This is a genomic window from Mycobacterium helveticum (assembly GCF_007714205.1).
Lineage (GTDB): Bacteria > Actinomycetota > Actinomycetes > Mycobacteriales > Mycobacteriaceae > Mycobacterium > Mycobacterium helveticum.
In genome coordinates, this window is the sequence record NZ_VMQU01000002.1 from 57672 (window position 1) to 104443 (window position 46772).

Consider the following 46772-nt stretch of genomic DNA (forward strand, 5'->3'; position numbering starts at 1 on the left):
GGAGGTCGACGTGCTCGTCGTCGGGTCCGGCGGCGGTGGCATGACGGCCGCGTTGACCGCGCACGCGTCCGGCCTGGACGCACTGGTGATCGAAAAGTCCTCCCGTTTCGGCGGTTCCACCGCGCTGTCCGGGGGCGGGATCTGGGTGCCCGGCGCGCCGGCGCAACGCCGGGAGGGATACGCACCCCCGCCCGAGGGCGTCGTCGAGTACCTGCAGAAGATCACCGATGACCTCGTCGCCGAGGCGCGGATACGCCAGTACGTCGACTCGGCGCCGCGGATGCTGGAATTCCTCGAAAATCTCTCCGGATGGCTCGAGTTCGTCTGGAAGCCGGGCTATGCCGACTACTACCCGGAACTGCCCGGCGGCTCCAAACTCGGCAGCACCATCAACGTCCCCCCCATCGACCTGAGAAAACTGGGGCCCGACGAGCAGACCCTGCTGCAGCCGCTGGCGCTCGCCCCCAAGGGGATTTGGCTGGGCCCCAGGGAGCTTCGCTCCTTTTACCGGGTAAGGCAGTCCTGGGCGGGAAAAGCCGTGCTGCTCAAACTGATCACGCGCATGGTCCGCGCGCGGGTCCTCGGCGAACGGATCGCGGCGATCGGTCAATCCCTGGCGGCCCGGCTGCGGCTGGCGCTGCGCGACAGCGGGATACCGCTGTGGCTGGACTCGCCGATGGTGGAGTTGCTCACCGACGCCGACGGGACGGTTACCGGCGCGCTGGTGGAGCGGGCCGGGACCCGGCAGCGGATCGGCGCGCGGCGGGGAGTCATTCTGGCGTCCGGGGGCTTCGACCACGACCTCGCCTGGCGCAAGGAACAACTCCCGGTGATCGACCAGGATTGGAGTTTCGGCAACCCCGCGGCCATGGGCGACGGCATCCGCGCGGGCCAAAAAGTGGGCGCGGCAACCGATTTGCTCGACGAGGCCTGGTGGTTCCCGGCGATCCAATGGCCGGACGGGCGCATGCAATTCATGCTCAACGAACGGATGATGCCTGCGCAGTTCATCGTCAACGGGGCGGGGAAGCGCTTCATCAACGAGGCGGCGCCCTACATGGACTTCGGTCATGCGATGATCGACGGCCAGAGGTCCGGGGTCACCCACATCCCCTGCTGGCTCATCACCGACCACAGGTCGTGGAACCGCTACGTCGTCGGCGGCCACCTGCCGATCCCCAGGATCCCCGGCGCACCGGTGCCCACCGGGCGCAGGATTCCGGCGGCCTGGCTGGAATCGGGCGTCGTCAAAGCCGCGACGGATTGGGCGGACCTGGCGGCCAAGATCGGCGTCCCGGCAACCGAACTCGCGGAAACGGCGCGCCGATTCAACGAACTCGCGCGCCGGAGCCACGACGACGATTTCCACCGCGGCGACAGCGTGTACGACAACTACTACGGTGACCCCACCCTGCCCAACCCCAACCTGTATCCGCTCGGGGATCCGCCGTACTACGCGTTTCGGATCGTGCTGGGCGACCTGGGGACCTCAGGTGGGCTGCGGGTCGACGAACACGCCCGGGTCCTGCGGCCGGACGGCACCGTCGTGCGCGGGCTGTACGCGGTGGGCAACACCTCCGCGCCAGTCATGGGCCGCAGCTACGCCGGCGCCGGCGCGACCATCGGCCCGGCCATGACATTCGGCTTCGTCGCCGCGAAACACTGCGCCGCGCAGGGTTCGAGCGAACCATCAAATCTCATAGGAGGTAATGGATGAAGATTTCACTGTTCTACGAGTTCGCCCTGCCGCGGCCCTGGGCGCCCGACGACGAGCGGGTCATGCTGCAGGACTGCCTGGACGAGGTCGAGGCCGCGGACAAGGCGGGATTCTCCACCGTCTGGCTCACCGAGCACCACTTCCTCGAGGAGTACTGCCACTCGACCGCGCCGGAGATCTTCCTGGCCGCCGCCAGCCAGCGGACCAAGAACATCCGCCTGGGATTCGGCATCATGCACCTGCTGCCCGCGGTCAATCACCCCGCCCGGGTGGCCGAACGCGTCGCCACCATCGACCTGCTCTCCAACGGGCGCGTCGAGTTCGGCACCGGGGAAGGGTCCTCCGTCGGTGAACTCGGCGGCTTCGACGTCGATCCCGCCGACAAACGCGCCCAGTGGGAGGAGTCCCTCGAGGTGGCGATCCGCTGCATGATCGAGGAGCCGTTCACGGGCTTCAAGGGTGAGCAGATCCAGATGCCGCCCCGCAACGTCATCCCCAAGCCGATGCAGAAGCCGCATCCCCCGGTATGGGTTGCCTGCACCCGGCCGGCCAGCGTGCAGATGGCGGCCCAAAAGTGCATCGGCGCACTCAGTTTCGCCTACACCGGTCCCGGGCCGCTCACCGAGCGGGTCCACGGCTACTACACGGAGTTCGAGGAGAACGGCGTGCCCATCACGCCGCAGATCAACCCGAACATCCTGGCCATCGGCGGCGACCTGTCGATGATGGTCGCCAAGACCGAGGAACAGGCGCTCGAGCGTCTCGGACAGGGCGGCGGCTTCTTCTCGTTCGGAATCATGCACTACTACCTGACCGGGATGCATACTCCCGGGCGGACCGGGGTGTGGAAACGCTACCTCGAAGAGGTCGAGAAGGACCCGACGCTGGCCTACGGCCCCGGACGCGGCGCGATCGGAACCCCCGCCATGGTACGGGAATTCCTGCGTGGCTACGAGCAGAGCGGCGTCGACGAGATCATCCTGCTGCTCAACCCGCGCAGCCACGAGGGCACCATGGAGTCCATCGAGCTGATGGGCAAAGAAGTGCTGCCCGAGTTCATCGAGCGCGACGCCAGGGCGGTCGCCGACAAAGCCAAGCGTCTCGAGCCCGTCATCGCGAAGGTTCAGGCGCGCCGGCCGGGGTCCAACGCACCGCAGTTCGACGAGACCTACGCCTTCGGTGGCCTGCCCACCGGTCGCGACAAGTTCACGGCCAGTGAGATCCCCGAGGCCATGGCGGAGATCAACGAGGGCCGCGTCCAGGCGGCGCAGCGCGCCAAGGAGCAGCGCAAGTGATCACGGAAGCCGACTGAGGTTGGCAGAGATCGACGGGCTGTGGCGCTACGACGGCCGCCGGGCGGTCGTGACCGGTTGCGCGTCGGGCATCGGCGAACACGTGGTGCGCCAGCTAGCCGAACTCGGGGCCGAGGTCATCGGGCTCGACAAACGGCGACCGGCCCTCGAAATCAACGAATTCCACGAGGTCGACCTCGCCGAGCCGGACTCGATCGACCGGGCGGTGGCAAGTGTCGGCGGGCGGGTCGACGCGCTGTTCAACGTCGCCGGGGTGTCCTCGGGCATCGGTGACCCACCGCTGGTCGTCGCCATCAACTTCCTGGGCCTGCGGCATGTCACCGAGGCGCTGATCCCGCTGATGGGCGCGGGTTCGTCCATCGTGAGCGTGTCCTCGCTGGCCGCCGCGGGCTACCGGGAGCATCTGCGGTCGGTGGCACCGCTGCTGAACACCGCGACGATGCGGGAGGGCATCGACTGGTGTCGCGACCACCCCGACGAACTGGCCGGCGGGGGCTACCGGTTGTCCAAGGAAGCGGTCATCCTGTACTCCATGCAAAGCGCCACCCGGCTCGGGGCCCTTGGCATCCGCATCAACTGCACCGGCCCGGGGGTCACCGAGACACCGATCCTCGATCAGCTGCGTGCGGCGTACGGGCAGGATTTCCTCGACGACATCCCCAAGCCGCTGGGGCGTGTCTCCGGGGCCGCCGAACAGGCCTCGGTGCTGCTGTTCCTGAACTGCCCTGCGGCGAGCTATATCTCGGGTCAGGTGGTGTGGGTCGACGGGGGGAACGTCGGTGCGGCGATCGCCCGCGAACTCGAGGAAGGCCGTGCCCCGTGGCCGGCCTGAGCGACTTCCGGCGGGTCGCCCGCGAGGTCTCCAACTGGGGCCGCTGGGGCGCCGACGACGAACTCGGCACGTTGAACTTCATCACCGCCGACAAGGTCGCACACGCCGCAAGCCTGGTCCGGCATGGGAAGGTGTTCCCGCTCGGCGTGGACTTCGGCTCGTCAGGACCGCAGGGCGCCTTCCATTTTCGGCACAACCCCGTCCTGGTGATGACCGTCGACGGTGGAGACGCGAACACGCTGGCGCAGTACGGGCCCGGGTGGGGGCGAAACCCGACCGCCGAGCAGTTGGGCGGCTACTTTGCCGACAACCTGTTCCGCTTCAACGAAGACATGGTCATCATGCCGTTGCAGGCGGCCACCCAGTGGGATGCGCTGTCGCACGTCTACTACGAAGACAAGCTCTACAACGGTTTCGCGGCGGGCTCGGTGACCAGTATGGGTGCCTACCATTGCAGCATCGACAAGGTCGACGTCAAGGGCATCACCTCGCGGGGCGTGCTGTTGGACCTGGTGCGGCACCGGGGCGCGGAGGTCTTCCTCGAGCAGGGGGAGCCGATCACTGCCCAAGAACTCGACGACGTCGTCCGGGCGCAGGGCGTCACCATCGAACGCGGTGACATCGTCTTGATTCGAACCGGTTGGTGGACAAGGTTTCTGCAGACCGGCAACAAGACGGAGCCGTTCTCGGGGCTGCACTGGCGCTGCGCCTCGTGGCTGCACGACCACGAGGTCGCGGCGGTCGCCTCCGACAACCTGCAGGTCGAGGACCCCGTTCCCGATGTCGAGGGCGCATTCCTGCCCTTGCACCTGCTGTGCCTGCGCGACATGGGGTGCATGTTCGGTGAGTACTGGGACCTGACGGCGCTGGCGGAAGACTGCGCCGCCGACGGCGTCTACGATTTCCAGCTTGTCGCGCCGCCGCTGAGATTCGTTGGCGCGGTGGGATCCCCGGTGAACCCGATCGCGATCAAGTAGACAAGGCGGCCATGGAGTTTCACCGCAGGACCATGCTGGTCGACGGCCTGGTCACCAGCTACCTGGAGGCCGGCGAAGGCGATCCGGTGGTGCTGCTGCACGGCGGCGAATTCGGGGCCGGTGCCGAACTCGGCTGGGAACGCAACATCGCCGCGCTTGCCACGCGGTACCGGGTGTTGGCCCCGGACCAGCTGGGGTTCGGCCAGTCGGCGAAGGTCATCGACTTCGTGGACGGCCGCGGCATGCGCATCCGGCACGTGGCGCGTTTCTGCGAGCTGCTCGGTGCGGACGCCGCACACTTCGTCGGCAACTCGATGGGCGCCATCAACCTGCTCACCGACGCCACCTCGCAGACACCGCTGCTGCCGATCCGCAGCCTGGCGATCATCTGCGGGGGCGGGGAGATCCAGCAGAACCGGCACTTCGAGGCCCTCCAGCGGTACGACGCGACGCTGCCCGCGATGAGGCGCATCGTCGAGGCGCTGTTCTACGATCCCGGCTACCCGATCGACGAGGACTACGTGCGCCGCCGCTATGAGTCGAGTACGGCGCCCGGGGCGTGGGAGGCCTTGGCGGCGGCCCGATTTCGGCGGCCGGGCACCACACCGTCCGGGTCGCCGTCGAGTGCGCGGGCGTACGAGCGCATCGGTGTCCCGACCGTGGTCGTCGAGGGCGGCGGGGACAAGCTGCTGCCGCCGGGATGGGCCGCGCAGATCGCCGAGCAGATCGACGGTGCCCGTTCGGTGGTGGTCGACGAGGCCGGGCATTGCCCGCAGATCGAGCAGTCGTCGGTGGTCAATGACCTGCTGCTGGATTTTTTCGAGACCTAGCAAAGCGCAACGGGCTAAATCAATCGCTTGACTTAACGCATGGCGCGCCGATTAACTCTCCGTATGGGCAACGAACTCGACGGCAGGGTGGCCATCGTCACCGGCGGCGCTTCCGGCATCGGCCGCGGCACCGTCGAGAGGTTCGTGGCCGAGGGGGCGCGGGTCCTCGTCGGCGACGTCGACGAGGACGGGGGCGAGAGCCTGGCCGCGGCGCTGGGCCCGGACGTCGCGGCGTTCCGGCGCGCGGACGTCTCCGATCCCGGGCAGGTGGGCGCGCTGGTCGACGCGGCCGTGCGGCGGTTCGGGGGACTGCACGTCATGGTGAACAACGCCGGCGTGTCGGGCACCATGCACCCGGGACTGCTCGACGACGACCTGGCCGACTTCCATCACGTCATGGCCGTCAACGTCCTGGGCGTGATGGCGGGGACCCGCGACGCCGCCCGGCACATGGCCGCCCACGGCGGGGGATCGATCATCAACGTCACCTCGATCGGGGGCATCCAGGCCGGGGGCGGCGTGCTGACCTACCGCGCCTCCAAGGCCGCGGTCATCCAGTTCACCAAGTCCGCGGCGATCGAGTTGGCCCACCACGACATTCGGGTCAACGCCATCGCGCCGGGCAACATCCCGACGCCGTTGGTGGCCGCGTCGGCGACCACCATGGACCCGGCCAAGGCCGAGCGGTATGAGGCGAGGCTGCGCGAGACGATGCGCGCCGATCGGCCGCTCAAGCGCGAGGGCACCCCCGACGACATCGCCGAGGCCGCGTTGTATTTCGCGGGGGACCGGTCGCGCTACGTCACCGGAACCGTGCTGCCGGTGGACGGCGGAACGGTGGCCGGCAAGGCGATCCGCCGCCGCAGCGAGTGAGGCCCGAACGGTCAGGCGTCCTTGGCGGGATGCCCGGCGCGCGCCTCCAGCCGCAGCCGGGCCAGTTGCTCTGCCCGCCTGTAATCCGGGGCGCCGAGGGTCTCCACCACGACGGCGTGCGAATGGGTCAGCACGCCCAGCACCGCCTCGGCGGGCAGCCCGGGAAACTGGCGGCCCAGCGCGTCGGCCGCCTTCCGCAACTCGGCCGGCTCCGGAAGGGGCGCCCGGCCGGCCGGCGGCGGCACCACGCGGGTGATGTCTTGGACGTGATGCACCGCGGCGACCGTCTTCCTGCCGTCGCTGATCGGGAAATTCACCGGCATCCACACCTTGTAGAGGAACTCGCCCGGCCGCTGCCGGTCGGGAATGTCGTAGCGCTGCACGCCCATCCAGTTCCGGACTCCGCGGCGGAACGTCGATTCCAGCGAACCCGCGAGGTTCGCCACGCCGTTCGCGTCCGGGTCGGCCGGGTTGTCCGGGAAGACCTCGAACAACGGCCGGCCGACCATGGCGTCCCGCGGGTGTCCCGACGCCCGCTCGTATGCTTTGTTCACCGCGCGGATGCTCAAGTCGGCGTCGACGAGCGCGTACGGCGCCCACCTCGCCTGGAACCACGCGGCGTTCTCGATCTCCGCGACCTGCCGCTCTGACAGCACCGTTACCCCTCCCGGACAAGGCTTCCGCGTCCGGCTGCCCTTGGCCTCAGCGCGCGACACGCACACTTCATCGTGGCGCACTGTGCGCGCCACCCGCGAGGGTCTTTGGTAACTCGGCTGTGCTGGGTAGCCGCGCCACGGTGGTTAAATCAATCGCTTGACTTAATCGCCGTGGCGCGATTGACTGGCGGAATGACCGCAGCCGGCAGGGCCGTTCGCACCGAGCGGGCCATCTCCACCCAGGAGGCCATCCTGGTGGCCGCCGAACGGCTGTATGCCGAGCACGGCATGTTCGCGGTGTCCAACCGCCAGGTCAGCGAGGCCGCCGGCCAGGGCAACAACGCCGCGGTGGGCTACCACTTCGGCACCAAGGCCGACCTGGTGCGTGCCATCGAGCAGAAACACCGGGGGCCCGTCGAGCAGCTTCGCGAGCACATGGTGGCCGAGTTGCTGAGGTCGGAAGACCCGGCGCAGCTGCGGGACTGGGTGGCCTGCCTGGTGCGGCCGCTCACCGACCACCTGGCCGAACTCGGGAGCCCGACGTGGTATGCGCGGTTCGCGGCGCAGGCGATGACCGATCCCGCGTACTACCACATCATCGTCAAGGGGGCGCTCAGCTCGCCATCGCTGGTCCAGGTCGTCGAGGGCATCAACCGGTGCCTGCCCGACCTGCCCGCCGAGGTGCACTTCGACCGCAACATCATGGCCCGCAACCTGCTGATGCACACCTGCGCCGACCGCGAACGTGCGCTCGCCGCCGGTGCATCGCCGACCCGACGTTCCTGGCGCGCCGCGGCGTCCGGCCTCATCGACGCGGTGGTGGGGCTGTGGCTGGCGCCCGTGACACCGCACGAGTGAAAGGCTCGCCGATGAAAGTGATTGTCGACCAGGATGGTTGCGCATCGTCGGGCAATTGCGTGCTGAACTCGCCCGACATTTTCGACCAGCGCGACGACGACGGCGTTGTCGTCCTGCTCAATCCGAACCCCTCGCCCGAGCAGGCCGAGGGTGCGCGCCGGGCGGCCGCGGCCTGCCCCGCGCTGGCCATCCGCATCGAGGAGTGACATGTCGGACACGCTGACGACGGCCGGGGCCGAAGTCGATTCGGACATCCCGGACTATCCGATGGCGCGGGAGGCGCGGTGCCCCTTCGCCCCTCCTCCGGATGTCATGGCGCTCGCCGCGGCCGCGCCGCTGTCGCGGGTCCGGATCTGGGACGGCAGCACCCCGTGGCTCATCACCGGCTATGAGGAAGTGCGGGAACTGTTCTCCGACAGCCGGGTCAGCGTCGACGACCGGGTGCCCGGCTTTCCGCACTGGAACGCGGGCATGCTCTCGACGGTGCACAAGCGCCCGAGATCGGTGTTCACCGCCGACGGCGAGGAGCACACCCGATTCCGGCGCATGCTGTCGAAACCCTTCACATTCAAGCGGGTCGAGGGGTTGCGCCCGACCATCCAGCAGATCACCGACGAGCACATCGACGCCATGCTGGCCGGACCGCAGCCCGCCGACCTCGTCGCCGCGCTGGCCCTGCCGGTCCCGTCGCTGGTGATCAGCCAGCTGCTGGGGGTGCCGTACGAAGACGCCGAGATGTTCCAGGAACACGCCAACGTCGGGCTCGCCCGCTACGCCACCGGCGAGGACACCGCCAAGGGTGCCATGACCCTGAACCGATACCTCGCCCGGCTGGTCGAGGCCAAGATGGACAACCCGGCCCCTGATTCAACGCCGGACGCGGTGTCCGACCTGGCCGAGCGGGTCAAAGCGGGCGAGCTCAGCGTCAAAGAGGCCGCGCAGCTGGGGACCGGCCTGCTCATCGCCGGGCACGAGACCACCTCCAACATGATCGGGCTGGGTGTCCTTGCCCTGCTGGCGAACCCGGAGCAGGTGGCCGTCATCCGCGACGCCGAAGACCCCAAGATCGTCGCCAATGCGGTCGAGGAATTGTTGCGTTACCTCAGCATCATCCAGAACGGCCAGCGCCGCGTCGCCCTCGAAGACATCGCCATCGCCGGACAGGTGATCCGCGCCGGTGAAGGCATCATCATCGACCTGGCCCCGGCGAACTGGGATGCCGACGTCTTCACCGAGCCCGATCGGCTGTATCTGCACCGTTCGGGGGCGGATCGCAATGTCGCCTTCGGGTACGGCCGGCACCAGTGCGTGGGCCAGCAGCTCGCCCGCGCGGAGCTGCAGATCGTCTACCGGACACTCTTCCGCCGCATTCCCAGGCTCTCGCTCGCCATCCCGATCGAGGAGGTGCCGTTCAAACACGACCGGCTCGCCTACGGCGTCTACGAACTTCCGGTGACCTGGTAACCCGGCCCGGCTACTCCCCCCCCGATCCCAACGGAAGGTCAACGATGACAACAACCAGCCCCGTCTCGCTCTATCCTCCCGAAGGCTTCGGCGCACCGAAGAACCGCCGTGGACACGCCGGCGGCGTCGACGTGGGCCTGCCGGAGGGGACGGTGGTGTTCTCCGCGGACAACCACATCTCGCTGGCCTCCGACATCTTCTACGAACGGTTCCCCGAGGACCTCAAGGACAAGGCGCCGCGGATCTGGTACGAGGAGGGGGCCTACCAGGTCGGCCGCAAGGGGCAATCGTTTTTGCCCGGTGATTTCAGCGCGGTGCTGATGCAATACGACGACCTGCCGGGGGCGGCGAGCAACAACATCGAGGCGCGGATCAAGGAACTGCACGACGACGGCGTCGACAAGGAACTGGCCTTCCCCAACGCGGTGCTGGCGCTCTTCCACTACCCGGACAAGACGCTGCGCGAACTCACGTTCCGCATCTACAACGAGTACATCGCGGAGCTGCAGGAGCGCTCGGCCGGCCACTTCTACGGCGCCGGGTTGATCAACTGGTGGGATCCCAAGGGCACCAGGAAGACCCTCGAAGAGTTGAAGTCATTGGGGCTCAAAACATTCCTGATGCCACTGAACCCGGGCAAGGACGACGACGGCAACCCGATCGACTACTCGAGCACCTCGATGAACGCCGTGTGGGACGAGATCGAAGCCTCCGGGCTCCCACTCACCCACCACATCGGCGAAACCCCGCCGAAGAGCCCCTGCGAGTTCAACAGCGTCGTCGTCGGGATGATGATCAACATCGACGGTTTCCGGGAGACGTTCTCCAAGTACATCTTCGGCGGCATTCTCGACCAGCACCCGGGCCTGCGGATCGGCTGGTTCGAGGGCGGGATTGCCTGGGTACCGTGGGCGCTGCAGGACGCCGAACACCTGGTGGCGTCCTACCGGCACATGTTCAACCGGCCGCTGCAGCACGACGTGCGGTACTACTGGGACACCCACATGATGGCGTCGTTCATGGTCGACCCGCTGGGCCTGCAGCTGATCGACAAGATCGGCGTGGACAAGGTGATGTGGTCCAGCGACTACCCGCACAACGAGAGCACCTACGGGTATTCGGAGAAATCGCTGGCCGCGGTCGTCGACGCGGTAGGGTCGGCCGACGCGGCGAAGATCGTCAGCGGCAACGTCACGAAATTCCTGGGGCTCTGGTGACAACCGTCGCGCAAACGGCCAGTGCCCCTGAACACCTGGTGATCCCCGAAAAGCCGGACCTCACCCGCATGCGCCGTGAGACCGGGGCCCGGCTACGCTCGGCGATGGCCGAACGCGGTGTGGACGCACTGATCCTGCTGGGCAACAGCTCGGTGGTCTACGCCACCGGGGCCAGCTGGCCGCTGGGCGACGCGGGCCTGTCCTACGTCGAGCGGCCGGTGGCCGTGGTGACCGCCGACGACGAGTCGCCGCATCTGTTCCTGCCATTTCGCGAGGGCGCCGCGCACGAGTCGGAACTGCCCGCCGACCATCTGCACGGTCCGGTTTATCTCGAATTCGACGAGGGCGTGGGCGATTTCGCGAGGTGTTTGGCCGACCTGATCCCGTCCGGCGCTGTGATAGGGATCGACGAATCCACCGGCGCCATGTCGCGCGCGGCCACGTCGTTGTTCCCGGGCGGTCCTCCCGCCGACGCGGCAGCGATCGTCAGCGCCGCCAAGGTGGTCAAAACCCCGGATGAACTGGCGTGCATCAGAACCGCCGTGCGGATCACCGACGAGGCCATGGTCGAAGTGGACAAGCGTCTGGCCCCCGGTGTCCGACAGGTCGACCTTTCGGCGATCTTCTTGCGGCGGGCCTTCGAACTGGGCGCGTCGGCCAGCATGCTGGAGCCGATCTGGCAGGTGATGCCGCCCACCAAGGCCGAAGGGGTGTGGACGACGCACGGTGACCTGGCGCTGCCGCTACTGAGCACCGAGCGTGAGCTGGTGGAAGGCGACGTGTTGTGGACCGACGTCAGCATCACCTACCAGGGCTACTGCTCGGACTTCGGGCGCACCTGGCTGGTGGGCCGGGAACCGTCGCCGCGCCAGCGGGCACAGTTCGACAAGTGGCAGCAGATCATGGCCGCCGTGCTGGACGTCGCCCGCGCCGGCGCCGCCGCGGGCGATCTCGGCAGGGCCGCCACCGCGGCCAACGGCGGCACCAGGCCCTGGCTGCCGCACTTCTACCTCGGCCACGGGATCGGCGTGAACGCGGCCGAGATGCCCATGATCGGAACCGATCTCGGGCAGGAATTCGACGACAACTTCATTCTGCAGCCCGGCATGGTGCTGGTGCTCGAGCCGGTGGTGTGGGAAGACGGCACCGGAGGCTACCGCAGCGAAGAGGTCGTGGTGATCACCGAGGAAGGTTCGATTCGATTGACCGACTACCCCTACACCCCCTATGGCTCCCATGTCAGTTGAAGTCCTGCCCGACGATCGGGCACTGCGCTCGGGGCGCCGCCAGCGAGTGCTGGACCAGATGGCGGCACACGACCTCGATGTCCTTGTCCTCGGCCGTCAGGCCAACATCCGCTACGTCACCGGCGCCCCGCAGCTGTGGGTAGCCGGGACCCGGCCGTTCGGCCCGTCCTGCGTGTTGGTGCGTGAGACCGGCGCCATCCACCTGCTCAGTACCTGGGATGAAGGCGTTCCCGACGACATCCCCCGCGAGAACCTCTACGGCATCGCGTGGAATCCGGTCAACACCATGGCGGTGCTGAAACGCATCCAGGGTGCGTCCACCGCTCGCCGCGTCGGAACCGAGGCAATATCACCGGTTTTCGCGCAGCTGCTGCCGACCGCGTTCCCCAATGCCGAACTGGTCGACGGCGAGCTCGCGATGCGTGGTGCCCGGCGCATCAAGACGGCGGAGGAAATCTTCGCGCTACGGGCAGCGATCGCGGTGGCCGAGTCGGGCCTGGCCGCCGCTGTGGCCGGGTTGCACCCCGGGGTGCGGGAACAAACGCTGGCCGGGGTCATGATGGAGGCCATGGCGGCCGGCGGGGTGAGTACTCCCGCGAACCAGGAATTCGCCTGGGTGACTTCGCGTGACCATCCGTGGCGGCGGGTCAACGGCGACGGACGCGTGAACGACGGTGACCTGGCGGCTTTTTCGGCCGGTGTGCTGGCCGGCGGGTACATGGGTGAGGTGGGCCGTACGTGGCCCGCGGGCGCTGTCGGCAATGCCGCGCCGTTGTACGCGCGGTGGGACAGGCTGTGGTCCGCGCTGTTGAATGCGTGCCGGCCCGGTGCCGCCGCCGCCGAACTGCTCGGTGCCTATGAGGCCGCAGGTGAGCCGGCGCCACCGATGCCGGTCGCACGCGGACTGGGGATGGGCTTCGACCCGCCGGTCATCTCCCAGCACCTGCCTGAAACCGCGGCCGGCGAACGCCTGGATCCGGGAATGGTGCTGGCCGTGACGGGCTACGTCTGGGAGCAGGGGGTCGGCGCGGTCTTCGGGCGCGAAGCCGTGCTGATCACCGACGACGGCCACGAGGTGCTGACCTCGAGCCCGTCCTGGCGCAAATAGCGATGCCCGACAAGCCCGTCCCGCCGGTCGAGAAGATCATCCGCTACCGCAAGGACGCCACGACCCGCATCGCCACGATCACCTTCGACCGGCCGGACCATCTCAACGCGCCGACCATCGCGGCCCGGGTGCGCTATGCCGACCTGTTGCATCGCGCCTCCATCGACGACGACGTCAAAGTGTTGGTGGTCCGCGGCACGGGGGAGGACCTGGGCTCGGGCGCGGATCTCCCCGAGGCCATGTCGGTGCGCAGGTCGGCGGACCAAGGCCCCCGGCTCGGGGAATACCGGATCGGCGCCGACGAAGTCAAGTACCCGCCGGAGGGTTCCTTTCGGCGCGGCGCCACCCTCAGCCAGTGGTATGCGAATCCGAATTCCGGAATCCGCGGGCTGCAGGACTTCAAGAAGATCAGCATCCTGGAGGTCAAGGGCTACTGCTACGGCTGGCACTTCTACCAGGCTGCCGACGCGGACCTGGTGATCGCCAGCGACGATGCGCTGTTCGGGCATCCGTCGTTCCGCTACTACGGGTGGGGCCCGCGGATGTGGTGGTGGGCGCAGACCATGGGCATCCGCAAGTTCCAGGAAATGGTTTTCACCGGAAGGGCTTTCACCGCCGCCGAGATGTACGACTGCAACTTCCTCAACAGCGTGGTCCCCAGGGGCCAGCTCGAAGCGGAGGTGGAGAAATATGCGCTGGCGTGCTCGCGTAATCGTCCCACCGACACGGTGTTCATGCAGAAGGTCTTCTTCGAGATCATGAAACAGTTCCAGGGCGAGTACCTGGGCAGCATGCTCAGCGGCGTCTTCGAGTCGATGGGCGGCCTCGTCCGCCCGGATGACGACGACGATTTCCTGCTCGACGGCGCCATCCAACGGGGCCTGGGCGACGCGGTCAATGACAACGACGCAAAGTTCCCCCCGGAGTGGCGGCTGAGCAAGAACGGGCGCACGAAGGGGCGGTCCCCCAAGAAGGCCGAGCGGAAGCGTAAACAGTAGTGGCGGAGGCGAAGACCGAGCCGCCCCTGACGGGCTACACGGTGGTCGATCTGTCCACCGGCATAGCGGGCGCCTACTGCACCAGGCTGCTGGCCGACGGCGGCGCCGACGTCGTCAAAGTCGAACCGCCGGAGGGTGATCCGCTGCGGTCCTGGTCGGCCTCGGGCGCTGCCATACCGCCCGGCCGTGACGGGGCGTTGTTCAGCTTTCTGGCCGGATCGAAGCACGGCGTCGTCGCCGATCCCGCCAGCCGGGACGACGTCGAACTCGTCGACCGGCTCTTGGCGGCCGGTGACGCGGCAATCTGGTCGCCCGGCTCGAAAGTTGCTGAAAAACAAGGCTTTACCCCCACGGCGATCCACCGGCGCCATCCGCACCTCACCGTTATGTCGATCACGCCCTTCGGCCTCGAGGGACCCTGGTCCGATCGGGCCGCCACCGAATTCACGCTGCAGGCCTGGTCGGGCGGGATCGTCGGCCTCGGACGCGGCGAGCCGGACCGCGCGCCGGTGTTCGTCGGCGGACAGGCCGGGGACTATCTGGCCGGGGTGTACGCAAGTGCCGCGTTGCTGGCGGCGCGGCGCGGCCAAATCAGCGGCGGTGCGGGCCAACTGCTGGACCTGTCGATGCTCGAGACCCAGATCCTCGGCCTGACCTACTATCCCGTCACCTACTTCGAAATGCGCGGGCGGCCATGGCGGGACGCGCGGCGGGTCACCGTCCCGGGTGTGGCTCGCGCCAAGGACGGGTTGGTCGACGTCGGTTGTGGCACGGCGCAGCAGTGGTTCGACCTGTGCGCCATGGTGGGCCACCCCGAGTGGATCGACGAGGAATCCTCCCTGACGATCACCGAGCAGGCGACCCTGCACGCCGGCGAGATCTACGCGTGGTTCGAGACCAACACCGTCGACGACATCCTGGAACTGGCCACGGCCTTCCGGATTCCCAACGCGCCGGTCGCCAACGGCGCCAACATTGCGGCCCTGGAACACTTCCGGGAACGCTGCTCGTTCGTGCGCAATCCCCGCGACGGGTTCCTGCAACCGGGCCACCCCTACCGAATGCGGCCCGCCCGGCTCCAGCGACCGGCGCCGGCGCCGGCGCTCGGTGAGCACACGGCACGCTACCGGTCCGCGCACCTGGCCCCCCGCCCCGCGCCCACCGCGCCGGCACCTCGACTGCCCCTGAACGGGATTCGGGTCCTGGACATGACGACGTTCTGGGCGGGCCCCTGCTGCACCCACTTCCTGGCCATGCTCGGCGCCGAGGTGATCCACGTGGAATCCACCCGCCGACCCGACGGAACCCGACTGATCGCCGGCGTACCGGTGACCGAAAACCAATGGTGGGAGCGGTCCCCGATCTTCGCGGCGTTGAACACCAACAAGAAAGGGCTGACGCTGGACCTGCAGAGCCGGCGCGGCAGGGAGTTGCTGCGCCGGCTCATCGCAACCTGTGACGTGATCGCGGAGAACTTCACGCCGCGGGTGCTCGACCAGATCGGCCTGGATTTCGCCGCCGCCCAGTCGATCAAACCCGACGTGATCATGGTGCGCATGCCCGGGTTCGGCCTGGACGGGCCGTGGCGCGACAAGCCGGCATTCGCCTACGTCATCGAATCCGCGGCGGGCGTGAGCTGGATGACCGGCTACCCCGATCGCATTCCCTACGAACCCTATTCGATCGGTGACCCCAACGCGGGCATGCATTCGCTCAATGCGCTGCTGCTGGCGCTGGAGCACCGCCGCCGCACCGGGCAGGGCGTGCTGGTGGAGGCGGCGATGGTGGACGCCGCGCTCAGCATCTCCGCCGAGCAGATCATCGAGTACTCCGCTTATGGGGCGCTGCTGGAGCGCGCGGGAAACCGGGGACCGACGGCCGCACCGCAGAACCTCTACCGCAGCGCCGGCATCGACGAATTCGGGCGCCCCGACAGTTGGGTCGCGATAGCCGTGGTCACCGACGCGCAGTGGAAGAACTTGTGCGGCGCGATCGGATCGCCCTCGTGGGCAACGGATCCGAGCCTGGTGACGGCGGCGGGGCGGCGGGCGCACCAGGACCTCATCGACGAGCAATTGGCCGCATGGTGCGCCCAACACAGCCGCGACGACATCGTCGCGGCCTTGTGGGAGGCCGGTGTGCCGGTGGCCAAGGTCATGCAGCCGCATCGCCAGACGGAGCTGGACCAGCTGGAATTTCGCGGCTTCTTCGAAGAAGTCGACCACCCCGTCTGCGGCCCCGCCAGGCTCAGCAGCGTGCCGATGAGATTCTCCGGCGGCCCCGATACGTTCCACACCCGGCACGCGCCGCTGCTGGGGCAGCACAATCGGGAATTGCTGACCGAGCTGGGACTGAGCGAATCCGAAATCGCCGACCTGGAAGCCGACGGTGTGATCGGCCGGGAACCGGCGATGCGCGCCGCGACCTGACCGCCGTGGCCATCGAACCGTCGAATATCCTGCTCACCGGCCGCGTCGCGGTGGTGACCGGAGGAGGAGCCGGCATCGGGCGGGGAGTCGCTGCCGGGATGGTCGCGTTCGGCGCGTCCGTCGCCATCTGGGAACGAGACCCGCAGACCTGTGCCGGCGCAGCCGAATCGATCGGCGCACTGGGAATCGTGGCCGATGTCCGCGACGGCGACCAGGTGGATGCCGCGCTCGCTCGCGGACGGCCGAGCCCGGCATCCCGACGATTCTGGTCGACAACGCCGGCGGGGTGTTCTACTCGCCGCTGCTGGAAACCAGCGAGAACGGTTGGGACGCATTGTATAAGGCCAATCTGCGCCACGTGATGCTGTGCACCCAGCGGGTCGCTCGGCAACTGGCCTCGGCGGCCCTGCCCGGCAGCGTCATCTCGGTGACGTCGATCGGCGGCGAGCGGGCGATGACCGCAACCGGCAACATCGTGCCGATGGGGCGCCCCGGCCACGTCGACGAAATCACCCCGCGCCGCGGTGTTTCTGGCCTCGGACATGTCGGCCTACCTGACCGGCCAGATGCTGCACGTCGACGGCGGGACCCACGCCGCCGGCGGCTGGCATCACGACCCGCGGACCGGCGATTACCGCCTGGGACCGCCCGGCTAGTGCCGCCAGCCCTCCGCGGCCTGTTCGTCGAAGGTGCGGTCGATGCGCTCGAACCGCCGGCGGATGGACGCGCGGGCGGCCCCATGCGGCAGGATGTAGAGGCGGTTGGCCGCGATCCCGTCGGCCGTCAGCCGCGCGACGTCCTCGACGCCCAGGGTGTCGTCCTCCACCGGCAGCGTCGCCTCCGGGGACGACGACCTCCCGTAGTCGGCGCCGCGGATGCGTTCGGAGTTGGTGACCAGCTTGGTTTCGACCACCATCGGGCACAGCAGCGAGACGCCGATCCCGTTGGGCTTGACCTCGCGGGCCAGCGTTTCGGCCAGGCCGACGACGCCGTATTTGGCGACGCCGTACGCTCCCAGGCCCGCGTTGGGGACCAGGCCGGCGAAGGACGCGGTGAAGGCGATGTGGCCACCCGTGCCCTGCTCGATCAGCCTCGGCAGGAATGCCTCGACGGCGTGGATGGAGCCCCACAGGTCGATGTCGATCACCCAGCGCCAGTCGTCGTGGCTCATCTGCGCGAGCGGGCCCGCGACCACGATCCCGGCGTTGCTGAACACCACGTCGACGCCGCCGAGGAGGCGGAAGGACTCGCCGGCGAGGTGAACCATCTCGTCGAGGTGCCTGACATCGCACGTCACGCCGTGGGCCTCGAACCCCTCGGAGCGCAGCCGCGCCACCGCCTGCTCCAGCGCGGGTTCGTCGACGTCGGCGAGCACCACGTCGGCTCCGCGACGGGCGAACTCGCTCGCGGTCGCCAACCCGATCCCACTCGCGCCGCCCGTGACGACGGCCTTACGCCCTTCAAATCCGTTCATCAATGAGCATCCCAGGTCCGTGAGGGATCGGTAACAGGCCACATTGACCCCACCGACATCCGTCAAATCGACGTTTCGCAGGAGAAGTGCGAGAGATGCCCTGCAGAACGTCCATCTCGGCGAATCTAGCGGGCACCGGAGGGACGGTGAGCGCCGACCCTACTTCAGGCAGCCACCCGCATCGACGGGCAGGGTCACGCCGGTGACGTAGCGGGACTCGTCGGAGGCCAAGAACAGCACCGCATTGCTGATGTCCACCGGCTCCACCCACGGAATCGGCAGCGTGTGGAACATCTGGCAGATCGGCGCCATGTCGTCGGGACCGGGGTTCTCCAGGTCCGGGCGGAACATCTTGAAGGTCCCCTCGTTGTGCAGCATCGGAGTCTTGACGTGGGTCGGGTGCACCGAGTTCACCCGAATCATGTGCTGCCCCAACTCCACCGCGAACGCCCGCATGAGCCCGACGACACCGTGCTTGGCGGCGACGTAGTGACCGGTGTGGGGGTAGGCCTTGAGCCCGCCGACGGAGCTGGTCAGCACGATGGAGCCGCCGCGTCCGCCGGAAACCAGATGCGGCACACCGGCTTTCACCGTCTTCCACACCCCGGCCAGGTTGATGTCGATCATCTCCGTCCAGTCTTCCTCGCTGGTCTTGTCCAGCGTCTCACCGCCGTTACCGATGCCGGCATTGGCAACGATGATGTCGAGCCGGCCGAGTTGTTCGACGCCGCCGTCCACCGCGGCCTTCAGCGCGTCGTAGTCGCGCACGTCGACTTCGGCCGTGACGATCCTGCGGTTGTGGCCCTTGACCAGGTCGGCGGTCTCCGCGAGGTCCTCGGGCGTGGACGCCGGGATGGCCGTGTCGGTGACACCGTCGCGGACCGGTTTGCAGATGTCGACGGCGATGATGTCGGCGCCTTCCTGCGCCAAGCGCACTGCGTGGCTGCGGCCCTGGCCGCGCGCCGCTCCGGTGACGAAAGCGACTTTGCCCTCAACACGTCCAGCCATGTCTACCTCGATTCCTTACCCCGGGACGCGCGTCGTGCCGCACCCGAACTCGGTCATCGCCCACCAGGGGTGCAATGACGGATTCATTTCGGCTACATATGGTTCTAAACATTAGAGAATCATATTCTCACGACGCAAACCGGGTTCCCGTGCGCTCATATCGTCAGTGTGGCCCCGGGCCCGGCGTCAGCCGACGAACCCGCGCGAGCAGAAGTCCCACACCTCGTCGGCGGTGATGGGATGGGTCGTGGCGTCGTCGGAGCCGCCGCTGGATTGCGCGATGAACATGACGGTCTGCATGGTCATGGCGGCCATCCGCTTGGGATTGATGCCGCTGCGCAACTTGCCGGCGTCGCAGGCGGCTTCCATGAGCTCAGTCAGCAACGCCAGCAACGGCGCGTGGGCGACCTTGACCTCGGCGGGGTGCGTGACCAGCAGCCGCGGCGCAAAGTCGGTGAACAGCGGGCGCCTGGCCGTCGGGTCCGGCCGCGAGGCCTCGTACAGCAACTCGACCGCCACCTTGAGCCGCTCCAGCGGGTCGGTGTGGCTTTCCGTGGCGGCGCGGATCTGATCGGCCGACCGGCTCAGCGCGTCCTCGAACAGCGCCAGCAGCAGCTCGTGCTTGCCGTCGAACTGCAGGTAGAAGCTGCGCAGCGACTGACGGGACCGGTCCACGACCTCCTGAACGGTAAAGTCGGTGCTGCCCTTCTCGATGATGATCGCCTGCGCAGCATCCAGGAAGCGCTGAACGCGCTGCGCCGCCCGCAGTTTCGCGGTTTTGATGGACCGCTCGACGGCGCGCTGCTTCCAGGCGGGCTCTTCGCTGGGGCTGGTCACGGGCGGCTCGGACGATTGCCGCGCGGGGAGAACATGATTGGACTCTACCGGAGAACGCCGTGACATCGCTGCGCTCGACCCCCTCGCGGAAGACGTGTCTGAGATTGTAACTTTCTGTCGACGAGAATACTATTCTCTTCGTCGTATCTTTGGAAGCGGAATCACAAAGAGGCTACCGCCGGGTAGGTGGAAACCTTGATCTACGCGTCGTTCCGCGAGCACCGAAATCTTCCGGGGAGTGTTGTGCAGCTGACTTTCGACGCCGACGTGGAGGCGTTCCGCGCCGAATTCGTGGCCTTTTTGGGCGCGCATCTGCCCTCGGACGCCGAGACGTCCGAGCGGCCCCGGTCCAGTTCGCACATCCCCGAGTGGGCGCGCCGCTGGCAGCGGCAGCTGTTCGACAACGGGTGGTTGCTGCCCGGCAATCCGCCGAAGTTCGGGGGGCGCAACGCCACGCTTTTGCAGCAATACGTGTACCTGGAGGAACTCGGGCGGCGACGCATCTACCAGAGCTTCAACCCGCAGGGCGTGGGGATCATCGCGGCGTCGTTGCTGTCGTTCGGCACGCCGGAGCAGCAGCAGCGGTGGGCCGTGCCCATCCTGCGCGCCGAGATCACAGCGTCGCTGGGCATGAGCGAGCCGGGCGCGGGCTCGGACCTCGCATCGCTGAAGACGCGGGCCGTGCTTGACGGCGACCATTTCGTGGTGAACGGGCAGAAGGTGTGGACCTCGGGTGCCCACGACGCCGACGTGCTGCTGGCCTTCGTGCGGACCGACCCGAACGCGCCCAAGCACAAGGGGATCAGCGTGCTGCTGATCCCGACCGACACCCCCGGCGTCGTGCGCCGCCCGTTCGCGTCGATGTGCGACGGCGACGAGGTCGACTTCAACGAGGTGTTCTTCACCGACGCGCGCGTGCCCGCCGAGAATCTGGTGGGCGGGCTCAACGATGGCTGGCGCGTGGCAACCGGTTCCCTGGGCCACGAACGCGTCATGCTCTGGATGGGATACGTCGACCTGCTACGTGAGATGACAATCGACTTCTCCCCCTCGGGGGCGCTGCAGCGGGATGGTTACGCCACGCTGGTCATGGATGCCTACGCGCTGCGGCTGCTGGGCTCGGCGGCCCTGGCCCGGGCCGCGCGTGGGGACGAAGACGTCCCCGCCCAGTCCGTGCTCAAGCTCCTGGGCTCGGAGGCACTGCAACGCGCCGGCGAGGACGCGCTGCACGCCGCGGGGCCCGACGGGCTGGCCGCCCGCGCGGTCACCGCCCCGTTCGCGGCGCTGAACCTCGACAGCCACTGCCGCGGCTGGTTCGACCGGTACGCGCGCTCGTTCGCCGCGACCATTGCCGGCGGCACGTCCGAGATCCAGCGCAACATCATCGCCGAACGAGTACTCGGGCTGCCGCGCAACTAATGGTCCGTCGGATCATCCGGTTGCCGCGAAGCGGGCGAACCTGCTCCCGTAGGAGTCCGGTGATTACAGCTGTGCCAGCCGCGGTGCGAACCCGTTGGCCCGCAGGGCCGCTCCCGCCTCCCGGGTCAACTCTCGGGTGCTGCCGAGCAGGCCGTCCAGGATCAACGACCGCTTGACGTGACGATGCAGCTGGTGCTCGGCGGTGAAGCCGATGCCGCCCAGCACCTGCTGGCAGTGCCGCGCGGCGGTCAACGCCGCGCGGCCGGCCGCGGCCTTGGCGAGCAGGCAGGCCAACCCCCCGGGGTCGTCCGGGGCGGCCGGGGCCGCGTGCAGGGTCGCCTCCGCGCCCTCGAGCGCGACCAGCGTCTCGGCCAGCCGATGCCGGACCGCCTGGAACGAGCCGATGCGGCGGCCGAACTGGACGCGGTCCAGGGCGTGCCGGCGCGCCAACGCGAGCATGGCCCGGCCCGAGCCGACCAGCCACCAGCCCACCGCCAGCCGTCCCGCGCCCAGGGCGGCCGCGGGCAGCGGATTGGCCTGGGGCACGCGGCGTATCGGCAGTTCTGGGTCGAGGGCCGAGCTCGGGTCGTCGTCACGCTCCCAGGCCACCCAGGAGCCGCCCGCGAATGGCAGCGGCAGCATGCCCCCGGGCGCGGCCCCGGACGCCCGCAGCAGCACGTCGTTGAGTACGGGAGCGTGCGCGCCCGTCTCACCGAGCAGCCGGAAGACCAATGGGACCGCCAGATCGGGGATTTCGTCGAGCATGTCGAGCCAGCCGAGGTCGGCCAGGGCCGCATCGAGCGCGGCGCCCGAGGCCGCGGCCATCGTGGTGCGCAGCGAGTCGGCCAGGAGCTCGAGTGACTCGGGATCGGTGGCGTCGCCCACGGCTCACTCCTTCCCGAGGTCGAGCAGCCGGCGGGCGATGATGTTGCGCTGGATCTCGGCCGTGCCGCCGTAGATGGTCGCCGCGCGCGAGTACAGGTATTCGGGACGCCAGGGCGTGTCGTCGAGCTCGAGCGTCCCGGGCAGCAGGTCGCGCACGGTGTCGTAGAGCTGCTGTTCGGCGGTGGCCAGCAGTACCTTGTCGATCGAGGTGTCCGGTCCCAGCCGCTCCCCGTCGCGCAGCCGGTGCTGGGTGTCGCGGGACCGGCAGCGCAGCATGTGCAGCGCCAGATAGGCTGCGCCGAGGGCAGATTCGTCGGGTTCGCGTGCTTGCGCGATGAGTTCGTCGAACCGTGCGTAGAGGTAGGCGATGCGCTGCCAGAAGCAGGTGGAACGTTCATAGGGCAGCAGGTCCATCGCCAGCCGCCAGCCGTCGCCGGGGCGGCCGAGCATGCGGGTGGCCGGGACGACCACGTCGTCGTAGTACACCTCGCAGAACTCGTCGACCCCGTGCATCGTGCGGAGCGGACGGATGGTGATGCCGGGGGTGTCCAGGTCGACGAAGAACGCGGTGATCCCGTCGTGGCCCGGCGCGGTCCGGGTCAGCAGCACGCAGCGGGTGGAGAACTGGGCGAAGCTGGTCCACACCTTCTGCCCGTTGACGATCCAGTTGTCCCCGTCGGCCACGGCGCGGGTGGTCAGCGAGGCCAGGTCGCTGCCGGAGCCGGGTTCGGAAAAGCCCTGGCACCAGTGCTCGGCGCCGCTGAGCAGCCGCGGCACCATCCGGGCGGCAAGTTCGGCGGGGGCGTAGTCGATCATGGTGGGTGCGAGCACCTCGAGCATCGAGTAGGGGCCGGGTTCGGCCAGCCGCCGGCCGACGACCTCCTCGCCGACGATCGCGCGCAGCACCGCGGGGCCACCCAGGCCGCCGACTGCTTCCGCCCAGCCGTACCGCATCCAGCCGGCGGCGTAGAGCGCCCGGCTGACCCGGGCGAATTGCCGCATGTGGCCCCCCAGCGTGTGGTCGGGCCCCGGGGTCAGGTCGTTGTCGTCGAGCCACGCGCGCAGGCCCGCACGGAACTCCTCGACATTCACCGCGCTGTCGATGCGCCGTCGCCGGCGGGACGCCCGATGGCGTGCGGGCGTCCGGAGTCGTGCACACCGCTGCGGCGGATGAACGTCATGGCGCGGGTTTTCAGCCGCCATCCGTCGGGGGTTCGGCTGTAGGTGTCGCGGTAGTAGCCGATGCGCATGTCATGAGTGGCGTGGTCGATGAAGCACAATGGCTGGGTCCCGCCGGCCGAATCGCCGTCGAGCTCGACCGCCGCGGTCCCGGTCAGGAACAGGCCTTTCGGCGCGGCGGCCACCAATTCGGGAAACCTGCCCAGGCTGTAGGTCTCGCCGAAGGCGCTGTAGGTGCCGTCGGGTGTGAAGACGCCGACGAGGCCGTCGATGTCCTCCTGGGTGATCGTGACGGCGTAGCGGGCCAGCAGCTGCTGGATCTCGACGAGATCGTCAGTCCTGGTTGGCTGTGTCGACATAGACCTTGCCGCCTTTCATGACGAAGCTGACGTGCTGCGTGACGGTGATGTCGTCCAACGGGTTTCCCGGAACCGCGATGATGTCGGCGAGCCGGCCCTCGGCCAGCCGCCCCCGGTCGTCGGCGTCGATCAGCTCGGCCGCGGTCACCGTCGCCGCCCGCAACACCGCCAGCGGCGGCAGGCCCCAGTTGACCAGGGTGACGAGTTCGTCGGCGTTGCGGCCGTGCGGGATCGCGGGTGCGTCCGTGCCGACGGCGATCTTCACGCCCGCTTCGTAGGCGGCCAGTATCGAGGTGCGCGCCTTCGGGAACATCTCGGCGGCCTTGGCCTGCAGCTCCGGTGGCGCGTGCGAGACGTCCATGGCGTCGCCGTCGGCCAGGCGCCGGGTGCTGACCAGGAACGTGCCGTGCTCGACCAGCACCGCGATGGCCTCGTCGTCGATCAGGAAGCCGTGCTCGATGCAGTCGATGCCGGCCGCGACGGCGTGCCGCACGGCGTCGGCGCCGTGCGTGTGCGCGGCGACGCGAAGGCCGCGGCGGTGCGCCTCGTCGACGATCGCGCACAGCTCCTCGTCCGAATAGTGCTGTGCACCGGGCGGTCCCGTCAGTGACATGACCCCGCCCGAGCAGCAGACCTTGATCAGCTCGGCGCCGTGCTTGATCTGGTAGCGCACCGCCTTGCGGATCTCGTCGATCCCGTTGGCGATGCCCTCCTCGACGGTCAGGTCCAGCACGTGCGGTGCGAACGCCGCGAACATCGTGGGGTCCAGGTGCCCGCCGGTGGGCGTGATGGCGTGCCCGGCCGGCACGATTCGCGGCCCGTCGATCCAGCCCGCGTCGATGGCCCTGCCCAGCGCGACGTCGAGCAGATACCCGCCGGTCTTGACGAACAGGCCGAGGTTGCGCACCGTGGTGAACCCGGCGCGCAGGGTGCGCCGTGCGTTGCCGACGGCGCGCAGCATCCGGGTCGGCGGGTCGTCCTGGACCAGGGACAGGCCGGGCTTCTCCCCGCGCCCGCCCATCAGCAGGTTGACCTCCATGTCCATCAACCCGGGCAGCAGGATCCGATCACCCAGATCGAGCAGATCACCTTCGACATCCCCGCCGACGCCGGCGATCCGGTCACCCTCGATCCGCAGGATCCCGGGTCGCACGATCTCCCCGGCGTCGACGTCGAGCAGCCCGGCCGCCTTGAGCGTCAACACGTCTCAGATCACCGGCTCCCGGATGCACTCCACCCACGCGGCCCCGCTGTCGGGTACGCGGGGCTGCTTCCAGGCCTCGATCGGAAACGACACCATCACCAACGACTGCATCATGTGCATGAGGGTCTTCGCGTCCTCCGGCAGGTCGTCCAGCGGATACTTGTCACAGTAGGCGATCACGCCGTTCAGGCGAGGGAACGCCGCGTCGTAGAAGCCCTGCATCTCGGCCATCGTCGAGGCCAGCCGCTTGGCGTAGCGCTCGGGTTCGGTGGCCAGGTCCCAGTCCAGATACGGCTCCAGCTCGGCGAATTCAGACGGTAACGCCATTGTTCTGGTACTCCTTCACGTAATCGCCGGTCACCTTGTGCAAATGGCGGATCAGGACCTCTTGGTCGCACAGCAGGAAGTCCTTGACGACCCTGGTGCCGATCATCGTCTGGGTGGCCTCCAGCGTGTTGGCGTCCTGCAGCGCGTACTCCTTGAACGTCACCGCCGCCAGCTCCTGGGCGAGGCGTTCCCGCGCGTTGCGGGGCGGAACGAAGTACAGCGAGCATTCGAAGATGTGCTTGTCGACGGCCGTCGGCCAGTAGTGGTAGGTGAGATACCAGCCGGGCTCCCAGATCAGCAGCATGAAGTTCGGGAAGAAGTGCCACGAGTCGATGCCCCACTGCGGCACCCGCTTCACGTTGACACCCGTTGGCAGCTCGAGCTTCTCGATGATCTCCGGTTTGTCCCACGGCCCGAAAAGTCCGCTGCGCAGCACGCGATCCAGGGGCTTCACCATGGACAGGTCCGCGGGCGGCGCCTGACCGCCCCAGGTCGACTGCAGGCTGTGCGGGCTGGCCACCTCGTAGTGCAGCGCCTCATAACCGTACTTCGCGATCTTGGCGGCTTCTTCCTTGGTGTACTGCCCCTGGTGCAGGATCGGCGCGTGGTAGAACTCGACGAACGCGTCGATGAACAGCTTCCAGTTGCTGCCGACTTCGGCCCGGTAGGAGTAGGTTTCGGTCATCTCGCCGAAGGGGTAGCCCTCGATGCCCTTGGCCAGCGGCCCGAGGTAGTCGGTGAGCGGCGCCGCATTGTTGTCGAGGTTGACGAAGATGAAGCCTTCCCACACCTCGCAGCGGACGGGCACCAGGCCGTACCGGCCCTTGTCGACGTCGAAGAACTCGCCCTCTTGTTGGACGAAGGTCAGATCGCCGTCGAGGCTGTAGCGCCAGGCGTGGTACTTGCAGGTGAACTGCCGGCAGGTGCCGGAAGTCTCCTCATGCGGAAAGTCGTTCCACACCAGCTTGTTTCCGCGATGGCGGCAGACGTTGTGAAACGCCTTGACGGATCCGTTCCTGGTCTTGACGACGATCACCGACATTCCCGGGCCGGCCGAGGGCAGTTCCTTGGTGAAGTAGCTGCCGATGCGAGGCAGGCGCTCGACCCGTCCGACGTTGAGCCACGTGCGCTTGAAGATCGCCTCGCGCTCGGCTTCGAAGAACGCCGGGTCGATCGAGTCGCTGTAATCGACCGGCGCGGTACCCAGTTCGGGATAGTTCTCCGTCCAGCTCCCCGCTGCCGGTTTGGGGAAGTGTGCCACCTTCGTTGCCCTTCTTTCTGCTCTCAATCGACTTCGACGCCGAAAGCGTTGATGGCCATCGCCAGTGCGGTGTAGCCGCCGACGGTGAAGATCAGATCCATGCGTTGCCGTTCGTCGAGCCGCTCGCACAGCGCGGCCCACGTCCGATCCGACACGTTCGACTTCGCGTCGAGCTCGTCGACGGCGTCGATCACGGCCCGGTCGAACCCGTCGGCCGTCTCGCCGGTGCGGGTGGCGGCGATCTCGGCGTCGGACAACCCCGCTTCCTTGCCCATCTTGACGTGGTGTGACCATTCGTAGGCGCAGTCGCGCCGGTGGGCCACCCGCAGGATCGCCAACTCGCGGATGCGCGCGGGCAGGGTGGAGCCGTACAGGAGGTACCCGCCGAACCGCAGATAGGAGCGGGCCAGCTTCGGGTGCCGCGCCAGCGTCGCCATCAGGTTGCCGGCGTCGTCGGGGTTGCACCGCTCCGGTGACAGCATGACGGACAGCGACGTCCGGACAGCCTCGTCCCACTCGGCGGCGGGTAGTGGCTGCACTCGCACCGGCAGTCTCCTCTCTGACAAAGAGAATCGTATTCTCATTTCTAACCAATAGGTTTGCACGATTCGGCCGCCCGGTCAATCCTGGTGTTCAGCTGCGTCGGAGCGCGCGCCGTGGGTGGCTCCGGAGCGGTCCGGGGGCACCGCGCGGCGGTCGAGGATGTTGATTCTCACTTGGCGAGAAGCTAGTTTTCACACTAGTGACGTCGGTGCCCGGCGGGCGATCCGCCGAGGCGGTACGGGGAGCAGCGCATTCGACCGGGATCAGATGGGTCCCGATGTGGAAGGAACGGCCATGACCAAAGACGACATGATCCTGATCAGCGTTGACGACCACACCGTCGAGCCGCCCGACATGTTCAAGAACCATCTGCCCAAGAAGTACGTGGACGACGCGCCCCGGTTGGTGCACAACCCCGACGGCTCGGACATGTGGAAGTTCCGCGACACGGTGATCCCCAACGTCGCGCTCAACGCGGTCGCCGGCCGGCCCAAGGAGGAGTACGGGCTGGAACCGCAGGGCCTCGACGAGATCCGGCCCGGCTGCTACAACGTCGACGAGCGCATCAAGGACATGAACGCCGGCGGCATCCTGGGATCGATCTGCTTCCCGTCGTTCCCGGGCTTTGCCGGGCGCCTGTTCGCCACCGAGGATCACGAGTTCTCGATCGCGTTGGTGCAGGCCTACAACGACTGGCACATCGACGAGTGGTGCGGCGCCTACCCGGCGCGGTTCATCCCGATGGCGTTGCCGGTGATCTGGGACGCCGAGGCGTGCGCGGCCGAGGTGCGGCGGGTGTCGAAGAAGGGCGTGCACGCGCTGACATTCACCGAGAACCCGGCCGCGATGGGCTACCCCAGCTTCCACGACCCCTACTGGACCCCGTTGTGGGAGGCGTTGTGCGACACCAACACCGTGATGAACGTGCACATCGGGTCCTCGGGCAGGCTGGCGATCACCGCCCCCGACGCCCCGATGGACGTGATGATCACGCTGCAACCGATGAACATCGTGCAGGCCGCCGCGGATTTGCTGTGGTCCAAGCCGGTGAAGGACTACCCGGACCTCAAGATCGCGCTGTCGGAGGGCGGCACCGGGTGGATCCCGTACTTCCTGGAGCGGGTGGACCGCACCTACGAGATGCACTCGACGTGGACGAAACAGAACTTCGGCGGCAAACTGCCCAGCGAGGTCTTCCGCGAGCACTTCCTGACCTGTTTCATCAGCGACAAGACCGGCGTGCGGCTGCGCAACGACATCGGCATCGACAACATCGCGTGGGAGGCCGACTACCCGCACAGCGACTCGATGTGGCCGGGCGCCCCCGAGGAGCTGTGGGACGTCTTGTCGGTGAACAACGTGCCGGACGGCGAGATCAACAAGATCACCCACGAGAACGCGATGCGCTGGTACTCGTTCGACCCCTTCTCTCACATCCCCCGCGAGCAGGCCACGGTCGGCGCGCTGCGCAAGGCCGCCGAGGGGCACGACGTGTCCATCCGGGCGCTGAGCCACCACAGGGAAACCCGGGCGGGGTCGTCCGTCGCGGACTTCACCGCCAACGCAAAAGCGCTCACCGGCAACAAGGACTGACGGACACCCGGCGAGCAGACGCGAAAGCACCCAAATGGCCGGCGTGTCGGGGGCTTGTGCGTCTGCTCGCGGTGTGAAAGGAGAACCACAGTGCCCGGCGCCGGGATGAACTTCGAGCTGACCGACGACCAGGAACTGATCCGACACTCCGTTGCGGAGCTGGCGCGCAAGTTCGACGACCAGTACTGGATGGAAAAAGACCAGGCGCACGAATTCCCCACGGAGTTCTACCGCGCCATTGCCGACGGCGGCTGGCTGGGCATGACGATCCCCGCCGAGTACGGCGGTCACGGCCTCGGCATCACCGAGGCCACCATCCTGCTCGAGGAGGTCGCCAGGTCCGGCGGCGCCATGAACGCGGCCAGCTCGATCCACCTGTCGATCTTCGGGATGCAACCGGTGGTGGTGCACGGCTCCGCCGCGCTCAAGGCGCGCACGCTGCCCCGCGTCGCCACCGGCGAAACCCACGTCTGCTTCGGGGTGACAGAACCGGGCGCCGGGCTCGACACGTCGCGCATCACCACGTTCGCCAGGCGCGACGGGGACCGCTACATCGTCAACGGCCGCAAGGTCTGGATCTCCAAAGCCATGGAGTCCGACAAGATCCTGTTACTCACCCGCACCACGAACTATGACGAGGTGACCAAGAAGACCGACGGCATGACGCTGTTCCTCACCGATCTGGACCGCCGCCGTGTCGACATCCGCCCGATCCGCAAGATGGGCCGCAACGCCGTGAGCTCCAACGAGTTGTTCATCGACAACCTCGAAGTCCCCGTCGAGGATCGGGTCGGCGAGGAGGGCAGGGGATTCAAATACATCCTTGACGGTCTCAACCCGGAACGGATGCTGATCGCGGCCGAGGCCCTCGGCATCGGGCGGGTGGCGCTCGACAAGGCCGTCAAATACGGCAACGAGCGGGTGGTCTTCGGCCGGCCCATCGGCATGAACCAGGGCCTGCAGTTCCCGCTGGCCGACTCGCTGGCCCGCCTCGACGCCGCCGAACTGATGCTGCGCAAGGCCACGTGGCTGTATGACAACGGGAAACCCTGTGGGCGCGAGGCTAATACCGCCAAATACTTGTGCGCCGACGCCGGCTTCACCGCCGCGGACCGGGCGTTGCAGACCCACGGCGGCATGGGTTACGCGGAGGAGTACCACATCGCGCGCTACTTCCGCGAGGCCCGGCTGATGAAGATCGCGCCGGTCAGCCAGGAGATGATCCTGAACTTCCTGGGGTCCAGCGTCCTGAAACTGCCGAGGAGCTATTGACCCAGCGACGACGGATCCTGTCCTGCTGTCAGCGGATCGCGACGGCGTGCGCACGGGTTCGTGGCTTATGCCCAAACTCGTTGGCCTGCAACGGGTCAAACGCCTATCGCCGCTGGCCTTCGTCGAGGACCTCACCGGGCGGCTCGCGGCCGGCCCGCCCGTCGCCCCGGCCCAGACCAAGGCCCTGCTCAACGAGGGCGCCGACTGCACCCTGCGCGCCGCGCCGGCCACCGAGGCCGGCGCGCAGATCGTCAACGTCGCCACGGTCGACGCCGCGGCCGCCGGTGCCGCCTTCGCCGCACGCCGGGCGCCGTCGTTTACTGGTCGCTGGTCGCTGACAACCTCGGAATCGGAGTGAACATGCGTGAAACGGTCATCGTCGAAGCGGTACGCACCGCGGTCGGCAAGCGCAACGGCGGGTTGTCGGGGGTGCACGCCGCCGACCTGTCCGCGGTCGTCCTCAACGAACTGCTGGAACGCGCCGGCATCGGCCCGGAGATCGTCGACGACGTGATCTGGGGCTGCGTGTCCCAGGTCGGCGACCAGTCCAGCAACATCGGCCGCTACGCGGTGCTGGCCGCCGGGTGGCCGGAGACCATCCCCGGCACGACGGTCAACCGCGCGTGTGGGTCCAGCCAGCAGGCCCTCGACTTCGCGGTCCAGGCGGTGATGTCCGGCCAGCAGGACGTCGTGGTGGCCGGCGGTGTCGAGGTCATGAGCCGCGTTCCCCTCGGTGCGGCCCGGGCCACGGGGATGCCCTACGGCCCCAAAGTGCTGGCCCGCTATGACGACTTCTCGTTCAACCAGGGCCTGTCGGCGGAGCTGATCGCCAAGAAGTGGGGGCTCGGCCGCACGCGGCTCGACGAATACTCGGCGCAGTCCCACGAGCGGGCCGCCGCGGCCCAGGACCGCGGCGCCTTCACCGACCAGATCGTGCCGGTCTTCACCGACGACGCGGCCGTCGTCACCGCGGACGAGGGCATCCGGCGCGGGACCAGCGTCGAGAAACTGGGCACGCTCAAGCCGGCATTCGTCGAGGACGGGGTGATCCATGCGGGCAACTCCTCGCAGATCTCCGACGGGGCCGCCGCCCTGCTGGTGACCACCTCGCAGATGGCGATCGAACTCGGGTTGACACCGATCGTGCGCTACCGCGCGGGTGCGGTCACCGGCGCCGACCCGGTGCTCATGCTCACCGGCCCGATCCCGGCGACCGAGAAGGTGTTGAAAAAGGCCGGCGTTGCGCTGTCGGAGGTGGGCGTGTTCGAGGTGAACGAGGCCTTCGCGCCGGTCCCGCTGGCGTGGCTGGCCGAGACGGGTGCCGATCCGGACCGGGTCAATCCGCTGGGCGGCGCCATCGCCCTGGGGCATCCGTTGGGCGCCTCCGGCGCGGTGCTGATGACGCGCATGGCGCACCACATGCGCGACAACGGCCTCCGCTACGGCCTGCAGACCATGTGCGAGGGGGGCGGCACGGCCAACGCGACGCTGGTCGAGCTCGTCGAATAGCGGAGCGCGACGCTCGCCGAAAAACGTCCGCGGTGAGACCCTTGTCACATCGGACAAACTAACTTACTGTGTGTTCACTAGGTAGTTCACTCCGGCGAACGAAGAAGGGGTGCCGTGGCCGACACGCGGCGATACGACACGCTGCTCGCCAAGGGCGAGGACCGGAAGCAACGAATCCTCGAGGTCGCCCAGCGCCTGCTCATCCGCAATGGCTGGCGCAACACGACGCTGGCCCAGATAGCCGGCGAGGCCGGGGTGACCCCCGCGGGACTGCTGCACCACTTCGAGTCCAAGGAGCAGTTGCTGCACGCGGTGCTCGACGCCCGCGACGTCGACGACGAGGTCCACGCCGACCGGACCGGCGACCTGCTCGCCCAGATCTCCCAGGTTGCCGACCGCTTCCACCGGGCCCCCGAACTGGTCGGCACGTTCACGGTGCTCCTGGTGGAGAACATCCTTCCCGAGGCGCCCCTGCACGACCGCATGCTGGCCAGGCACCGGGCCGCGGTCGACATCGTCGCCGACCTCATCCGCGTCGGTCAGGCCGACGGCCGCTACCGCACGGACCTGGACCCCGCCATCAAGGCAGTGGAAATTCTGGCCTTCGTCCACGGAATGGAAACCACATGGTTGCTCGACCCTTCGATACCGCTCACCGAGGTGTTCAAGCAGTACGCCGAGACGCTGGCACGGGACTTCGCGCCCCCGAAGACGAGCGGGACGACATGAGGTACCGGCTCGACGTGGTCGCCGCCGGCGTGGCCGACGTGGTCAGGTACGCCGGCGGCTGGCTTTTCGACCGCGCGATGGCCGGATGGGACGTCACGGTGCTGGTCGCCGACCGCCCCGAGGCCCGGCCGCTGCAGATCCTCGGTGCGCGGGTGCTCGACCTGGAGGACGTCTTGGCGACGATGGAATCCCGTTCGCGGCCCCAGGCCCTGGCGGCCGCGGCGGACCTGTTCGGGTGCGACCCGCGGGTACGTCGGGGCGTGTTGCAGGCACTCGACCGCGGCATCACCGAGGTCACGCTGTGGGGAGAGGACTGGCCTGCCGAGCTCGACGAGAGCGTGGGCCTGGTGCAGCACCGGCTCAGCATGGCCGCGCGGATCTTCAAGTCCCAGGCGCTGGCGGCCGCCCTGAACGCCCCAGGAGTCCCGCCCGGCGCCGTCGGCGCGACCGAGACGTTCCGCAGCGGGCTGCTGGCCTGGCCGTCGGTCGCGGCCGATCTCGTGCCGGCCGGCTGAACAGGCCCCAAGTCCGCCGAGCCGCCGACCCCGTCGCCGAGCGTGCACACCACGGCGCGGTGTCGGCGTGTCGCGCCGCGAAATGCACAGTCGGCGTGGGGGCGGCCGAACGGGCCCCTCGTTGACGGCGAATATGCGCGTGTGGAAATGTAATACTCATCTCTGAGAGGCACATTCTCACTAGCCGAGATCGAACGGAGCAGACAATGGTGAACGACCTCACCGAGATGGACTTCTTCCGCGACCAGAGCCTCGTCGAGAACCCCTACCCCTATTACGAGGCCCTGCGGCAGCAGTGTCCGGTGACCCGGGAGAACCACCACGGGGTGACGATGGTGACCGGCTGGGACGAGGCGTGTGCGGTGCTCAACGACGCCGAGACATGGTCCTCGTGTATCTCGGTGACCGGCCCGTTCCCCGGCTTCCCGGTACCGCTGGAAGGTGAGGACATCACCGACCTGATCGAGGAACACCGCGACGAACTGCCGTTCAGCGACCAGCTGCCGACCCTGGACCCGCCGACTCACACCAACCATCGCGCCCTGCTGATGCGGCTGATCACCCCCAAGCGCCTCAAGGAGAACGAGGACGCGATGTGGGTGCTCGCCGACCAGGTGCTCGACGGGTTCCTGGCGCCGGGCGAAGGGGAGTTCATCAAGGGCTTCGCCGGTCCCTTCACCCTGCTGGTGATCGCCGACCTGCTCGGCGTGCCCGAGGAGGACCGCGACCAGTTCGTCAAGAACATCCGCCAGCACTCGGGCGGCGGGGTCGGGGGCACCGGCAAGGAGGCGTTGGCGCACAACCCCCTGGAATTCCTCTATGGCACCTTCTCCGACTATGTCGCAGACCGCCGCCGCGCACCGCGCGACGACGTGCTGACCGGCCTGGCCACCGCGACCTTCCCCGACGGCTCGGTTCCCGACGTCGAAGACGTGGCCCGGGTCGCCAGCAACGTGTTCTCGGCGGGCCAGGAGACCACCGTGCGGCTGCTGGGCGCCGCGCTGCAGGTCATCGCGGAACGCCCCGAAATCCAGGCGCAGCTGCGCAGGGACCGCAGCCTGATTCCCAACTTCATCGAAGAGGCGCTGCGCATCGAGAGCCCGGTCAAGGGCGACTTCCGGTTGAACCGGGTGCGCGTCAACGTCGGCGGGGTCGACCTGCCCGCGGGCACCACGGCGATGGTGGTGCAGGCGGCCGCCAACCGCGACCCGCGCCGGTTCGAGGACCCCGCCACGTTCGACCTGGCCCGCAAGAACGCCCGGCAGCACATCTCGTTCGGTCGGGGCATCCACAGCTGCCCCGGCGCGCCGCTGGCGCGCGCCGAAACCCGCGTCGCGATCGAGCGGCTGCTCGACCGGACCTCGGACATCAGGCTCGACGAGCGCGTGCACGGCCCGGCCAATGACCGCCGCTACCAATACGTTCCGACCTACATCCTGCGCGGCCTGACCGAGCTGCACCTGGAGTTCCCGGCATGAGGGTCTGGGTCGACGATCAGCGCTGCCGCGGCCACGGTGTCTGCGTGACGCTCTGCCCGCAGGTGTTCAGCCTGACCGACGACGGCTATGCCGTCACGACAGATACCGACGTCCCGGCGGAGCTGGAGGCGGCGGTTGGGGAGGCCATCGACTCCTGCCCCGAACAGGCCATCAGCAAAACCTGAACCCGGACAAGGAGATTCGAGTGGCAACAGGGCCGAAAGGGTACGTCCTGCTCACCGAGGCCATCAAGGATCCGGCGGGCATGAAGGCCTACGCCCGGGCCGCCGGAACCGCGATGGCCGGCGCCACCATCCTGGCGGTGGATACCGCGCCCGAGGTCATCGAGGGCAGCTGGCACGGCGACCAGACCGTGCTGCTGGAGTTCGAATCGGTGGACGCCGCCCGCGCGTGGTACGAATCCGAGGGCTACCAGCAGGCCGCGAGGCTACGGCAGGCGGCGGCCGACTGCAACGCGGTGATCCTCAGCGGGTTCGACATGCCTTCGGCCCACGGCTGAGCTACTCCACGATCGAGATCGCCTGCCGGGGACACTGGCGGACGGCCTCACGGATCTGCGTCTCGTTCTCCGGCGTGACCTCCGACTGCAGCACGCTCAGCATGTCGTCGTCACCTAGCTGGAAGACCTCCGGGATGATGCCCATGCACACCCCGTTGCTCTCGCACAGGCCCCAGTCGACCTCGACCTTCTTCACGCCCAACCCCCTCAGCGCAGCACCTGGACGGGTACGTTCTGCCAGCCCGCGACGTTCTGCATGTGGACGCGCTGCAGGCCGTCCCAGTCCAGTTCGTAGCGGGGCATGAAGTCGAGCAGCTTCTCCAGCGCGATCCTGCTCTCCAGGCGGGCCAGCGCCGCGCCGAGGCAACTGTGAATCCCGTACCCGAGGCCCAGGTGCTGAGCCTCGGTCTGGTCGCGCTCGATGTCGAAGGTGTCGGCGTCGGTGAAGGCTTCGGGGTCCCGGTTGGCCGCGGCGCCGCAGAGGAACACGGGCTTGTGCGCCGGGATCACGCCGCCGCTGACGTGCGCCGCTTTGAGTGTCCAGCGGACGTTGTACTGCACCGGGCCCTCGTAGCGCAGCAGCTCTTCCACCGCACCCGGGATCTTGTCGCGGTCCTCCTGCAACTTCTGCCACTGGTCGGGGTGCTTGGCGAAGATCACCGCCGCGTTGCCCATCAGCTTGGTGACCGTCTCGGCGCCCGCACCACCCAGAAGCGTTGCAAAACCGCAGATTTCGATGTCGTCGAGCTTGCGCAGCCGACCGTCCTCGCCGGGGATCTCCGCGGCGATCAGCCTGCTGATCATGTCGTCCTGCGGGTTCTCGCGCCGCTCCTGCACCAGGGTGAAGTAGTACATCGCGGTGTCGATGTTGGCCTGCATGCCGGCCTCGCTCACCTCGATCTGCCCGGGTTCGCGGTGCAGGCTGGTGTCGATCCAGTGGCGCACCTGCTGGCGGTATTCCTCGGGCACGCCGGCCATCCGGGTGATGACCTCCACCGGGAACGGCCCCGAGAAGTCCTGCACGACGTCGAAGCGATCGGGGTCGGCCGCGCCCAGATACTTGTCGATGGCCTCGATGATCGTTTCGCGCTGCGACTGAATGGCCCGCGGCGTGAACGCCTTGTTGAGCAGGCTGCGCATGTGCCGGTGCTCCGGCGGGTCCATGAAGATGATCGACTTCTGCTCGGCGGGGATTCCCTTGCGCACCATCGCCAGGTCGCAGCCCCGCGCCGAGGAGTAGGTCTCGAAGTCCTTGAAGGCGGCCGCGACGTCCCGGTGGCGGGTCAGCGCGTAGAAGTCTTCCTTCTCGTCGTAGTACAGCGGCGTTTCCTCGCGCATCCGTCGGTAAATGTCGAACGGATTGTTGAAGTACTCCTCGGAGAACGGATCGAAGACAACCTGGGGCTTGGTCACTGCACACTCCCTCGTGTCAGCTTGGGCCGGGACCGTTACGGGTGAATGCCTGACTGTAACGCTAACGGTAGCGGTTCGAGCGCGAGGCCGAAAGAACCAAAAACCTGCCATGTCGTCGCGGTCGAGGTGGCCGGTCGCGGTGATGCCCTGGTTCGTGGTCGGCAATACCCCCGCCATCGTCGGGGCCGGTATGCGCAGCCTTGCGCAGACGCGTGCAGGTAACCGCGTGCAGGTAACGAGGGGTTCGACGGCGCCGACCGCGGTGGCCGACCCGGCAGGCGTTGAGCGACACCCTCGGCGAGCACGCCGCGATGGAGTTCATCTTCGCCGCCGGCGTCTACATGCTCTCGGCGGTGGCGTTCGAGACGTGGTGGCGGCCGCCGGTGCCGGGCACGGCGCCGCTGCCCGCCTGATCGTGCCGGTCGACGTCGATCGCCGTGATGACGTCGTCCAGCACACCGAGGTCGGTACCGAGTTCCCCGGCGATGCCGCGCACCACGGCCACGTCTTTGGCGACGAACTCGCCGACCATCTCACCGAACGAGGCGACTGATCCCCTCGCCGCGACCAGGCTCAGCACCCGGCTGCTCGCGCTGCCGTGGGCCAGTGCTTCCAGCAACACCGATTCCGGCAGGCCGATTCGCTCGCCCAGCCGAACCGATTCCCCCAGCAGGCCGATGTGTCCGGCGAACAGCGCGTTGTTGACCAGCTTCACCTTCTGTCCGGCGCCGCCGGGCCCGACATGCAGGACCGGGTCGCCGTAGCACTCCAGCACCGGCCGCACCCGCGCCACCGCGTCGTCGGACCCGCCCACGAACAACGTGAGCCGGCCCGCGGCGACCTCGTGCGGGCCCCCGCTGACCGGGGCGTCGACCACGTCGACGCCGGCGGCGTGCGCGGCGATCGCCCCGATCGTCCCCGGGCTCGCGGTGGTGTGTACCACCAGCGCCGAACCCGGCGGCATGATCGCGGGCAGCGCAGCGTCCAGGCAGATCTCGCGCACCTGCTCGTCGGTGAACACGCACAGCACCACCACGTCGGCCCGCGCGGCCACCTCCGTCACCTCGCCGACCGCCCTGGCGCCGAGCGCTTCGAGGTCGCCGCGCTTCTCGGCGGTGCGGCCCAAAACCCCGACATCGTGCCCGGCCGCGACGAGCCGGGTCACCATGGGCCGTCCCATCCGCCCCGCGCCGACGAACCCGACTCTCACCGCGGATGGCCCATCAGCGCCAGCGTGGCGTCCGCGGCGGCAAGCACGGCCCCGGCGTCGGCCGCCGCCTGGCCCGCGAGGTCGACGACGAGCCGGACATCCTTCTGCAGCAGCGCCCCGGCCACACCGGCCAGCCGCCCCAGCCCACCGATGCCGCCAAGGGCGTTGAGCGCAAAGCTGTTTCCGCTGCTGCGGGAGACGACTTCGGTGAGACGGTCGGGGTCGACGCCGAGCGTGCGGGCCAGGGAGAGGGCGGCGGCCGCGGTGCCCAGGTTGGCGGTGAAGAGCAGGTTGTTGAGCAGCTTGGTGGTCTGGCCGGATCCCAACTCGCCGAGGTGGACGACCGGGTCGGCATAGGTCTCGAAAACCGGACGGCAGCGCTCGACCAGCCCGGCGTCGCCGCCGGCCATCACCAGGAGCCGTCCCGTGGCCGCCGCGTGGCCACCGCCGCTGACGGGCGCGTCGATGACCGAAACCCCTTTCGCGGCGGCCTTCTTCGCCACCTCGCGGCAGGTGTCGGGGTGCACCGTGCTGTGCACCGCGATAACACCGCCCGGGTTCATCGAAGCCAGCACGCCGTTCTCGCCGCAGGCGATCTCGTACACGTCGGCGTCGCCCACCACGCACAGGCACACCAGATCACAGGCCGCGCCGAGGTCGGCCGGCGACTCGGCCACCGTCGCCGCGGTGTCGGCGAACGGGTCGAGCGTCGCGGGTCTGCGCGCCCACAGCATCGTCGGGTGGCCGCCGTCGACGATCCGTCGCGCCATGGGCCCGCCCTGGCTGCCCAACCCGATGAACCCGACTCTCATTCGGGGTCTCCCTCCGCCGAGTGTGACGCTGCGGTCACGCTCGGGTCCGGCGGTGAGTGTGGTGTCACACTCGGGGCGGCCTTCGCGCATTCCTGCACGAACGAGAGGACCTTCGCGTGGTACTGCGCCGCGGTGTGGCCGAGGCTGAGGTTGTGCCCCGCCCCAGGCTGGCGGTGCACGGCGAAGCGCGGCGCCCCGGTGAACAGGGCCGCGATCTCGGCCATCGCCGAGTCGTCGTTCTGCCAGACCTTTTCGTGCTCGGCGATGCTGAACTGCACGGGGACGCGCACGGCGGGGGCGAGCGCGCCGAAGTCCCGCCGGACCCAGTCCGCCACCATGTGCTGCTCGTATTCCGGGGCCGTCGGCGAGACCGTGGCCCCGCCCCGGACCTCGGGTGGGTACAGATTCTCCGGGTGCCACAGCAATTCGCGCAGACCCGCCGGACGGCGTTCCCGCGTCGCGGCCTTCAGGATTTCGCGGGCCTCCGGATGATACTGCCGGCCGGTGCTGGCCAGTTCCATGCCCAGCAGGCCCGCGCCGCGCTCGTCGGCGCCCATCCGCACCGCGAGTTCGCAGCCGCCGGAATGGCCCATGAGGAAGACCCCGGCGCCCCGCGGCCGCTCCCCGAGGATGCGATCCACCGCCCCGTAGGCGAGGTTGACCCGTTGCCCGGGTTCGGCGATCGCGTCCGGGTAGGGCGCCGAGCTGCCGTAGCCGGGCCGGTCGAGCGCCACCACGGTGAATCCGGCCGCCGCACCGGACCGGAGCAACGACAACGACGGGTGGCCCGGACAGTCGAAATACATTGCCGTGGTGCCGCCGCCGTGAATCGCCACGATCACCGCCTGTGGGGACTCGGCCTCGGCGACCAACGCCGACATCGGCACCCCGTCGACGATGACGAGCCGCGGCCGCACCGCCGGGCTCATGTGTCCGACCGGAGCAGCAGCACGCCGCTGGGCGTCAGGCCGCCGCTGCTGACCGCGCCGACCCGGGCGCCGGCGACCTGCCGGTCACCGGCCTCACCGCGCAGCTGGGTGACCGCCTCGTGGATCAGCCCCATGCCGTGGGTGCGACCGTGCGACAGTTGGCCGCCGTGGGTGTTGAGCGGCAGCAAGCCGTCGCGCGCGATGTTCTTGCCGCCGTCCAAAAAGTCCTTGGCCCCGCCGATTTCACAGAAGCCCAGCGCCTCGATCCAGGACAGGCAGTTCATGGTGAAGCCGTCGTAGAGTTCGGCGACGTCGACGTCGTCGGGCCGCAGCGAGGTGCGCGTCCACACGTGCGCGGCCTGGCCCAGCACCTGCGGCTCGTGGGTCAACGTGCTTTGATCCCAATCGATCCGTTCGATGATCTGGGTTCCCACCGCCTCCACCAGAACCGGCGGTTTGGCCAGATCACGGGCGGCGTCGACGGCGGAGACGATGACGGCGATCGCGCCGTCGCAGGGCACGTCGCAGTCGTAGAGACCGAAGGGTGTGGTGATGGGCCGCGCGTTCAGATAGTCGTCCATCGTCATCGGGGACCGGTAGACCGCGGTCGGGTTGAGCTCGGCGTTGGCCCGCTGGTTCAGCGCGATCCAGCCCAGCGTCTCCTTCGTGGTGCCGTAACGGTGAAAGTGCCGCTGCGCGTTCATCGCCAGGGTGTGCGCCGCCGACGTGGCGCCGAACGGGAACATCCAGCCTGCGGAGCGGCCCATCGACCCGGTGATCTTGCCCTGTTTCATCAGCTCGTTGAACGTGGCTTCCCACAGGGTCCGGAAGCACAGCACGTGGCGCGCCAGGCCGCCGGCGACCGCGAGCATCGCCGCGATCACCGACCCGCCCGGGCCGAACGTTTCGATGCCCCCGTTGTGCCAGGCCGGCCGGATACCCAGCGCCGCCTCCAGCGCGGTCACCCCGCCCTCGCCGAACCCGCCGAGGTTCCCCCCGCCGGGATAGGTCGACAACCCGTCGATGTCGGCGAACCTCAGCCCGGCGTCGGCGATCGCCGCCTCACAGGCCTGCACCGTCAGCGACAGCGGCGGCTCCATCAGCCGGCGACCGATCGGTGACATGCCGATGCCGGTGAGGGCGACCTTGTCCTCGAACTTCTCGGTGGTCAGCATGGGCCGAACGTGTTCGGAAAAGCGTTCCGGCGCAATCTCGTCGACGGGTAGCGGGCCGGGCTCGGCGTCGGCCACGGGCCGGAACAGCGGAAGCCAGACGTCCTCGTGTTGTGCGAAGAGCACCTCCACCTGCCGGCCGAGTTCGAGTTCGTCGAAGTCGCATTCGACGATGTTGGTGGTCAGCCGGATGCGCGGGTCCTCGGCGATCGCCACCTGCGCCACCACATACGGCGCCGGCATGCCGGGCAGGCTGAATCGGTGGTTCACGGTGAACCCGGCCAGCGTCGCCCTGCCGGAGAGCGCGCGCACCCCCATGTCGCGGGACCGGCAGTACCGGCACACCGGGGCCGGCGGGTGGATCAGCGATGCGCAGGCCCGGCATTCCTGCAGCCGCAACGTACCGTCTGCTCCCGACGTCCAGAAGAACTCGTTGTCCTGCGTGATCAGTGGCAGGGGACGGACGGTCAACGCGTGAAACCCCATTCGGCTTCGTTGGCCTCCGTTTTGAGGTGCTCGGCGGGATCCGCGTCGCCGTTGAGCGGCGGCGGCACGTCGTCGGGCCGGCGTTCGTCGAGTTCCATGATCGCGTGTACCGGGCAGTCCATCAGCGCCCGCATGACGTCGTCGCGGTCGGCTTCGGGGACGCTGCCGTCCCCGATCAGGCAGGCGTATCCCCAGTCGTCGAGCGAGAAGTAGCCGGGCGCGTGCTTGGCGCAGATGCCGAAGCCGTCGCACAGGGTGCGGTCCAGGTGGATCCTCAGCGGCTTCCTCACGCGGGAACCACCGCCTCGACCTCGTAGGGACGCTCGGCACGGAACGGGTCGACACGGCATGCGTCGCAAGCGTTGTCGAGGTGGCGCGCCACCTCGGCGGCGAACTGGTCGAGCAGGCTCGCCGCCACGTTGGTCGCGGCGTCCAGCGTCGCGCAGGCGCCCCGGCCGCGCAGCGTCACCGACCAGCGTTGCAGCCGGGCGAGGTCCCCGGCGGTGGCGGCACCGTCCCGCAGCGCGCCGGTGACCGCGGCCATCGCCGCGGTGCCGTTGAAGCACGAGCCGCACTGTCCGGCGTTCTCGCGGTCGAAGTAGGCCAGCACCGACGCGGCGACCGCGACCGGACAGTCATCGGTGATCACCGCGATCGCCCCGCACCCCAGGCCGCTGCCGAGGCCGCGCAGCGTCTCGTGGTCCAGCGTGACGTCCAGCACGCCACGGTTGAGCAGCCCGGCGAAGTAGCCGCCCAGCAGCGCGCCCCGCACCCGATCGGCTGAAATACCATGCAGCGCAAGGAGTTCGGTGAACGGCAGGCCGTGCGGGATTTCGTAGAGCCCGGACTGCCGGCCCCCGCCGGTCAGCGTCGCCAGGAAGGTTCCGGGTGACAGCGACGTGCCCAGCGAACGGAACCCCGCCGAGCCGTGGCGCTGCAGGTAGGGCAGGTTGGCCAGGGTCTCGACATTGCTGACCAGGGTGGGCCGCCCGCCGACGCCGGCTTCGAATGGTCGCGGCGGCTTGTCCGTCGGCTTGGCCGGGCCACCGTTGATGAAGCGGGTGAGAGCGGTCTCCTCGCCGGCGATGTAGGTCGGGTCGACGGTCCAGAGCTCGACCGTGATGTCCCCGAGTGCACCGGGTTCCAGTTCGGTCAAGGCGGTTTCGACGCTGCGCGCGGATGCCGGGTCGGAGACGTAGACGTGGGCGCGGTGGGTGCCCACCATCGCCGCGGCGAGCCGCAGACCGTCGAGAACCAGGTGCGGCCGATGCCGCAGCAACCAGCGGTCCTTGATCGACGCCGGCTCGCCCTCCTCGCCGTTGGCGACCACGACGGCGCCCCTGCCGGCCCGCCCGTTGTCGCGCACGGCGCGCACTTTCACCGCGAGCGGAAAGGCGGCACCGCCACGGCCCTGCAGGCCGCCGCGCTCGACGTCGTCGAACAGTGCGTCGGGGGCCACCAGCGCGTGGTAGCCGCCGTGTGCCCGGTAGGTCGCGTAGTCCTCACGCGCGCGGCCGGGTTCGTCGCCGAGCAGTCGCGGCGCACACCCGGGCCAGGCGGTGACGGTGATCGCCGGCGCGGCGCTGGTTTCCATCAGCCGACCCCCAATGTCACAGTTAGGCTCGAGCACATGCGAACTGCCGTGGTGCGCGTCAACGTCGACCCGTCGGGCCGGCTCACCCCCGAGCAACTAGGCCAGGGCATGACGGCGCTCCTCGCTCTCGCCCGCGAACGGGGTGCCGACGTCGTCCACAGCGATCTCGCCGCGATGCTCTCGGGCCGCCGCGAGGCGGCGCTGCTCATCGCCGGCGACGACGTCGAGGACCTCAAGAAGCAGGCGATCAACCTGTGCGCCAGGGCGTTCGGCACCGCCCCCGCCGCCGGGGTGGTCACCTATGTCAGCAGGGGCACCGATGAGGATGCGCACGGTGTGCTCTCCGCGTTCGGCCTCACCGGCGAGATCGCCCGCACGCCCGGTGACGACGGCTTCGACATCGTCCACGTGACGCTGCGCGAGGCGGACCTCGAGAGCATCCCGGAAAGCCGGATCCACACCGCCCTCGAGGCGTCGCTGAACTGTGAGGTGCACATCCGCACCGTGTGAGCGCATCAGGCGCCCAGGAAGTCGAGGATGGCCGGGGCCGCCTGCGCCCAGGTGTCGAACATGTTGAAGTGCTGCACGCGCCCGGCCGCGCGGTCCTCGGCGGCGCGTTCCCAGGCGTCTTCGGGCCACGGCGGGTCGATGAGCGTGGATCCCTTGATCAGGCAACCGACCTCCAGCGACGTCCGCTTGGGGTGATCCATGTCGTTCTCGCCGCCCCGGATGATCAACGTGGGAACCTGTATCCGGTCGAACATCTCGTCCTCGACGCCCGGAATGGTCTGCCCCGGCTTGGACACGAATGCGTTGAGCCAGCGCAACATCACCTTGAGAAACTCGTCGGAGTCGAAGTCGACGAACCGCCGCTTGTTGGCCGGGTTTTCCTCGATCCGCTCGCGCCACTCCGGGACCTTCATCACGCCGTCCATGCCGGCGCCCCGCACCGCCAGGATGCTCGGCACGACGTAGTAGGAGCCCAGCACGAAGGTGCCGTAGATTCCGCCGACGATGTTCCACACTACGAGCTTGGACACCAGCTCGGGGTAGAGGATCGTCGTGAGGATGGAATCCCTTGCGCCACCAGAGCCCCCGGCGAGGATGCAGCGCTGCACGCCGAGGCCGTTCAACAGGCCGCGCAGCGTCTCGGCGCGCATGTGCGACTCGCTCTGGCCGTAGAACTGTACGGCGGAGGCGCCGCAGTTCGGCCGGTCCCACAGCAACACCCGATAGCCGCCGCCGACGAGCGCCTCGGCCAGCGGGCGCAGGCCCGGGATCTCCTTGCTGAACCGCCCGCCGGGCGTCAAGGCGATGAGATCGCCGGAATCGCCGAGGATTTCGTAGACGACGTTGCCCCCGTTTATCTCGATGGAAGACACTGATTCTCCTGTCGCGTCACGCCATCACCAGAACGTCGTCGCCGACGACCCGCACCGGATAGGTACGGATGCTCCACTCCGGCTTGACCGCGGTCGTGCCGGTTGCCAGCTCGAAACCCCATTGGTGCCAAGGGCAATAGATGTACTCCAGATCCCGGACCATGACCGCGTCTCCGGGGGCGGTCTCGTCGACGACGGTGCGGCCGCGGGCGCGTCCCGAGCACAGCGGCCCACCCTGGTGTGGGCAGTAGTTCGCGATGGCATAGAAGGCGCCGTTGACGTTGTAGACCCCGACCCCGTGCCGGCCGATGGGCACCAGCTTGTGGGTGCCGGGCGGGATCTCGGCCACGGTCGCGACGATGTGCTCGCGGCCCTGAGCCAGACGCTGCCGGGGCCGCTCGGCGAGTTCTTCTGTCAATTCAGAACACCCGCACCTGACCCTCGAGCACCGGAACCGTGTCGGGGAGATGGTATGTCGCGATGCCGTTCTTGAACATCACCGCTTCGCGGGCCGCTTTGGGCAGGTGCTTGACCAGCCACCGCGGGTCGTCGAACGTCCAGTGCGGGTAGTCCGAGGAGTAGAGCAGGATCCTGTCGCACTCCATCCATTCCAGGGCGCGGGTCAACTCGGTCTTGTCTTCGGGGTAGTCCAGCGGTTGGGTGGTGAACTTGATGTGTTCCTTGACGTATTCGGACGGCTTGCGCTTGATGTCCATCCAGGACTTGCGTGCCTCGTAGATGGCGTCCATGCGCCACATCAGCGGCAGGATCCAGGTGAATGCGTGCTCGACGAACACGATCCGCAGCGTCGGGAAGCGGTCGAAGACACCGTCGAAGATCAGGCTCATCACCTGATTGGCGGCGAGCAGCGAGTAGGTCACCATGAAGTCGTGGTTGTAGCTGGGATAGCCCACCGGCGGCGTCGGCAGCTCGTCGTAGTGACTTCGGGACAGGTGGCAGCTCACCGTGATGTCGTGCTTGGTGGCCGCCGCCCAGATCGGGTCGTATTTCGGGTGACCCCATGACGGCCGCGGCTCGGCCTTGATCAGGATCTGCGCCATGTAGGGGTGCCCCGCCCAGCGCTCGATCTCGCGCACGCTCGCTTCCGGCTCCTCGATGGCGGCACAGATCGAGCCCCGCCACCGCTCGTGCCAGTTGTTGTGGGTGTCCAGCCAGTGGTTGGCCTGCCAGTCGTTGAGGGCGCACGCCATCGCGTGCTGGGCTTCGGGTAGGCGCGCCGGGTAGGCGGCGGGTTCCAGGATCGCGATGTCGGAGCCCGCCTCGATGATCAGCTGGCGGAACGCCATATCCGGGTCGCTGCAGGGAAATTCGCCGTCGGGGGGGAAGGTGTCCACGCGCATCGCATAGCTGTGCGCGTAGTCGGGGGCGTCATAGTAGATCTGCTCGCCCACCTTGCGGGTGAGGAAGTACTTGCTGCGCCACGGTTCGGGGATGTAGGGAAGCAGCTCTCCGCGCTTGGGCGTCGGGTGGACATCCGAGTCGACGCACCGGACGGCTATGCGCTCGGCGGCGGGAACCCGTTCGTGCATATGGGTCAGCGTCATCTCGACACTCCTCCGTCTTCCTTGTTTCCTCTACTGTGCGCCGGATCCGACGGCGATGTCTATCCCGTACAGGCCGGACGCGTTGCGCCAGCACAGCTTCTCGCGCTGCTCGGCCGACAGCGCCGCGGGCAGATTCCTGACGTCGGCACTCTGCCAGTGCGGATAGCTCGAGCCGAACATCACCATGTCGTCCTTGCCGGTGAAGCCGAACCATTCGCCGGCGAACTCGGCGTCCCGGGGAGGGCCGTCGAGGCTGCCCTGAACGAAATACACGTGATCGGCCAGATAGTCGCTGGGAATTCGCGGGGCCCAGGGCGTCTGCTCCAGGTGCGGCCGGCCGAAGCAGTCCATCCGCCAGACGAACGGCGTCAGGAAGTCCGCGGCGCCGTCGGCCCAGACGAACTTGAGGCCGGCGAACCGCTCGAACACGCCTTCGGCGATCATGTTCATCTGGTGGTACAGGTAGTTCAGCGCCATGAAGCCGACGTACTGCTCGTAGGTGCGGGTGTTCCCGGACGGCGTGGGCGGCGACGCGACGCCCGAGCCGACCTCGATGTGCACCGCAACCGGAAGGTTCGCGTCGACGGCGGCCTCCCACAGCGGCCAGAACTGCGGCTTGCCGTAGAGCTCGCGCGACTGCAGCGGAATCCCGAGCTGGACGACGCGCGGGTGGTCGCGCCACCGCTCGACCTCGCGCACTGCGCCGGCGATGTCGTCGGGGTTGACCCGGATGGTGCCCCGGAACCGGTCGCCGAACTTCTCGGAGTCCAGCCAGCGCGACACCATCATCTCGTTGTGCGCGGCGTGCAGCGCGCTGCCCAGGTGCCGGTCGGGCATGATGCCGCGCCCCATCGGGTGCAGCACCGCCACATCGACGCCGCGCTTCGAAAACAGCTCGTGGGCAACAACTTCGGGGTCAGAACCGGGATACTGGCCGTCCGGCCCCTCGGCGTTCGGCGCGTACTCGCCGCCCGGCGCCCCGTACCAGTCCATCTCGTAGTCGGGGAAACCGCGACTCTTGAACGGCTCGCGCAGCACGGCGCGCAAGTCCTTGTTGGACGGGAAGAAGATGTGCACGCTGGCGTCGATGAGCGGCGTGCGGGTCCCGTCAGCGTGTTCGATCACGAAAGCCATCCTCGGGCTTCGGTAGCCAAAGCGAGCCGGACTCGCTCATATGCTAGATAAGCTAACATTCTCGGCGGGGTCGATCAATCCGTTTCCGGTAAGCGTTTCGGTTAGGCATCGGGCCTGGTAGTTGTCGATTTTGCCGTCACATCGGTAAGTGCTGTTCTTCAATATGGATAATAGCATTCTCCGGGTGCTCCCGAGGCCGCGTCCCGCCCCGCCGACGGCGACACCGGCCGCCGCGCCCGCCCCGATTGCGCCACCTGTGAACCGCACGATCGGCCCGGCGGGTTCACCTCGGTTCTTTTTGCCCAAAGACGCAGCCGGACAGCGCCGTGTACAGCACCGGAAACAACGCGGACCAGTTCGTCCGGAGGGGCTAGTTCCCCAGGGGCGGCGCCCCGCCGTGGTGCAGGAAAATTTGGCTCGAGTCACCCTGGAATCTGCCGGGCG

Annotated in this window: 47 protein-coding genes and 2 pseudogenes (1 of these 49 only partly in view); 26 read left to right on the plus strand and 23 right to left on the minus strand. The window is 68.3% G+C overall.

What is annotated here, in order from left to right:
* From FPZ47_RS00760 to FPZ47_RS00785, 6 genes are all read left to right on the plus strand, one after another.
* Window positions 1-1717, plus strand: the 3' portion of a protein-coding gene (locus FPZ47_RS00760) for an FAD-binding protein (RefSeq protein WP_144947093.1). Its footprint begins 32 nt before the window's first position; the window shows 1717 of its 1749 coding nt (coding positions 33-1749); the start codon falls outside the window, past its left edge; its stop codon occupies window positions 1715-1717.
* Entirely contained in the window at window positions 1714-3012 is a 1299-nt protein-coding gene (locus tag FPZ47_RS00765) for an LLM class flavin-dependent oxidoreductase (RefSeq protein WP_144947096.1), read from the plus strand. The genes FPZ47_RS00760 and FPZ47_RS00765 overlap by 4 nt, the downstream gene beginning before the upstream one ends.
* Before the next feature lie 19 nt (window positions 3013-3031).
* Window positions 3032-3862 (plus strand): coniferyl-alcohol dehydrogenase, encoded by an 831-nt coding sequence (locus FPZ47_RS00770; RefSeq protein ID WP_144947098.1) that lies wholly within the window; start codon window positions 3032-3034, stop codon window positions 3860-3862.
* Entirely contained in the window at window positions 3850-4839 is a 990-nt protein-coding gene (locus FPZ47_RS00775; RefSeq protein ID WP_144947101.1) for a cyclase family protein, read from the plus strand. The genes FPZ47_RS00770 and FPZ47_RS00775 overlap by 13 nt, the downstream gene beginning before the upstream one ends.
* Before the next feature lie 11 nt (window positions 4840-4850).
* Window positions 4851-5669 carry an alpha/beta fold hydrolase gene (locus tag FPZ47_RS00780; protein ID WP_144947103.1) on the plus strand — a complete coding sequence of 273 codons (819 nt, stop codon included), beginning with the start codon at window positions 4851-4853 and terminating at the stop codon, window positions 5667-5669.
* Between the two features lie 63 nt (window positions 5670-5732).
* Entirely contained in the window at window positions 5733-6542 is an 810-nt protein-coding gene (locus FPZ47_RS00785) for an SDR family NAD(P)-dependent oxidoreductase (RefSeq protein ID WP_144947106.1), read from the plus strand.
* An 11-nt stretch (window positions 6543-6553) separates the two neighbouring features.
* Here the strand turns inward: FPZ47_RS00785 and FPZ47_RS00790 are convergent, their stop codons facing one another.
* Window positions 6554-7198 (minus strand): PAS domain-containing protein, encoded by a 645-nt coding sequence (locus FPZ47_RS00790; RefSeq protein ID WP_168209317.1) that lies wholly within the window; start codon window positions 7196-7198, stop codon window positions 6554-6556.
* A gap of 192 nt (window positions 7199-7390) precedes the next feature.
* Here FPZ47_RS00790 and FPZ47_RS00795 point away from each other — a divergent pair, with 192 nt between their 5' ends.
* The 9 genes and pseudogenes from FPZ47_RS00795 (at window position 7391) to FPZ47_RS00835 (ending at window position 17175) form a co-directional block, all read left to right on the plus strand.
* Window positions 7391-8056 carry a TetR/AcrR family transcriptional regulator gene (locus FPZ47_RS00795; protein ID WP_144947111.1) on the plus strand — a complete coding sequence of 222 codons (666 nt, stop codon included), beginning with the start codon at window positions 7391-7393 and terminating at the stop codon, window positions 8054-8056.
* An 11-nt stretch (window positions 8057-8067) separates the two neighbouring features.
* A complete protein-coding gene (locus FPZ47_RS00800) occupies window positions 8068-8262 on the plus strand; it encodes a ferredoxin (RefSeq protein WP_144947238.1) in 195 nt (64 codons plus the stop codon).
* Window position 8263: 1 nt separating this feature from the next.
* Entirely contained in the window at window positions 8264-9520 is a 1257-nt protein-coding gene (locus tag FPZ47_RS00805) for a cytochrome P450 (protein WP_144947114.1), read from the plus strand.
* 152 nt (window positions 9521-9672) lie between these two features.
* Window positions 9673-10737 (plus strand): amidohydrolase family protein, encoded by a 1065-nt coding sequence (locus tag FPZ47_RS00810; RefSeq protein ID WP_210419797.1) that lies wholly within the window; start codon window positions 9673-9675, stop codon window positions 10735-10737.
* Window positions 10738-10805: 68 nt separating this feature from the next.
* The gene (locus FPZ47_RS00815) at window positions 10806-11984 is read left to right on the plus strand and encodes a M24 family metallopeptidase (RefSeq protein WP_144947240.1); all 1179 of its coding nucleotides are present in this window, start codon (window positions 10806-10808) and stop codon (window positions 11982-11984) included.
* Entirely contained in the window at window positions 11974-13092 is a 1119-nt protein-coding gene (locus FPZ47_RS00820) for a M24 family metallopeptidase (protein ID WP_144947120.1), read from the plus strand. The genes FPZ47_RS00815 and FPZ47_RS00820 overlap by 11 nt, the downstream gene beginning before the upstream one ends.
* Window positions 13093-13094: 2 nt before the next feature.
* The gene (locus tag FPZ47_RS00825; protein ID WP_144947123.1) at window positions 13095-14090 is read left to right on the plus strand and encodes an enoyl-CoA hydratase/isomerase family protein; all 996 of its coding nucleotides are present in this window, start codon (window positions 13095-13097) and stop codon (window positions 14088-14090) included.
* Window positions 14090-16519, plus strand: a complete 2430-nt coding sequence (locus FPZ47_RS00830) for a CaiB/BaiF CoA transferase family protein (protein ID WP_144947126.1) — start codon at window positions 14090-14092, stop codon at window positions 16517-16519. Before FPZ47_RS00825 ends, FPZ47_RS00830 begins: the two co-directional genes overlap by 1 nt.
* 5 nt (window positions 16520-16524) lie before the next feature.
* Window positions 16525-17175, plus strand: a pseudogene (locus tag FPZ47_RS00835) (SDR family NAD(P)-dependent oxidoreductase).
* Here the strand turns inward: FPZ47_RS00835 and FPZ47_RS00840 are convergent.
* The 3 genes from FPZ47_RS00840 to FPZ47_RS00850 form a co-directional block, all read right to left on the minus strand.
* Window positions 17172-17993: an SDR family NAD(P)-dependent oxidoreductase gene (locus tag FPZ47_RS00840; protein WP_144947129.1), complete on the minus strand. Its 822-nt coding sequence runs from the start codon at window positions 17991-17993 to the stop codon at window positions 17172-17174. The pseudogene FPZ47_RS00835 and the gene FPZ47_RS00840 sit on opposite strands and share 4 nt — an antisense overlap.
* A gap of 159 nt (window positions 17994-18152) precedes the next feature.
* On the minus strand, window positions 18153-19001 hold the full coding sequence (locus FPZ47_RS00845) for a mycofactocin-coupled SDR family oxidoreductase (protein WP_144947132.1): 849 nt from the start codon (window positions 18999-19001) through the stop codon (window positions 18153-18155).
* A gap of 186 nt (window positions 19002-19187) precedes the next feature.
* Entirely contained in the window at window positions 19188-19838 is a 651-nt protein-coding gene (locus FPZ47_RS00850; RefSeq protein WP_144947135.1) for a TetR/AcrR family transcriptional regulator, read from the minus strand.
* Between the two features lie 243 nt (window positions 19839-20081).
* On the opposite strand from FPZ47_RS00850, the gene FPZ47_RS00855 reads away from it, so the two are divergent.
* The gene (locus FPZ47_RS00855) at window positions 20082-21257 is read left to right on the plus strand and encodes an acyl-CoA dehydrogenase family protein (RefSeq protein WP_144947243.1); all 1176 of its coding nucleotides are present in this window, start codon (window positions 20082-20084) and stop codon (window positions 21255-21257) included.
* A 63-nt stretch (window positions 21258-21320) separates the two neighbouring features.
* On the opposite strand, the gene FPZ47_RS00860 is transcribed toward FPZ47_RS00855, so the two are convergent.
* The 7 genes from FPZ47_RS00860 to FPZ47_RS00890 form a co-directional block, all read right to left on the minus strand.
* Window positions 21321-22082, minus strand: coding sequence for an acyl-CoA dehydrogenase family protein (locus FPZ47_RS00860; protein WP_144947245.1), 762 nt, complete (start codon window positions 22080-22082; stop codon window positions 21321-21323).
* A gap of 63 nt (window positions 22083-22145) precedes the next feature.
* Window positions 22146-23234, minus strand: a complete 1089-nt coding sequence (locus FPZ47_RS00865; protein ID WP_144947137.1) for an acyl-CoA dehydrogenase family protein — start codon at window positions 23232-23234, stop codon at window positions 22146-22148.
* Window positions 23231-23680 (minus strand): nuclear transport factor 2 family protein, encoded by a 450-nt coding sequence (locus tag FPZ47_RS00870; RefSeq protein WP_144947140.1) that lies wholly within the window; start codon window positions 23678-23680, stop codon window positions 23231-23233. Before FPZ47_RS00870 ends, FPZ47_RS00865 begins: the two co-directional genes overlap by 4 nt.
* Complete coding sequence (locus FPZ47_RS00875) at window positions 23655-24884, minus strand: metal-dependent hydrolase family protein (RefSeq protein ID WP_144947143.1); 1230 nt, start codon at window positions 24882-24884, stop codon at window positions 23655-23657. The genes FPZ47_RS00870 and FPZ47_RS00875 overlap by 26 nt, the downstream gene beginning before the upstream one ends.
* A gap of 3 nt (window positions 24885-24887) precedes the next feature.
* Window positions 24888-25211 (minus strand): hypothetical protein, encoded by a 324-nt coding sequence (locus tag FPZ47_RS00880; protein ID WP_144947146.1) that lies wholly within the window; start codon window positions 25209-25211, stop codon window positions 24888-24890.
* Window positions 25195-26472, minus strand: a complete 1278-nt coding sequence (locus FPZ47_RS00885; RefSeq protein ID WP_144947149.1) for an aromatic ring-hydroxylating oxygenase subunit alpha — start codon at window positions 26470-26472, stop codon at window positions 25195-25197. The genes FPZ47_RS00880 and FPZ47_RS00885 overlap by 17 nt, the downstream gene beginning before the upstream one ends.
* 23 nt (window positions 26473-26495) lie before the next feature.
* Window positions 26496-27017 (minus strand): carboxymuconolactone decarboxylase family protein, encoded by a 522-nt coding sequence (locus FPZ47_RS00890; protein ID WP_144947152.1) that lies wholly within the window; start codon window positions 27015-27017, stop codon window positions 26496-26498.
* A 292-nt stretch (window positions 27018-27309) separates the two neighbouring features.
* Here FPZ47_RS00890 and FPZ47_RS00895 point away from each other — a divergent pair, with 292 nt between their 5' ends.
* The 9 genes and pseudogenes from FPZ47_RS00895 to FPZ47_RS00935 all read left to right on the plus strand — a co-directional run bounded on the left by FPZ47_RS00895 (window position 27310) and on the right by FPZ47_RS00935 (window position 34631).
* Complete coding sequence (locus tag FPZ47_RS00895; RefSeq protein WP_144947156.1) at window positions 27310-28608, plus strand: amidohydrolase family protein; 1299 nt, start codon at window positions 27310-27312, stop codon at window positions 28606-28608.
* 105 nt (window positions 28609-28713) lie between these two features.
* Window positions 28714-29880 carry an acyl-CoA dehydrogenase family protein gene (locus tag FPZ47_RS00900; protein WP_144947248.1) on the plus strand — a complete coding sequence of 389 codons (1167 nt, stop codon included), beginning with the start codon at window positions 28714-28716 and terminating at the stop codon, window positions 29878-29880.
* A 55-nt stretch (window positions 29881-29935) separates the two neighbouring features.
* Window positions 29936-30238, plus strand: a pseudogene (locus FPZ47_RS00905) (enoyl-CoA hydratase); the annotation flags it as partial.
* 2 nt (window positions 30239-30240) lie between these two features.
* The gene (locus FPZ47_RS00910) at window positions 30241-31389 is read left to right on the plus strand and encodes a thiolase family protein (protein ID WP_144947159.1); all 1149 of its coding nucleotides are present in this window, start codon (window positions 30241-30243) and stop codon (window positions 31387-31389) included.
* A gap of 114 nt (window positions 31390-31503) precedes the next feature.
* Window positions 31504-32118: a TetR/AcrR family transcriptional regulator gene (locus tag FPZ47_RS00915; protein WP_144947161.1), complete on the plus strand. Its 615-nt coding sequence runs from the start codon at window positions 31504-31506 to the stop codon at window positions 32116-32118.
* Window positions 32115-32633: a hypothetical protein gene (locus FPZ47_RS00920; RefSeq protein WP_144947164.1), complete on the plus strand. Its 519-nt coding sequence runs from the start codon at window positions 32115-32117 to the stop codon at window positions 32631-32633. The genes FPZ47_RS00915 and FPZ47_RS00920 overlap by 4 nt, the downstream gene beginning before the upstream one ends.
* Before the next feature lie 206 nt (window positions 32634-32839).
* Window positions 32840-34111: a cytochrome P450 gene (locus FPZ47_RS00925; RefSeq protein WP_144947167.1), complete on the plus strand. Its 1272-nt coding sequence runs from the start codon at window positions 32840-32842 to the stop codon at window positions 34109-34111.
* Window positions 34108-34296, plus strand: coding sequence for a ferredoxin (locus tag FPZ47_RS00930; protein WP_144947170.1), 189 nt, complete (start codon window positions 34108-34110; stop codon window positions 34294-34296). The genes FPZ47_RS00925 and FPZ47_RS00930 overlap by 4 nt, the downstream gene beginning before the upstream one ends.
* A gap of 20 nt (window positions 34297-34316) precedes the next feature.
* A complete protein-coding gene (locus tag FPZ47_RS00935; protein ID WP_144947173.1) occupies window positions 34317-34631 on the plus strand; it encodes a DUF1330 domain-containing protein in 315 nt (104 codons plus the stop codon).
* 1 nt (window position 34632) lies between these two features.
* Here the strand turns inward: FPZ47_RS00935 and FPZ47_RS00940 are convergent, their stop codons facing one another.
* The 8 genes from FPZ47_RS00940 to FPZ47_RS00975 all read right to left on the minus strand — a co-directional run bounded on the left by FPZ47_RS00940 (window position 34633) and on the right by FPZ47_RS00975 (window position 42247).
* Complete coding sequence (locus FPZ47_RS00940) at window positions 34633-34827, minus strand: ferredoxin (protein WP_144947176.1); 195 nt, start codon at window positions 34825-34827, stop codon at window positions 34633-34635.
* An 11-nt stretch (window positions 34828-34838) separates the two neighbouring features.
* A complete protein-coding gene (locus tag FPZ47_RS00945; RefSeq protein WP_144947179.1) occupies window positions 34839-36044 on the minus strand; it encodes a cytochrome P450 in 1206 nt (401 codons plus the stop codon).
* A 337-nt stretch (window positions 36045-36381) separates the two neighbouring features.
* Window positions 36382-37254, minus strand: a complete 873-nt coding sequence (locus FPZ47_RS00950) for an NAD(P)-dependent oxidoreductase (protein WP_144947181.1) — start codon at window positions 37252-37254, stop codon at window positions 36382-36384.
* Window positions 37251-38066 carry an NAD(P)-dependent oxidoreductase gene (locus FPZ47_RS00955; RefSeq protein ID WP_144947184.1) on the minus strand — a complete coding sequence of 272 codons (816 nt, stop codon included), beginning with the start codon at window positions 38064-38066 and terminating at the stop codon, window positions 37251-37253. The genes FPZ47_RS00950 and FPZ47_RS00955 overlap by 4 nt, the downstream gene beginning before the upstream one ends.
* A complete protein-coding gene (locus tag FPZ47_RS00960) occupies window positions 38063-38995 on the minus strand; it encodes an alpha/beta hydrolase (protein ID WP_144947187.1) in 933 nt (310 codons plus the stop codon). The genes FPZ47_RS00955 and FPZ47_RS00960 overlap by 4 nt, the downstream gene beginning before the upstream one ends.
* Entirely contained in the window at window positions 38992-40653 is a 1662-nt protein-coding gene (locus FPZ47_RS00965) for a thiolase C-terminal domain-containing protein (protein WP_144947190.1), read from the minus strand. Before FPZ47_RS00965 ends, FPZ47_RS00960 begins: the two co-directional genes overlap by 4 nt.
* The gene (locus tag FPZ47_RS00970; protein ID WP_210419798.1) at window positions 40635-40931 is read right to left on the minus strand and encodes a ferredoxin; all 297 of its coding nucleotides are present in this window, start codon (window positions 40929-40931) and stop codon (window positions 40635-40637) included. The genes FPZ47_RS00965 and FPZ47_RS00970 overlap by 19 nt, the downstream gene beginning before the upstream one ends.
* 8 nt (window positions 40932-40939) lie before the next feature.
* Window positions 40940-42247: an NADH-ubiquinone oxidoreductase-F iron-sulfur binding region domain-containing protein gene (locus FPZ47_RS00975; RefSeq protein WP_144947195.1), complete on the minus strand. Its 1308-nt coding sequence runs from the start codon at window positions 42245-42247 to the stop codon at window positions 40940-40942.
* A 36-nt stretch (window positions 42248-42283) separates the two neighbouring features.
* On the opposite strand from FPZ47_RS00975, the gene FPZ47_RS00980 reads away from it, so the two are divergent.
* Window positions 42284-42757, plus strand: a complete 474-nt coding sequence (locus FPZ47_RS00980; RefSeq protein ID WP_144947198.1) for a hypothetical protein — start codon at window positions 42284-42286, stop codon at window positions 42755-42757.
* 5 nt (window positions 42758-42762) lie between these two features.
* On the opposite strand, the gene FPZ47_RS00985 is transcribed toward FPZ47_RS00980, so the two are convergent.
* From FPZ47_RS00985 to FPZ47_RS01000, 4 genes are read right to left on the minus strand one after another with little or no spacing between them, the layout of a single operon-like run.
* Window positions 42763-43629, minus strand: a complete 867-nt coding sequence (locus tag FPZ47_RS00985) for an alpha/beta fold hydrolase (RefSeq protein WP_144947201.1) — start codon at window positions 43627-43629, stop codon at window positions 42763-42765.
* A gap of 16 nt (window positions 43630-43645) precedes the next feature.
* Window positions 43646-44047, minus strand: a complete 402-nt coding sequence (locus FPZ47_RS00990; RefSeq protein WP_144947204.1) for a Rieske (2Fe-2S) protein — start codon at window positions 44045-44047, stop codon at window positions 43646-43648.
* A 1-nt stretch (window position 44048) separates the two neighbouring features.
* Window positions 44049-45194 carry an amidohydrolase family protein gene (locus tag FPZ47_RS00995; protein ID WP_144947207.1) on the minus strand — a complete coding sequence of 382 codons (1146 nt, stop codon included), beginning with the start codon at window positions 45192-45194 and terminating at the stop codon, window positions 44049-44051.
* A 30-nt stretch (window positions 45195-45224) separates the two neighbouring features.
* Window positions 45225-46319, minus strand: coding sequence for an amidohydrolase family protein (locus FPZ47_RS01000; protein WP_144947210.1), 1095 nt, complete (start codon window positions 46317-46319; stop codon window positions 45225-45227).
* Between the last annotated feature and the right edge of the window lie 453 nt (window positions 46320-46772).

What these genes read in the sequence shown, in the direction of transcription:
- FPZ47_RS00780 (WP_144947103.1), top strand. Translation starts at nt 4,851, where the DNA reads ATGGAGTTTCACCGCAGGACCATGCTGGTCGACGGCCTGGTCACCAGC.
- FPZ47_RS00880 (WP_144947146.1), bottom strand. Translation starts at nt 25,211, where the DNA reads ATGGCGTTACCGTCTGAATTCGCCGAGCTGGAGCCGTATCTGGACTGG.
- FPZ47_RS00800 (WP_144947238.1), top strand. Translation starts at nt 8,068, where the DNA reads ATGAAAGTGATTGTCGACCAGGATGGTTGCGCATCGTCGGGCAATTGC.
- FPZ47_RS00975 (WP_144947195.1), bottom strand. Translation starts at nt 42,247, where the DNA reads ATGGAAACCAGCGCCGCGCCGGCGATCACCGTCACCGCCTGGCCCGGG.
- FPZ47_RS00860 (WP_144947245.1), bottom strand. Translation starts at nt 22,082, where the DNA reads ATGGCCGCGGCCTCGGGCGCCGCGCTCGATGCGGCCCTGGCCGACCTC.
- FPZ47_RS00960 (WP_144947187.1), bottom strand. Translation starts at nt 38,995, where the DNA reads ATGAGCCCGGCGGTGCGGCCGCGGCTCGTCATCGTCGACGGGGTGCCG.
- FPZ47_RS00925 (WP_144947167.1), top strand. Translation starts at nt 32,840, where the DNA reads ATGGTGAACGACCTCACCGAGATGGACTTCTTCCGCGACCAGAGCCTC.
- FPZ47_RS00955 (WP_144947184.1), bottom strand. Translation starts at nt 38,066, where the DNA reads ATGAGAGTCGGGTTCATCGGGTTGGGCAGCCAGGGCGGGCCCATGGCG.
- FPZ47_RS00765 (WP_144947096.1), top strand. Translation starts at nt 1,714, where the DNA reads ATGAAGATTTCACTGTTCTACGAGTTCGCCCTGCCGCGGCCCTGGGCG.
- FPZ47_RS00895 (WP_144947156.1), top strand. Translation starts at nt 27,310, where the DNA reads ATGACCAAAGACGACATGATCCTGATCAGCGTTGACGACCACACCGTC.
- FPZ47_RS00825 (WP_144947123.1), top strand. Translation starts at nt 13,095, where the DNA reads ATGCCCGACAAGCCCGTCCCGCCGGTCGAGAAGATCATCCGCTACCGC.
- FPZ47_RS00795 (WP_144947111.1), top strand. Translation starts at nt 7,391, where the DNA reads ATGACCGCAGCCGGCAGGGCCGTTCGCACCGAGCGGGCCATCTCCACC.
- FPZ47_RS00920 (WP_144947164.1), top strand. Translation starts at nt 32,115, where the DNA reads ATGAGGTACCGGCTCGACGTGGTCGCCGCCGGCGTGGCCGACGTGGTC.
- FPZ47_RS00980 (WP_144947198.1), top strand. Translation starts at nt 42,284, where the DNA reads ATGCGAACTGCCGTGGTGCGCGTCAACGTCGACCCGTCGGGCCGGCTC.
- FPZ47_RS00805 (WP_144947114.1), top strand. Translation starts at nt 8,264, where the DNA reads ATGTCGGACACGCTGACGACGGCCGGGGCCGAAGTCGATTCGGACATC.
- FPZ47_RS00870 (WP_144947140.1), bottom strand. Translation starts at nt 23,680, where the DNA reads ATGTCGACACAGCCAACCAGGACTGACGATCTCGTCGAGATCCAGCAG.
- FPZ47_RS00815 (WP_144947240.1), top strand. Translation starts at nt 10,806, where the DNA reads ATGCGCCGTGAGACCGGGGCCCGGCTACGCTCGGCGATGGCCGAACGC.
- FPZ47_RS00910 (WP_144947159.1), top strand. Translation starts at nt 30,241, where the DNA reads ATGCGTGAAACGGTCATCGTCGAAGCGGTACGCACCGCGGTCGGCAAG.
- FPZ47_RS00845 (WP_144947132.1), bottom strand. Translation starts at nt 19,001, where the DNA reads ATGGCTGGACGTGTTGAGGGCAAAGTCGCTTTCGTCACCGGAGCGGCG.
- FPZ47_RS00965 (WP_144947190.1), bottom strand. Translation starts at nt 40,653, where the DNA reads ATGGGGTTTCACGCGTTGACCGTCCGTCCCCTGCCACTGATCACGCAG.
- FPZ47_RS00900 (WP_144947248.1), top strand. Translation starts at nt 28,714, where the DNA reads ATGAACTTCGAGCTGACCGACGACCAGGAACTGATCCGACACTCCGTT.
- FPZ47_RS00820 (WP_144947120.1), top strand. Translation starts at nt 11,974, where the DNA reads ATGTCAGTTGAAGTCCTGCCCGACGATCGGGCACTGCGCTCGGGGCGC.
- FPZ47_RS00840 (WP_144947129.1), bottom strand. Translation starts at nt 17,993, where the DNA reads ATGAACGGATTTGAAGGGCGTAAGGCCGTCGTCACGGGCGGCGCGAGT.
- FPZ47_RS00930 (WP_144947170.1), top strand. Translation starts at nt 34,108, where the DNA reads ATGAGGGTCTGGGTCGACGATCAGCGCTGCCGCGGCCACGGTGTCTGC.
- FPZ47_RS00785 (WP_144947106.1), top strand. Translation starts at nt 5,733, where the DNA reads ATGGGCAACGAACTCGACGGCAGGGTGGCCATCGTCACCGGCGGCGCT.
- FPZ47_RS00995 (WP_144947207.1), bottom strand. Translation starts at nt 45,194, where the DNA reads ATGACGCTGACCCATATGCACGAACGGGTTCCCGCCGCCGAGCGCATA.